Source organism: Paenibacillus selenitireducens, from assembly GCF_002021565.1.
In the GTDB taxonomy this organism is placed as follows: domain Bacteria; phylum Bacillota; class Bacilli; order Paenibacillales; family Paenibacillaceae; genus Paenibacillus_K; species Paenibacillus_K selenitireducens.
The window spans coordinates 1-57,671 of record NZ_MSZX01000018.1 but is presented as its reverse complement, the minus strand read 5'-3'; the positions used below and the strand labels follow the sequence as shown (position 1 = coordinate 57,671).

Sequence of the window (57,671 nt, the reverse complement as noted above, 5' to 3'; positions counted from 1 at the left end):
TGCTTCGTTCCTTCTCTCGAAAGGTTAATTTGAATAACATCCTTAATAAAGGCGGGATGGCGAAAAAAATAAAAAAAGTACGGAATAGCTGATACCCTGCCACCATCGATAGATCTGCATGGATTTCGTGAGCCATAATCCCCATCTGATCCATGCCTCCGGGAGCCAGGCTTAACAAAGCTGTCGACGCCGTAACCGGTTGAAGCTGAGTCAATAATATACTGAGCCCCAAAGCCCCGATGATAAGCAGAATTCCGCTTCCAATGGCTAATGCTATCGTGCGAACTTTGTTCGACAACTGTCCTGGCTTCAACATCAAACCAACATAAGTACCGATCATCATTTGCGCGGCGTTGATAAATATGGATGGAAGTGAAGGTCCTTGCATCCCAATGATTTGAAGGATGGCTGTTCCGATCGCAGGACCGAGCAAGAAAGCGGTCGGAAACTTGATACGATTCCCTGCTAGCGCACAAATGACACTAACTGCCGCGAAAATCATAATGTTCGGAAACATCGCGCCCCAACTCGGCGAGGTCGTGGAAACCAACGTGGAAGCGGCGCCCAAATCTTTTACTTCTCCCAGAATCGGACTGAACACGAGCAAAGGCACGCAAATAATGATCATCATCAAACGGATCACTTGGGTGACCGTCACAATCGTCAGGTTCACGCCTTCGGTCTCCTCTGCTAAAGTGACAACCTGCGTAAGTCCCCCCGGTATGCTTCCCAGCAAGGCAGTTTTGTAATCCGTATTCGATAGCTTGGAAACGATGAAGGCAATGCCTGCGCACAAGAGCAGCAGGAGCACCGTCATGAGGAGCATATAGCCTAATTGATGCGACATTTCGCGCAACGCAGCCCCCGTCATGGATAAGCCAATGGTATAGCCGACGATGATCATCCCTGTATTCCGGATCCTTCCCGACCATGCATACCGCCCTTTGCATAGCGTAGAGCCAATTAAAACAAACAGCATCGGACCCAGCATCCATGGGAGCGGAATATGCACAAGTTGAAATACCAGGCCACCAAGGAGTGCTGTAATCAACGTTATCAAGATGGAGATGGATTTACGGTGTTGAGATTCAGGTGCATCCATAGCACCCCCTCCTTATCTGATGGATTCATAATGTAAGACAACCACATGGGCCGTCGTGGGTAACTGTTCCTTCGTTACATGCAGTTCATGAACCTCTGATACGTTCATACCGGACGCTTGGAGAAACGTATCCACCTTATCAAACAGGAAGCATCCTGCCAGTCCAAGCGCCTTCGTCCTATAATGCATCGGAATGGTAATTGCCGGTTGAAGCTGATGGATGGTCTCTGCAGCTTCCCTTCCATCTAAAGTTCGCGTCCCGCCTACAGGCACCATCAAGATATCCACGTGTCCTATTTCACGCACTTGATCTGAAGATAAGAGGTGACCTAAATCCCCGCAATGACAGATCGTCAAATCATCCATCTGAATCACATATACAGTATTATTGCCTCGTTTCGCGCCGTTCACCTTGTCGTGATACGTTGGAATGCCTCGAATGGTTACTTGGTTGTGGGTGTATACATACGGCTTATTCACGAGGAGATCATAGCCAGTTGCCGCTTGTATCTGATTATGATCCCGATGATCATGAGTGATCGCTAAGATATCCGTCTCGATTAGCGGCATACGGTAACCTAATAATCGATTGTACGGATCAATTAATAATCGTGTCCCTGAAGAAGATGTGAGCAAAAAACAGGATTGGCCAAACCACTTGATCTTCATAAGTATTCCACCTGCTTCCTCATGATTCATTATATGTGCAAATTTGTGCACACTTTAGAGCAAAAAAAGGCAACGCCTTTTACTCCATCATATCCGCGATGGTGTAGGTTCCTAGTACAAGGCCCACCTGCGTACTGATATCCGTCATGATTTTCTGAAAAGCCCCATGCATCTTCTGGCCGAAAAGATGATTGCCGGTCGTATCCAGCATCCGATCCCATATCGGTTCCTCTTCATGCAAAGAGGTATAGACTTCGAACAATGTGATCTCTTCCGGATTCCGAGCCAATTGGTACCCGCCTGCTCTGCCTTGTTTTACTTGAACAATACCCGCTTCCGCGAGTTGAGACAATATCTTACGGAGTGCCGTCGGTTCACAACGGATCTGATTAGCAATCTCAGCGCTCGAACACTGCTCCGAATTGGATGCTAATACAATCAAGGCTTGCACGCCAAAACCAAATCGCTTTAATTGTGCCATATCTGTCGTACGTCCCTCCGCGTTCCGGATATTATATGTGCTAATATTAGCACATTTTAGAACGGAGGGCAATCCGAACTTCCATCTGTAACTTATTTACATTTTATTTAATAGATCGTTATGATCAAAATAATATTAATGGACAAATATGTTAATAAAGGAGTGTTTCAATTTGAGCGTAAACTTACGAAGTGCGAATACAACCATGAATACCTTGCGTTATCCTAATAAACGTATTTGTGGTCTATGGTTAATCTGGGTATCCTTTGTCATTCTGATTGGCCTATTGACGGGAGGCGAACAAAAAATACAAATGGCCGTCTTTTCTATTGGCTACGTCATCGGTTTTATCTCTATTTTAGGCAACAAATCGCTAAATCAAAAGCTCTCATTCGGTCCACTCCGTTCTCGCCAGAAAAAAATCTCCTTCTACGCCATCATCCTTTTCTTTGTATTGATGGTTCTGATCGGCGGACCTTATTTTCAAGATCAAAATTATCGAATGATCTGGCTAGGGGCTTTTCTCGCACTCGGTATCCATTTTGTCCCGTTTGCCTGGGTACATGGGAAATCTATGTTGGCATTAGCAGTACTGATTTCTGCCAATTCTCTGATTGGGATCATGGTTCCGCAATACGATTTCAACGCACTCGTCTATGTCGACATTGCCATCAAGGTCGGCTTCGGCGTTATGCTTCTCTTTACCCGCAAACCCATTACTATGGAATAGCTCATCCTGCAGGAGGAATTAACCACGATTGAATGCAACAATAGTGTCCGGCTAATCATCGTATCATCGAAAACACCATATGCTGCAAGCTGTTTCATGTATTGCCATGAAAAATGCACCCCTTAGAATTCATCGGAATAACCAGAGGCTTTTCCAATGTCTATTCTAAGGGGGCGCTTCAGTTCGGGTAAAACCCCTTTTTATGTTCAATATTCCCTTGTGCTGTAAAGGGGCCTATGCCTTCTTATAGACGAGCGGAGTTATGTCGTTCGCCGCGATATCGCCAGGCTTCAGATCCGGGAAGACAGTCGCGAAATCGCTGCGTCTCGCGTTGCTGTCCGGTTCGAGCGTCCGTGCGCCGTCAGCGTAATAAATGATGGTCATAACTTCCCGCATCGATTCTGTTGGATTGCCCGGCGCGCTGTGCAGCGTCCATCCGGCATGGAACGTGGCGTCGCCTGCTGCCATTGCCCCGTAATTGACGATATCGAAGCCTTTCCCATCGATATATTGCTGTAATGTGCGGTGAGATTCGTCGGAGATGACCAGCTTGCTGATGTAACCGGCCTCCTGTGAGCCTGACGCAAAACTCATCGTACCTACTTCAGGCAAAATGGGAACGAGAGGCATCCACATCGTAATCGTATTATCCGTATCGAGCGGCCAATAGATTTGATCCTGGTGCCATGGCGTATGGCCGCCACCCGGCTCCTTGAAGAGGGCCTGATCGTGGTAGATGCGGACACCGTCCACTCCCATAAGCTCCGCTGCGATTTTGGCAAACCGGCGTGCCAGCGTATAGCGGCGGGCGGCTTCATGTTTGAGCCACAGGTTTCCAATTTGGATAAATGCTTTGCCGTAGGTGTCGCGTTCGTGAATAGGCTTGCTGTGATAATTGAGTTCTTTAACTAAATTAGCGATAACCGGACGGTAAATGCTCATTTCCTCGGGGGTTACGACTTGACGCAGCATTGTGTGGCCGTTCCGTTTGTAACCGGAGATTTGTTCGACCGTCAAGGAATAGTCAGATGAAAGCTCGGGAAGCTTCACCGCTTCGTTACTCATAACACAGCTCCTCCTTCATGTAGACGATTTGTGCAAACGACCTGGGTGCCCGTCAATCGGGCTGTGCCGTCATGCCTCGTCTCTTGCTTCTCATTATAGCTGGTATAACGGCTTTCGGCTTTGTCTCATCCCCTAGAGTCCTTTGTCAAAAACAACTGTAATTGCAGATAATATTTTGCTATCCTTAACGAGAAGCAAAATGTGGAACGAGGGGGATTTGGAATGAGTTCGCTTGAAGAATGGTTGCGCACACATCCAGTCGTGCCGTATGTTCGGCAAAGCGACTATGCGGTACGTAACCCGTGGAAATATGGCTACCGCAAGTTGCTCGATTATTTGCTCGTGTATGTGCAGGAAGGGGAATGCCGGTTTCATGTGGACGGGACGGACTACCCGCTGACATCAGGGGATTTTTGTCTGATTCAACCGGGAAGCTTGAACCGTTTGGAAGGGATGACCGAAACAATCACCCCCTACGCGCATATGGATTTGTTCTATAATCCGGACCGGGAGGAGAGCTTTCCGACGCTCGTAGGCCAAACCGACTTGACGCCCTACGCGTATCTTCTTCAGCCGAGACTGAATGATTTGCCTGGAGTCGACATTCCCGTCAAGCTGAAACCGAGAAAGCCGATCGATTTTCGCGATAAGATGCTGCAGATGATTGCAAGCTGGCTGGGGCAGGATCCGCTGGGTCCGTTGAAAGCGCAGCACTACGCTACGGAGCTCGCGCTTATGATTTTGGAGGATCATATGGAGCAGCGGGCACTGGAGACAAATGTATTGCCTTCCTTGAACTGGATTACGTCATTTTTCTCGTTCCATATTACCGAGCCGCTCACGGTGGAAATGATGGCGGAACGCGCGCACTTGTCGCCTTCGCGTTTCAACGACGTGTTTAAAAGCCGCTTCGGTATGCCGCCGCACAAGTATTTGCGACAGCTGCGCATTCACCATGCCCGGGAACTGCTCGCCACCACAACGTACGATCAAGCCCAGGTGGCGGCTTATTGCGGTTTTGCGGACGTTCATCATTTTTCGAAAGCGTTCAAACGGCAAACCGGCCTGTCGCCGGGTGAATACCGGAAAAAGGCAGCCATGGAGAGCTAATTTACCGTTCAAAATAACGGAGCCTGTCACCGTTATAGGCAGTACCATTATCAGCATTATCATAATAAATAGCCTCTGTTTAAAATGCAGCCGTTTCGTTAGCTGTTTCCACAAGGTCATCACTGTTCTCCGTTCTAAGGGGACTTATTGTTTTCAGGCGATTGTCTAGATTCATCAGACCCGTACACTCTTTAAACTTTTCCACAAAATGCGAGGCTGCACCTTCCTTCCGGCATGTTGCGGATAGTACGAAACAAGCGGTCTACGGTTTGCTCAAGCCGCCTCGAATTGGAATCTTAGACAGCAACCAAGAAATCGGAGAATACGGGCACTGGTTCATCATGCTCCTCATATTCCGTACTCGCGAAAACAAAAAGTTATACGTCTGTGAACATTCTTGCTGTGTCAGCGTAAGCTCGTGCATTATCCTCGACAATCAACACCATATTCACATGGAGCCACCTCATCTTTTGAAGTGTAGACAACCGCCCCGGCTTTAATCGTCTTGCGGATTTGTATATGTCCCCCTTGTTTTCTAAAGAAAACGAAATCTGCTGGCGCCCCTAACTTCAGCCCTTCACATGTAGGAAGGCTAAGATACGTTGAAGGTCGAGTCGACGCCATCTCCCACGCCTCGCTCAGAGTGCATATTCCTTGCGCTGTCATATGTTCGATCCCCCAGGGGAGCATTCGAGCTGAACCAGCGAGCAGCTGTGGATTATGATGCCTGATTCATATCGATTCCTGCATAACCATTAATTTGTAAGTCAACCAAACCCGGAGCAATCCAAACCGGATTGATTACAGCTTCATCAGATACAGGTACTATAGAATGAATAACCCCGTCCAAAACAGTAATACAAATAAGTTGGCCGTTAGCATAATGTTTCCCAATATATGTGTCCACTTAACAACTACACCTCCGGTTAATTTGAAGGCTGCAAAGATTCTTGATCTACGAAAAGTGTGCAAGAAGGATGGGTCCTAAGCAAAGAAGCAGGACATGAGGTATTGATAGGGCCATGTAATGTTTCTGTAACCGCTCTGCGCTTCGTGGGCCCCGGAACGATGCAGAATAAGCGCTGTCCAGCCATTAATGCCAGAATGGTTAGTGTCAATGCATATGTCGGCACATCTTTTATATTCGGAAAGCAACCATCGTTTACTTGCTGTATTCGACACATTTCATCAAGCTCTACGACTTTCATCGTATGAGGGTCGTTGAAATCAGCAACGGGTGGATCATTAAAGGCAATATGTCCGTTTTCTCCAATTCCAAGGCATACGGCGTCAATTGGCGCTTCTTGCAACAGCGACGTATAACGAGCACACTCCTTAGCCCCATCCTCTGTTGCATGGATCGTATGCACTTCGCCGAATGGTACGCGTGTTAAAAGTCTTTCGTTCAAGAAATGTGCAAAGCTTTGCGGCGCTCCCACAGGAAGCCCGATATACTCGTCCATGTGAAAAGCGACTATGCGGCTCCAATCGAGGTCGTAGCGAATCAGTTCTTCCAAAAACTCATTTTGTGAAGGGGCAGCAGCAAAAATAACACGTACTTTGTTTTGGCTGGCTAAACGCTGCTTCAGCCACTGGGCAGCAGCCGCTGCAGCCGCCGCTCCCATGTGACGCCGGTCTGCATATTGCTCAATCCTCAGATTGTCAACTTGCATCGTGCGAATGGGTGAACTTGAGATTGTCATCATTTATGACCTCCTTTATAATTGGACTAATTTAACAATAAGGCAAAACCTTTTACTTTTCCCCGCCTTTCTTGTGTGATTTCCGCAAATATTGTACATATCTTGCTTTTCTATAAGGAGTGAATACCATGGATGAGCAAAGGATTACAACCTTTAATAACCACGAGGAGACCTTTCATCTGGATCATGTGATCCGTCAGCAAGAATACAGCAAGTCCGAGCATTATCACGATTCGTATGAAATCTACTATCTGCTGCAAGGCACCCGACTGTTCTTCATTCACGACCGCCTCTATGAATTAACGGCTGGTGATCTCGTTTTTATCAACAGTAATGAAATTCATCGTACAATGGAAAACGGATGCCCAGGTCATGAACGATTAGTCATTAATTTTAAAATCTCCTTTTTGGAGCCATACGTGGAAGACTGGCCCAGCATTGAAACCTTTTTTATTGAAAAAGGACATGTCATTCGTCTATTAGAGGAAGAGAAACTGTTTATCCGAGTGTTGTTTGGACAAATATCGTCGGAAACCACAAACTGTGATACAGGTTATCTCTCATATCTCCGTGCTCTATTGACTAAACTGCTTCTGTTCGGCGTACGTCGGGCAGATCGAAAACAAAGCTCTTCCGCTGAACTGCTCGCTCACCCGCTTGATCGCAAGATCATCGAAATTGTGCGCTATATCAACACCCACTACCCACAGACACTCAGTTTAGATCAACTGTCAAAATCCTTTTACATCAGCAGCAGTTACTTATGCCGCAGCTTTCGTTGTGTAACCGGCTTTTCTTTCATTCATTATGTAAACATGACACGGGTTAAGGAAACCATGAGACTGCTTCGGTATACGGATATGAAAATTATCGATATCGCTAATGCCGTAGGGTTTAACAATTTGACTCATTTTAACCGGATCTTTAAGACACACACGAATATCAGTCCAAAAAATTATCGTAAAATACAGCACAGCGGTCTGTAATGGAGTAAGTACCCTCTATTTAACTAAAAATCGGACTAGGACATGGAGGATAGGTCTTCCGCTAGTCCCGTTGATGCAATCATAGCTCCGTCCTTCATCCCGCCATCTGGTGTGATGGATTGAACAAATACCGGGATACCCGCGTTGATCGCATACTCTTCGATAAATAAAATATCCGCAAATACATTGGAAAATAGCACGTGACTATCCACCGACGTGATGTTATACCCTTGCTAATGCGACCGAAAATAATAAAAAGCATGCATCAAAGCATGCTTTTTAGGTATCTATCAGCGGGCTCGGCGGACGAACTTCACCTGCCCTAGCACCCCTGACGGAAGCGGATCTTTCCCATATAAATTTTCTAACGTATTCGCGACCTTCAATGTGATGTTTTGCTGACCCTCATGGATAAAAGGTGTAATATCCCAAGCATAAGGCGGCCATAATCGCACCCCAACATCAGAGCCGTTCACATGGAGGGTTGCCGTCTCCCGGATATGTTCAGCCTCCAGCCATACTTGCTCTTGCGGATCTATAGGCCAAGGTAACGGATCTACCTTCAGCTCGTAACATGCCGTACCTGAGTAATTCGGATATCCTGCAGCACACCAATCTCCTGTCACCTGCTCTGGTTCACGCCATAACGTTCGACCGTTGACAGCGAAGGGTCCAATGATAAAGGCGGGGAAGGAAAGTGCCGGCATCGCTTCGAGCAATGAAACCATCAAAATCTCCAGCTCATTTTCACCAACTTGTAAGGATGGCGTAATATCCACGCTCTGATAGAATTTATCCTGCCAGTTCGCTGGCGATAATGCCTCCTGTCGTGTACCGTTAACAAAAATTTCAATATTACGCCGCCGCTGCAGGAAGCCGATATGGGACGGGATATGCTGTTCTACATCATCCAGAACAAGCTCAATCCTGCCTTGATGCGCAGCACCCAACGCTGCAGTTCGTGCCTGCGCTTGCAGGTACTCCAAGAGCTCTTGGGTCATCGTAAATGTCGTTCGATACGTATTCGTCTGCCCTGGCATCGTCGCATTCATCTTGGACTGCCGGTCGTTGAGCGTCACTTGCCATTGATCCAGCAATAACACGTTCGGACTATCCGCTCGGAACTCCCATGCGCCTTCCAAAACATGTTCGGAGACGACTTGCATCTGTCCTGCGGTCTTCTTCTCGAGAGACGAATCAGGTCGTTGATCATGAGAGATGTGCGTCGTTGTGTTCCCAAATGTCTGCTCTTGCGCTAATGCAAATATGCGAAGTTCCCCTGGAGCAAAATGTACCTGATGTTCGCCATGTACGGATAGACCGTGAATCTGACCGCTCTCTAAATCCCATAACTCTATAGATGACTTAGATCCCTCCGGATCGAAGCTCATCGTAACGTCGCGCTCCGACCAATTCATCATCCATATAAATCGTTTGCCCTCTGTTCTCCGCTCTACCATAATAAGATCCTCGCGCTGTTCTATCGGTACCTTCCAATCCATAGGTGCCTGTCGGCGAAGCAAGCCTTGCAGCATAAAACAGAATGTATCCAGCCGGTCCTGCCCCGTATCGCTTGAACCCCCGCCAGACTCCGTATCCCAATCGTAATAAAGCGTATGACCTTGACCGACGGTGTTCAGCACACCATGCTGTTGCCCTGAATGGAATAACGAAGCCATATGTTGACCCACTTCTGGATCTTGGCGATATCTCTCGCTATCGTGCGGGATCGTCCCTACCGCAATCAAGATCCCTCCACTACGGACGAAAGTGACGAGTTGAGCCGCGATATCGATCGATAGCACTTTGAGGTCGGGCATGATTAAGATACGGTATGTACCTTCTCCATGCGCGAAGCAATACCCATCTCCCTCACGAATATCAGCCTCTCTCAACTGACACTCATCCACATAATCATAGTCAATAGAGTTGCGCAGCATCCGATCCGACAAGAGCGAGAAGAGTCGATCTGATCGAGGATGCATGTCAGCTTGCCCTGATACGAACATATCCTGATACACCGTATGAATCGGGGATAACAGAAGAACTTCAGGTGTGCGCTTCCCTATTGTTCCCAGCACGCTCAATCTAGCAATATAATCCGCGAACGCACGATAATGGGGCCAATGCGGAGCATGTTTGAATTCCGTAGGCGGGAAATCCGTCTTCCGATAGCCGGCAAAAGAATAATAGAAGGCATGTGGGATAAACAGATTCACGCCCAAAAATGCCATAAAATTAGCATCTAACCGACGCTGGCGCATCGAATAACCATGTCCGCTTGCGCCAAACGACTCACAGATGACCCTGGCTTTCGATTCCAGCTGTGCGATAGAAGCCGCCGTTTTGACCGATACGATACGATGCGGGTTCTCCTTCGTACCTATTCCGGGCGTTAGATAGTCCACGCCTGCATAGTGGAATTGCTGCAACACACGGGTCTGGTTCCCTTGCGAACGGGCCTGCCCCCACACCGGTTCTTCCAGGGTATGGCCGATATACAGCAGCCCATGGCGTTCGCACCATGTCCGGATTGCGCCATGATAGCCATCGACATACCAACGTGTAATGGTGTCATAATACTGTTGTCTCGCTGTTCGGTCACCATCGACCCTGTTGTATAATAAAGCGCCCAGATATGAAGTAAGATCGTAGCCATTTTCTCGTTCGAACCGTACAAGCATCTGATATGTCCAAGCAAATACCATACCCGGCAATGTGGCAGCCACATTCCTGACATCAGTACGAATAGCCTCGACACCGAAAAATCCATCATGAATCATGAGTCCCGGTTCGTCCGTGAATACCCCTTGAACCGTAGCACTGAAGTGATTCTTAAATTGTAACAGCGGTTCATAGGACATACGAATAAAAGCCTGAACAGCTTCCGGATTCAATGTATCCAGATAGTACCCCTGCGCGAAGGTAATTCCTTCGGCGATTTCGCAGGACCAGAAGGCAAGCACGACATAATCATGTTCATCCGGTGGCGACCAACATTGTCCCAGCTGATCTTTCATATCGATCGGAGAATCATACAGCAGCCACTCTTCATCTTGCTTCACTGCACGATAAGCTTGAATCGCAATAAGCTCATTGTTCTCATATTGAACGAAGTCCAGTTTCAATGGCCCATCTTGTGCGTTAGCCCTATATCTTCGTTCCTCAACCCTCAAATATTGCATGCGATACTGCGGATACTCACGGGTCAGCTTGCCGCCAAGTGTCCCGCTTGGCCAGTTATCCTCATCATATAGCCATACGAGCATGTTCCGTTTACGGCATTCTTGCGTACAGAATTCTAAGGTCTCCAAAAATTCTTGTGACAAATACGGTGTCTGCATGCCATGACGTGCATGCAAGACGACTCCCCCGACACCCGCTTCATGCATGGATTGAATCTGGCTTTCTAACTCATCCTTATCTAGCGAATGATTTAGAAACCAAAAAGGCTGAGGACGAAACGTTGCATCTGGATGTTGAAATTGCTGCTGCAAATCATCATGATTTTCATATGCTTGACTCATAACTATCACCCGATTCTTTGTATTAGACCCTATTCTATATATTGGATATTGCGCTCTGCTATACCTGCTGAGATCAGAATTGATCTGGTCATTGAACCATCATTCTTATCTAACTTTTATTAATTCTACTGTGGTAAAAAAGAATCCACATCACTCTGCAGGCTCCCTTCAGAAAAAGTTTAGGTAAATATTATAGATATACATTTATTTTGTATACGACTATACTGTTACGATACACTTTTAAATAGAGAGCAGATGCAAAAATCAATATATTCAAGTCTTTCTCTATCTGCGATGAGAGATGCACAGCAAGCACAGACATTATCCAGTATCCTTTTATGCAATAATAGATAATATTAATGCATTACATAAAAATATCAGAAAGAATCAAAACTGAGGATGTATACATGGAGAGAGGATGATTTACATGGCATCACATAAAAAATTTTATCAAAAGAAACGATGGATGATTCCTCTTGGCATCATTGTCATTCCGGTATTGCTCGTAACGGTAATCAATCAGTTCACCCCTGCGCTGAATGCCTTCGTGATGAAACAACTTTTCGAATTCAAACCTTTTGCATCGCCTAAGAACATAGAAACGATAAAAAGCCAAGTCACAGTCGTCAAAGATATCGTCTATGATCAAGACGGCATTGACAACAGCTTGCTGGACATCTATTATCCTAAAAATGCTTCAGGATCTCTCCCTGTTATCATGTGGATCCACGGTGGCGGATTCGTGTCAGGGAGCAAAGAACAAACACAAGAGTATGGGATGGCTTTAGCCAACGCAGGGTACGTCGTCGCAAATATCAACTACGCCATTGCACCTGGCCAGAAATATCCGGGTCCGATTATTCAAGCAAACCAAGCTCTCAAATACCTGCAGGAACATGTGTCCCAATTTGGTGGCGATATGAATCGCCTGTTCATTGGAGGCGACTCGGCAGGTGCTCAAATCGCAAGCCAAACCGGTGCGCTTGTATCTAACGAAAAGCTGGCGAAGACAATGGGTCTAACACCTTCTATCGACAATAAACAGATACGAGGGCTCCTATTGTTCTGCGGGCCTTATAGCATGGACAGATTAGACCTCACGAAAGCTTCTACATTATCACAAAAAATGGTTCGAACTATGTTCTGGTCTTATACGGGAGCCAAAGATTTGAAATCTTTCCCTAGAATTGAAGAGCTCTCTACCGTAAAACAAGTAACCCCTAATTATCCGCCAGTCTTTTTAACGGTTGGAGATGCCGATGCTCTTGCACCACATTCTGCAGATCTGATTGATGCGCTTGAAAAGAATGGCGTCGAAGTGGAAAGTGTTTTATTTGACGGTACCAAATCTGAATTGGGTCACGAATATCAATTCGATTTCACCTCTCCGCATGCTGAGAATACATTGGGAAAAACGATTGAATTCTTAAAAAAGCATAGCCAATAACAACATCTATTGGTCCACCAATCTGACCCACAAACAAAAAAACGAGCCGGTTTATTGATGTCTTTGGCCGGTTCGTTTCATTTTGTGGCTTACAATCTGTATCTTATATGACTCCGATTAATACAATGGATATTTCACGCGCAGATCTTCTCGTTGCAGTACTTTCGAGTCCTCACGGATATAATGACATACATACGAACGCCGCCAACGGTCTTTACTCCGATTCTTATTCGAAGAATGAATCAGCAGTTCACTGAAGAACAGAATATCCCCCTTCTCCATCACGACCGGAATCTGATGCGTCGTATCTACGCCTTCCGTTTCGTCAGTCCATGATTCATGTTCATCATGATTCTTGACGGCACCGTGCGGCAATAACCCCAATTTATGCGTTCCAGGCATGACCCACAAACAGCCATTTTCCTCATCCACAAGCTCTTCCATGGCAATCCATGCCGCGATCATCGTCATCGGATCATCTTTAATATAGTAGTAATCCTGGTGAGATGCTTGCCCTGGAGATCCCGGTTCTTTGTAGAAATACATGCTCTGCACACCTACAGCCTCTTGGCCCATGAATTGCGCCAACGCACCGCGGATCAGCGGGAGCTTCATCAATTGGCGGGAGAAGCTGTCCTCCTTATGTGAATTGAACAAACGAAGGGTGTATTTCTTCTCCTCAGTGCACGCTGCCCATTCCGGCATAGGACTCTGATTGCGTATATCATAGATGTGTCCGTTAAAGGCATCTATGAGATCATGACTGCATCCCTTTTTTATTAATAGATACCCTTGCTCTCTAAAAAGTTCAATCTGCTCCTCTGTTAGCGGACTACATATCGGCGGGATTGTTCTAGTCATCCTGCAGCTCCCTTCATCTCATATCTGATTACTATCAGAACTAGCATATTCGATATAAGAAAGCTCAACAATTGCTGTAATCAGCCAAAATGTATCTGTAGTTGATATTTTAAAATTTAAGTTTATACTATGAAGTCATAAGGACCATGATCCGATCGAAGGAGGTTCTCCATTGACACCCCCCTTATTCATTCCCTTGGAAGACTTACAATTCACCTATGCCGGATCTGTCGTCTATCCACCAGGCGGCCGCTTCGGTCCACGCATTCAACAGGATTTACAGCTCGTATTGCTATACACTGGTGAAATGAATGTAAGTATCGACGGCAGGGAGCTGAACGTGAAGCCTGGCCATGTCGTGCTTCTAAAGCCTGGACATGAAGAAACATTTACTTTCTCGAAGACAGAGGAAACTTGGCACCGCTGGATCAGTATCCGAGTATCCCCACTCGCTGACAAGAATCGGGATGATCTCTATCAACTTCCCGAATGCCTAACATTGTCTGAAGAAATGAATCGACTTACCGACCTAATTCTGAATTTACAACCGTATTGCACTGGAAGCGACCCGGTTATTCGGAGCCTTGGACTCGCAGCACTGCATCTATTTCCGATTGAATCCAATCGAATGAATCGACAGCAGGAGAAGCACCCGGCTGTTCATAAGGCTATGATGTGGATTCGAGACCATTATGGACAAGAAACTAACCTGAGCAATTTATCGCTCCACGCTGGCGTATCTCCTGAACACCTGCTTCGATTATTTAAACTGCATGAAGGAACAACGCCGATTCACTATCTATGGTCCTATCGGATCGAACGGGCCATCGAATTGCTCACCCATACCGGACTAACCATTTCCGAAATTGCTACGCGTTGCGGGTTTAAGACATCTCATCATTTTGCCCGCATGATCAAACAAATTACGGGTCAACCAGCGACAGAAATTCGTCAACAAAGTTGGAGTCGACTGCGGCACAAATAGGGGAATTATTCACACTTTTCAATAACTCCAATAGATACCCTCACATAACTACATACAGGTTCACTTACTTACCACATGTTACTGTCCCCTTCAACATGTTAAAGTAGCCATATTCATCACACCATAAGGAGGACTAGTAGCATGAGAAGAAGGATGAGAGGAATTCTATATCACCGAATCATCTTAACAACGATGGCAATACTGCTGATCGTTATGAGTTGCCCTGTAGCCCCAAAAGTGTCGGCAGCTTCAGCATCGGAGAATGACAACGTTATGTTGTTTCAAGATGATTTTGAGGGAAATAACAGCACGGCATGGACAGCCCCTAACGGTAACTGGAGCATCGAATCAGGCCAGTCAGGCGAATTATTCTCAGACGATTTTGAAAATGGAAGCGCTTCCGAATGGGGGCGTAATAGCGGTACGTGGTCAATCGTTACAGATGGCAATTCCAGCGCTTATAGACAAAGCTCTGGCGACGGCGCCTCCGAGCTTCTAGCAGGAGACAATTCATGGGGAGACTATTCCTTCGAGGCAGACGTAAAGCTGCTAACAGGCGAAGGGGCAATGATGGATTTCCGCTATCAAGACAATCAGCATTTCTACTACTTGTATATGAGTGAAAACTACATTCGCCTTATGAAACAAAACGGCAGTCAGCAGGAATGGCTCCAAGCATATGATGGCCCTTCCCTTGTCAAAGATCAATTTGTTCGCATTAAGGTCGAAGCTTCAGGCAGCACATTTAATATTTATCGAAATGGCACATTACTATTCAACGTGACCGATGACAACAATGATTATACTTATGGAAAAATAGGATTGGCTACATGGGCTTCTACCGTAGAATTTGACAACGTATCTGTCATGGATACTTCCGACAACAACATCTATAGTCAGAACGATCCAAATGGTGGAGAAGCTTATGCAGGCGACTCCGCATGGACCAACTACGCGCTGCAGACACAGATCAGACTTTCGTCGATTGATCAGACAGGAACTGTCGGCATAGCATTACGCCAGCAGGACGATGGCAGCAGATACAGTATGCAGTATACCGCTAATGATGCTCATGCAGGTAACGTGAAAATTGTAAAAATAGCAGATGACATGACAACAACCCTTGCTGAAGTCCCTTACAGCATGACAATTGGTAAGCCTTATACATGGAAGGGTGTTGCAGCAGGCAAATTCCTTGAGTTATATATTAACGACGTAAAACTGTTAACCGCCGAGGATAACAGCTTACCCACAGGCAAAATAGCTTTGTTAACTGCTCAAGCGACAGCAAGCTTCGACGATGTCATCGTGGACAGCATTACAGCACCCGTTGTATCAGATGGCAATACAGCTTATTATGTCAGCGCCAGTACAGGTGACGACACGAATGACGGACAAAGTGAGGCTACTGCCTGGAGAACACTGAACAAAGTGAACGCTTCAACCTTCCTTCCTGGGGACAGCATTCTACTGAAAGCGGGAGACCGCTGGAATGAACCACTCCTTCTGAAGCAATCCGGTACGGAAGATCATCCCATCCAAGTTGCTTCCTACGGAACGGGCGATAAACCGGTAATCGCTTGGAATGCACCGAACGGCGGTGGTGTCGTAACAGGGAAAAATCTGAGCAACTGGATCATTAAAGATTTGGCTGTTGAGGTCATCCCTTCTTCGACGCAATCGTGGAATAATATCACGGCTGGTATTCTCATCAACTATGACAATTCAAGGCTGCATCGCAATGTACGAATAGACGGCAATGAAGTATATAGCTCCACTTTTAACAGCAACACCAACGGCATCGTCATTTCCTCACTCGTACCCGGAACAGATTACCGAGAGGTTGCACGCGATATTGTCATTTCCAACAACACCGTGCACGATATTGGCTGGTACGGCATTACGACTACGGGCTGGGACATTGTTAAAAATGAGGAACTACGCTCACAGCTGCTGTACGGTAATGTTCGTGTTACAGGAAACAAGGTCTACAACATGGCAAGCCAAGGTATCGTCGTTCAGAACGCCCACGATTCCTCCATTGATCGTAACGTTGTACATGACGGCGGTCTTGGTACAGATACATGGGGACCCGGCGGACTATGGTTCATTGCTTCTCGTGACTCCATTATCAAATTTAATGAAATATACAATATGAGTGACGCCAACTCCGGCTTCGACGGAGCAGGACTTAATATTGACTGGTATTGCGATAACATTACGGTACAGTACAACTATTCGCATGACAATAAAGGCAACGGAATTACGACCATGAGCAATATCGGAGCCAAAATTATTAACAACAAAGTGAAAGGCAACAAAGCAGAGCAAAGCAATGGCAGTGGACAAATTGCACTCGGCAACTTTACAGGGCGCCCAGATCTGTCTACAGGCCTGCATAATGTAGAAGTTGCCCACAATATGATCATCGTCGATGTTGACAACACTGCCGCCATCAACAGCGCAGCAAATCCATACGGCACTTGGTCTGGTAACACGATTCATAGTAACCATATTGTGCTTACACAAGGAACTCAAGAAGCAGCGGCTATAGATGTGGGCGTAGACACACATATCGACAGTATCAACAACAATCTCATCTATAGCGAGCTGGCAACGTTCCGTTCGACTTTCAAAGGCACAACTTACCGTTCACTGGTCGACTGGCAAGATGGTACTGGTTATGATCGAAGCACTCAAGTTCTGACATTGCCTCAAAATTCATTCCTACCGTCACAAGTACAAAATATCCACGCTGCATTTGATGAAGGTATCGTACAGCTTTCATGGGCAGCGCTTGATGAACAGGTAACACCAATTACCGCTATATCCGGAAAGATAGCACATTATAATATTTACCGCAGCACGACTGCGACATTTACACCGGCTTATGCCAATATGATAGGTGAATCCGACACTGCCGCATTCATGGATCATGAGGAGTTACAGCCTAATACGACCTACTACTATAAAGTAGAAGCAGAAGGCATTGACGGCAACAACGGTGCAACATCAGAAGCTGTTCAAGTGACGACAGGCTCGGTAGTTTCGGAAAATGAAAACCCTAAAGTCGTAGACTTCTTCTCACTACGTGATGGGTATAAGCTCAATCTGGCTAACCTCCCTGTTACTCCGTATATTTCAGGTATTCCAAATATCGCAAAGGTACTGCTATATGTAGATGATCAGCTCGTACAGGAAATGACAACACCGCCTTACAGCTATACCGTAACTGGACTAAGCAATGGCGAGCACCGCCTGCAGTATCGTGTTCATGATACTTCCGGTATGGTTACAGCATCTAAAGAGATCAAAATTGATAAGCAGATTACTGCTTTACGGAGCTTGTTTACAGAGACCAAACCTTCTATTAACGGCAGCCTGGAGGAATGGCATCGGCCCGACTTTATCCTGAATCAGCTCTCTCAAGTTAAAAATATTTTACCTGGCTTCAGGGATTCCTGGACGAAAGATAAGCTGACTGCTTCTGGCTACACACAATGGGACAATAACAACCTATACCTGGCCATAGAGGTTACAGAGGACAGCCATCATTTGTCCATCACGAACCCCGCAGATCTTTGGAAGGGCTCCAGTATTCAAATCGCGATTGATCCGGATCGAGGAAGTGTTCCTGGCAAAAAAGGTTATACGGAGCTCGCATTTGGTCTGACAGAGAATGGCGATATGCTGGGTTATCGTTACAATGCCATTTCAGGACGCACAGCAGGAATCTTTACTGCGGGTGAAGTCGTCATCACCCGCGATGAAGCCTCTAACAGAACGGTCTATGAGATGGCTATACCATGGCATGAGATACTGCCAGCAGATGTTACGATTAAGGATGGTTCTGCTCTTGGTATCTCTATATTGGCTAACTATAGTGATGGAAGCTACTCTCACCCGGATTACGGTGATGCAAGAAATGGATGGATTGAATATAACAGCGGCATTGGGGCAGGCAAAGCACCCGAACAATTCGGTTATTTGATTTTAGACAAACAGGCTTTTGCCACACCTGTTATTAGTGGAACAGCGGACCAACAAAAAATCGAAGTAAGTTGGCCTGCCGTAACAGGAGCTACAGGTTATATCATTCAGTATGGTACCAAAAGTGGTACGTATTCCAATGTAATACATGTTGGTACTGCGACGAAATATACAATAAACGGACCTACACAAGGTGCAACGTATTACATTACAGCAATTGCCTACGATTCATATGGAGAAAGCAAACCCTCCAATGAGATAGCGATTGTCATTCCGAGAAATAGCGGCAATACAGGCAACGAAAATAACGGACAGTCTGGCTCTGGCGCAGCCTCCAGTACGAACCCAGGAGCAAGCTCAAGCAGTCATGATGTTGCTGCTTCTTCTCTCCTGAAGCTACAAGATCATACTGTGTACGCAGAGATAGCTGCCAATCAAACAACAGTATCATTACCGCTTGCAGATATAGAGGCATTTGGCAATTATCCACTACAAATAAAGCAAGGTTCTGTCTCGCTTCTTATTAAAAAGACTGTATTGGAAGCATTAAAGGCACAGGCCGGAAATACGATCGGCTCCTCCGTGCAGATTACGCTTGCTCCAGTAAAAGATACGGCGATACATGGGGATGTAAAGAACAACGGTAATGCTGTCATCAAATCCGTAGGTCGCGCCTATGAGCTTGACATCACCTTGCATACGACAGACAAACAAAAATTTAATGCCGGAAAAGTCAACGGCCAGGTCATCCTTTCACTGCCCTATGACGCGAAAGAAGTTGATCCAGACCTGCTAGGCATTTACTTCTATAATAACAATTCCAAGCAATGGGAGCATGCAGGCGGCATTGTAGATCAAACGGCGGGGAAAATAAATCTTGCGATGGAAGAGCTTGGCATGTACACCGTTCTGGAGTACAAAAAGACCTTTACAGATGTGCCGTCCGAACACTGGGCATCACGCACACTGCAAATTTTGGCTGCCAAACATATCATTCAGGGGACAACAGACGTTACTTTCCAGCCTTCAAATAAGACAACACGTGCAGAATTCATCACCATGTTATCCAAAGTGCTGAAACTACCTACCGAGACTTCTGCTCAGACTACTTTTAACGACGTTACAAGCAATGCTTGGTATGCTGAAGATGTTGCCGCTTCAGTCAAAGCCGGAATTGTAACAGGACGAAATGACCATATCTTCGCTCCAGAGGAGACAATTACACGTGCAGAAATGGCGGTTCTCATTGTGCGCTCTCTTGGAATAGATGTACAAAATTATGCAACAACAAGCAGCTATGCTGATGCCAAAAACATACCTATCTGGGCATTGCCTTACGTAACGGATGCAACAGATGCTAACCTTATCCAAGGAAGAGGACAAGAGATATTTGCACCACAACAGCCCGCACTACGGGCAGAATCTGCACAGCTTATATTCAATTTACTGCAGCAACAAGACATCATCGAAACGAAGTTAATTCGCAACTAGCAAATTAACAACTAGTAACATCATAAGGTCAACCAGCAAACGTTGGTTGACCTTATGACACTGAAGGGCTGTTCAGATCATCTGCTGGTGATCGGAACAGCCCCTTCTACTGACTACGGATAATAGCAGATAACGTAGGAAAAGTATGTAGCATCGATGCGTTACACTGCGTGAGCCCCCAGCCTTTATTTTCCTTCTATCGCAAAAATACATTTAGAAGCTACCCGTCTACTTCACGGAATAACCGCATGCCTCCAGCCAATTAAACGCCATCAGTAGTTGCCCTGTGGAATTCATGTGAACCTGATCATAGGTCAACACCTTTCCTTTTTGTGTCTTCAAATATTGCGTAAAAATTTGATTTTGTCGTACAAGAATAGCATCAAACTCTGCTGCTATTTCCTCAATGATCTCGTTATATGGAAGCAGCCGTTCGTTTTTCCCGTCATTCGGGTCTTCGGAAATAATCGTTGTCTGCATGATGATGAACGATGCGTTTGTTCTACGCTTGGTCTCTGATAATAGCTCTCTATAAGTCTCCTTGTACTGCGCTAGCGATACGTTCTTCCACTCGTCGTTAATACCTATAGACACGGTCATCCAATCTGGCTTCAGAGCAATGACATCTTCCTGCCACCGCTTCTGCAAATCCAGAATTGTCTCCCCACTGACACCACGATTGTTCACCTGCAATGAAATCTCCGGCAACATAAGCGATAAATAATCTTTCACAATTCGAACATACCCATGACCAATACCTTCGGGATCGTCCGTTCTTCCACAATCCGTAATGCTGTCCCCAATAAACACCAGGTTCTGTCCCTCTTGAAAAGATACCATTCTAAATCGCTCCTTCGTCTTCGTAATATTACTCTATTCCTTAGCATTCATGAGACAGCCAAGGGGCTATTCCATACGGAACAGCCCCTTACATCGACTATTACCTTAAAACCTCAAGGGTTTTACAGCCTCTTAACGCCCCTCAGCAACAGCCTGTTTGTTCGTTTCTTCAATCACTTGCTTTCCGCCTTTGGACATCCATGTATCTTTGAACTTAGCGAAGCTTGCTGCCACATCTTTGCTTGATCCAACAATCATTTTCACAATTTCTTCGTTAACAAAGTCATTCAATTGATTTGGAATGCTTGGATCCAGCGCATCTTCACTAATGTTTAAATAGCCCAATGGATTCGGTACCGAATAATCCCCCGTCGATTTAGACAATTCAATAATTTCTTCACGGTTAGGCAAGTTTTCTGGCAAATAATCTGTATTCCAGGATACAAGTGCTTTAAGTTGGAAAGCTTTCTCTTTTTCTTTATCTTCCGCAGAAATCAGCGGTACAATTTTGTCGCCTTCCTTTTTGTAGTGTACGCCTTCTACACCGTTAATCATCAAATTTTGGCCTTCTTCGGACAGCAGATAATCCAGCAACTCAAGCGCTTTTTTCTGCTTTTCTTCCGAAATGCCGGCGTTAATGGATGTTTCAGCCCAGAAGTTGTTGAACCCGTCCATCCGTTGCAAACCTGTTTTCCCCTTCAACGTACCCACCCAAGTGAAGATAGATTTAGGATCGGCATCCGGTTTAGCCTGCTTGAACTTGTTGTATATATCATTGTAGAACGTAGCATTTGCACTATGAATGATCATTCCTACTTTTCCTGTTACGAACTTCTCGATTTTTTTGTCATCCGTATTCAGCATGAACTCAGGATCGAGAATTTTCTCGTTAAACATTTGGTTCAGGAACGTAACCGCTTCCTCTGTTTCGTCGGAAATAACTTCAGGCATCCACTGATCACCCTTCTTCTCCCAACGCTCTGTACTTGTATCAAACGCATTAAAGATCGGGTATTGCCACCATACCCCTCCAGAGCTGGACGTATATCCATACGTATCTTGTTTGCCGTTACCATCAGGATCGTTCTCCGCAAAAGCTTTTGCCACGGCATAGAACTCATCAATAGTCGTTGGCACTTGCAAGCCCAGCTTATCGAGCCAATCTTTACGAATAAGAATATTATGGCCGCTTACAGAATCCTTGCCACTGCCTGACTCATTGTAGATTGGAAGTGCATAATGCTTGCCATCTGTTGCCTTCGCCAGCATCTCGAAATTAGCTAGCGAGTTCTTAATGTTCGGATATTGATCTGTAAAATCAGAGATCGGCAGCAACATGCCTTCCCGGATCCATTGACGATATTGTACTGGACGATCGATTCCGTAAGAGACGAATACATCTGGCATTTCACCTGATGCGATCATGACGTTCAACTTCTCTTCCCAGTCATTCCACGAAGCAGTGATCGGCTTGAGGCGAATGTTCAATTTCTCCTGCAGCTTCTTATACACCTCAGAATCGGGTGAATCAGCACCTTCGAACATCCAACTGAACACGGATAGTTCTACCGGCTTAGCCGAGGCAGCCTTGTCTGCCCCTGCATTTTCAGATGTTGTCCCAGATTTCGCATTATTTCCGCCACAGCCGGCCAGAACGCTAACCGTTACAACTACTGCTGCTAGCAACAAGGTCAGCTTGTTTCTTGTTCTAATCATGTATACCCAACTCCCCTAGTTATTCATATATTGGTTATCATGTCTGTTGCAATAGGTTTAGCTCTTGATGGAGCCGATCATCACCCCTTTCACAAAATGCTTTTGAATGAAAGGGTATACGATAATGATCGGAATGACAGATACCATGACAACAGCATTCTTAATGGTGTCTCCCAGCATGAACTCCTCACTGACAAAGCTTCCGCCTCGTGTTAACTCCATATTGTTATTAATCAGAATATCTCTAAGCACCATAGCCAGTGGCCACAGATCCTTGTCGTTAAGGAACAGCATCGGCGTGTACCAGTTGTTCCACTGCCCTACAGCAATGAACAAGCCAATCGTAGCCAGTGCCGGTATAGATAACGGTAATATAATGCTGAAGAAAATTTTCATATAGCCCGCTCCATCCATTTTCGCCGACTCTTCCAGCTCAATGGGTATATTCTGAAAAAATGTCTTCAGTACAACCATGTTATACGTGCTAAGAGCAGCAGGAATTATCATAACTAACAAGCTGTTAACCATATGTAGGTTCTTAATGAGCAAATAATAAGGAATAAGACCGCCGCCAAAAAACATCGTAAAAATAATAAACAAGAAAATAGCTGTGCGCCCCGGCAAATCCTGCTTAATTAGTGGATAAGCTGTAATGGCTGTAATCAACAGTTGATAAACAGCGCCAACAATGGTTACGAACAGAGATACGAGCAGCGATCGCATAATCGTATTTTTGGAAAATACATATTGATAAGCTTCAAAGTTGATCTTTTTCGGAAATAGATGAAAACCTGATTTAATCGATTCTTCATAGGGCATAATTGACCCGACTAATACATGCCAGAACGGATACAGCGTTATAACTGCCACTAACAGCAGAAATATAATATTGCAGATATCAAAAATTTTGCCTGACAAGCTCACCGACTTCATAGCTGCTACACCACCTTTAGTAGATCCCTTGACCACTCATTTTTTTGGATGCATAGTTGACGATGATCAGCAATGCAAAGTTAATGATGTTCAAGAATAGTCCAATAGCTGTTGCCACACTGTATTTACCTTGCGTCAAACCGATTCGATACACGTATGTATCAATAACGTCTCCGCTCTCGTATACCATCGTGTTGTAAAGGTTAAATACCTGGTCAAAGCCGCCATTCATCATGCTGCCAAAATTCAAAATGAGCAATATGGAGATGATCGGAAGCAATCCCGGTAGCGTAATGTAAATGATCTGCTTGAATCGATTTGCACCATCCACCGTCGCCGCTTCGTACAAATCCGGATTAATACCTGATAACGCAGCCAAGAAAATAATTGTGCCCCAACCTACTTCTTTCCAAATCCCTGATATAATAAGGATGGGCCGGAACATGAAGTTACTGGTCAGAAAATTTACGCTCTCCCCGCCAAAAAGTGCAATAATCTGATTGAACAGTCCATCGTTGGACAGCAAGGAAAACATGATGCCCGCAATGGTTACCCATGAAATAAAATGCGGTAAATAAATGATCGTTTGAATAGATCGTTTAAAATACTTGTTGCGGATTTCATTTAATAAAATAGCTAAAATAACGGGTGCCGGAAAGCCAAACACCAGTCTCAATAAATTAATTTCGATCGTGTTACGAAAAACTTGCCAGAACTTGTCTGTCTGAAACAGCTTCGTAAAATGATCAAACCCTACCCATGGACTGCCTAATATCCCCTTTGTAATCGAAAAATCTTTAAAGGCAATTGACGCTCCATACATCGGGATATAGTTAAAAATCGTTAAGAAGACTATAGCGGGCAGCAGCATTACGTATAACATCTTATAATTGTTCATCCGTTTCAGCAGATCCTGCCGTGCATTTACTTTAGACAATCTCGCCTCCATGACTTCCCTCACCTGCTCTCTTTCTTCACTTCATGTCATTTCACATCAATGTTCATCGCTACTGTTATCTCCATCCGCACATCACTGAAATCCAACATTACCCGTCAATGTGACATTACTGCTCGTTAACGGCTCAATGTAAATGCCACTATCCGTTGCAGGGAGAGTTGATAGCCGTCGATTTCCAGAGATCTCAATGTCTCGCCCGTGGCTGACCATAAGGCTGCCTTGATAGGAAGAACGATTCGCAACACAATTGGCGTCACCATCCTGCTCCGTTTTGATCGGCCCGGCATTGTCATTCAAGATCGCGTTACTACGAATAACAATATGATTGCAGGATGACATATACATGGCCTGCTGTGGACAATTCACGATCGTGTTGCTTTCAATCGTAATATTTTGAAAAATCGGGAACAATGTCCTTCCCTGCTCCAAATATACGCCCATATAGATGACGGCCATGTTCCAGTGGTTCACATCACTGCTATCGATCAAATTGTTGCGGATGATAACATGCTCTACACCAAAGCCCTCTGCCCAGCGGGATTCCGCACCACATTCAATCTGAATAGCCGAACCCTGGTTCATCAGAAAATGATTGTTCTCGACCAGACCGTGACTGGAGTGAAGCAATATTCCCCGTGCACGGTTATGGTGGAAGAAGTTATTGCGTACGATATAATGGCCCGAATCATATCTCCGATTAAATAAAATCGCTTGATTGGATAGATCAGCAGGCAGCGGCTCCTGAAATACAACAGTACAGCGTTGCTGCTCCTCCTCCCAATCGACAGACTCAATTGGAACAGTCAGGCCAGCAGGAGACAGATCCGCGAGACGGAACTCAATGGCATCGTCCTTGCCAAAAGGATTTCTCCACCTTTGTACACGACTAAGCTGAATCGTTCGGTCATCTACTCTGACAAAACCTTGAACCGAATTGTCATGAATGTTCAGACAATCATCGCCGTTGTAGCTGAAATCACAATTCTCAATCCTAAAGTAGCCCTGCGAATTGCTAATATGGCAACCATCCGCCGTAACCGAAATGCAGCGTGTCGTTCCTGGGCGCTTCACAATTCTGCAGCGCTCTAGCGCCCAATGGTGCTGATCACCTGTCGTCACAAACCCATGACCGGGCGCCGAATAAATCGTCACATGCTGCATCTGTAAATGCTGGTTGCCATGCAGCTCGAAAGCATTCGCATCATAGATGTAATGGCGTACAATGTAGGTCTGCTCCCGCTGAAGGAAGTGGAAGAACTCCCTCTTTGCTTCAGGAAGACTGATTCGCAGTGTGTTACGATCCTTTAGCACGGCCGTACCCAGCTGATCATGACCGAATTCCCGCCCGAGCGAGCAGCCCGGTGATAATGTGCGGGGATCCATAGCGTTAAACGTACGAATATCCAGCTTCTCCGGCAAAGTCTCATACTCAGGAAAATGAAGATCAATATAGGATCGATCCGTCGCTACTTCCTGTACTTGACCAATGCTGGCAAGCTGATCACGGGCCCAATTCCAGTCGAGTGTGAAGTTTTTGAATATGGCACGCGTACAATACTTAATTACGAAATAGGCTGACACTGTCGAAAAAATAAACTCCGATTCGCCCCCGTCAAACTGAAAATCCTGCAATCCCTCAAAAACAGGATGCCTTCCCTCGTAAAAATGATAGACTCCTGCAGGAACAGTCAACTCCGCAACATTAGCCTGTTTGCAATAATCAATAGCCCGCTGAAAGGCTTCTCCATTACAATAGCCTTCCTCCGCGCGTGCTCCGAAATTGGCAACGCTGATTGAGCTATAATTGCTCCAATTAGGTTCCTCAATCACGATCTCCATTTCTGTTAAACGGTGTACTCCTGTGTCCACAGATTGCGTTGTGTCTGCATTTTCGAGGGCTTCCGTCATATCTTTACGTCCTGCTTCCGTCACATCGCCACTCCTTCCTCGCCGCTCATACCAACCTATAACTTTCTTTGTTCTCATTGTGACACAGCCTTGTGACGGGTTACATGTGCTTAGGTTGGAAGGTATGTTGTCATTTATTACGATGTTCTACAATTGAATAACACAAGGAATAATTTCCTTATACAATAGAAAAGCCCCGCACTATGGCGAGGCATAAACACATATTAGACGGTGCGTAAATATCGCACCACATCATATGACAAAGTGAACAACGAGCTGACAGACGGCCCAGTCCTTATCATAGTTAAGGCTTATGCTGCTGTCTATAATCTAGCGGCGACATGCCTATGTGCTTTTTGAACAGTTTACTGAAATGGGCGTAATCATCGTAGCCTACTAGCCGACCTACCTCGTAAAGAGAGATGTCTTTTTTCAGCAAATCAATGGCGGCTTCAAGTCTTTTTTGGATCAAATAATTAATGAAGCTTGTTCCCTTCTCCTGCTTAAATAGATGACTTAAATAATTGGGGCTAATAAAATACTTCTGAGCCATCTCTTTGAGGGACACACGGTGGGCATACATCCGATCAAGATCCTTCGTAATCCCCTCTACAATCGGAATTGCGTTAATATCACTCGGCTTCCTCTTGTGCTCCTCGATCCGCATCGTCAGTTCTTCCAGCAAATCATGCGGTGTGCCATAATGAAGCAGGAGATCTTGTACCGTGATCGATTCAGGTACCTCTGTGCCAAACGTCGATAACTGAATCAGGGATTGCGTTAGCAAGTTGTAAAGTTCCACTAGACCACTCAAATGTATACGTCCATTCGCAATCCCCTTGCCTATGCCGAACAAAGCCGCTTCCAGATGCTCAATTCGGGTTGCTTTGTTAATCTGTTCTCGCAAGATAGGTACAGCAGAATTTATATGTTTGTTGTATCGATACATGCCAACAGGCCGATTCAAGCTTGAGGTATCCGCCATCATACTTGCCTGGTGATAAAGCCTCCCCGCCCGATCCTCGGGGCTTCCAATGGAGCTAATGCCTATATCCCAGCCTTGCCGAGCCGCATGTTGTTTGACCTCACGATAAAGCTTTCTGGCCGAAAAGTCGCCCAATACAGGAAAACCAAGTAAGTACGTCCATTTGAATGAACTTACCCGACCTCGGAAGATAGTTACCCCATACTGTTCCAGCAATCTGTCTAGTATAGACAACTCCGCCTCTGACAGCATTTCTTTTCTCTTTACTGTAGCAAAGGCATAATGACTCTCAGCAGGAAATGTCGCTCCAGTTCTGACTAATTGCTCCTGCACACGCCGTACAGATACATCACTCTCTACCCACTCGACCAGCATCATGGAATACTCGTAAGCTTGTCTCAGACTTTGCTCTTGTACTCTTGCAGACAATCGTTCAGCGCATCTGTCCAGCGTTTCAAGCAGTTCATCGACATTTACTGGCTTAAGCATGTAGTTAAAGCAGCCATTTTCAATTGCTTGCTTAGCGTAAGCGAACTCACTATATGCACTCATAAACACAACGAGCGTATGTGGTGTAACTCGGTTAACGAAGGTAAGCAATTCCAGACCACTTTTACCCGGCATTCTGATATCGCTGATCACGACGTCAATTTGACGTCGCCGCAGTATACTTTCCGCAATTTGGACATCATTAACACTAGCAACGATCTGAAATCCCGCTTCCTCCCAATCTATAATTTGTTCCATGTCCTTCAGAATCCAAGGCTCATCATCTACTAGAAGTAGCTTATACATTGCTGTGACCCTCCTTGTCCCTGAGAGGGACTTTGATCGTGACTAATGTCCCTCGATTGTGCCAACTCTTAATTGTCAATCCATACGGCTCGCCATAGTAAATTTGAATTCGCTTGTGAATATTGACTAGTCCTATCCCTTGTCCCAAGGATTCTTCGCTTGAACTTGAGGAGCCATTCCCTCTTAACTCATCATGTAGGCTGGCTACCTTCTCACTGCTCATCCCCATCCCATTATCCAGCACTTTAATGATCAAATGTTGATCATCCTGTACAACAGCCTTGATACGAATAAGCCAGCGACCATTTTTTCCTTCCAAGCCGTGAAATAGTGCATTTTCAACCAACGGTTGCAGAATCAGCTTGACAATAGACTGGCCTCTAAGCGCCGGATCCGTGAAGACCTTAAATTGCAGCCGGTCTCCAAAACGAATTTTCTGTATCGCAATATAGCGTTCAAGATGCTCCAGTTCCTTATATAGCAATACGTACTCATCTGTCCGGGTAATATAACGAAAGTAAGAGACCAGGTTGTCAATGGCTATCGCTACTTCCTTCTTGGCATTCGATAGAGACATTCCGCGAATGGAGTGCAGCACATTATATAGGAAATGAGCATTGATCTGACTCTGCAATGCGTTTAATTGAAACATTTGCTTATCCATCTCTGTCTCATGCAACTGCTGCTGCGATTGCAGCAAATTGCCTGTCAGCTTCTTAATTTCATCCAACATATTGTTATAATGATCTTGAATGACCGTAATTTCATTTTTATAGCCGAATTTCAGCTTGGCATCGAAATCTCCCTTCGCTGCACTATCGAAAGCATCCGCCATTTTCGTAATAGGATGGGTTAGACGGAAATTAAACGATACAACGACAAGCAGTACGATAAGCACCATGACGATCATGACAGCAATAACGCTCCATTGAATAACAGAAGCTTTATCTAGTAGCTGAGCTTCATTAATAAATGCTATAAACCTCCAATTCATACTCTTAATCGGTGATGATTGATATAAGTAATTGACGCCGTCTATATGAACATTGACTACTTGATCATCCGACTGATCGCTCATATGCTTCTGAACGTATGTAAAATCAAACTTTGCATTGGAGGAGGCGATTAAGTCACCCTTATCGTTCACGATGAAAAGACTCGCTTTGTTATCCATATTACCTGTATCTAAAATTTGTTGAATCCATTTTGTATCTAGCAGCATTACACCGATGTATAATCCTTGTAAATAGCTGCTTTGCTGAATGGATCGAATACTCCGGAATGCAAGCAGTCCCTTCCCCATACCTCGATCCTGACTCTCCAGCGGAGGAGAGATTTGCATCTTATAACTCACCTGGTTGTTCACCTGCTCGTTACGAATGTACTCAAGCTCCTGTGTCATCAACTGCCCGGTTGAGACAATTCGGAAGTCCTCACTATTGATCATTCCTACTGATTTAATGGTAGGGTCTAGTAACATGTAAGAATTCAGATTGTGCATCAGCGCATCAGATTCCTTCCATGTCTTGTTAACGACCATAATTTGCTGCACACTTCGATTATAGAAAATGGACTTCGATAACTGATCTACCCGATTAAAGTATTCATCCAATCGATTATTGGTCTGAATCACGAACTGACTCATATTGTCTAAGGCATTTTCCTTCATAATATGAATATACGAAAAATAACCCACCGATCCGAGCAGGAGAATGGGTAACACAGCAATACACATATTCGTAACAATCATACGGTAACTCAATTTGTACTTCTGGGTGTACGCAAACAGTTGTTTATACATATGAGCCCCCCACAAATAATGACAACGGTTACATCGTTCGCAGTCCCCATATTAGCACAAAGAAGTAAGAAGCGCACATGTATTTTTCCGCTGACTTACATGTTGTTTATTGTGTTTTTGTGAGTTACCCATATTAAAAAAGTCCTGTGGAAGGGCAAAGATGAATATATACCAAAAAAACCAAATCGAATTTCATCACATATCAATGTAAGATCAAAATAAGGAGCCTCATTGGCTCCTCATTTTGATCTTTAACTATAGTAGCGATCTATGCGCCGACTTCATGGTTTCAATACCAGTTTGTACATCTTCAATCCCTATACACATGTACCTCAAGCCCAGCTTATATCGCTATTCTTATTTTCCCCGTCTGGATTTTGAACCGCTTCCCCTTCACCTCAAGAACAATGGGCTTAACCGCGTCCACCATTAATACTGTTTCATTCGTGTTCACTTCCACGGTAATTTGAGCTTGCCGGTATTGCATGCTGAACTTGTAACCTTCCCACGCCTTTGGCAGAACAGGATTCAGTACCAACTGATCTTCCTTAATGCGCACACCCGTAAAACCATAAACAACGGCCATCCAAGTCCCCCCCATATTGGCCATATGCAATCCATCCTTGGTGTTGCCATGGGTATTGTCTAAATCCATGCGTGCCGTTTCAATGAAATAGGAGTAGGCTTTATCGGCGTAACCAATTTTGGATGCCATGATACTATAAATGGCGCTGGATAAGGAAGAATCATGTGTCGTAATTTTTTCATAGTAATCATAGGAACTTTTCAGCACATCGGAAGAAACTCCATCTTCTATTAAAAAGTGTGCAAGCACCGTATCTGCCTGCTTCAACACTTGATGACGATAGATAAATAACGGATGATAGTTCAATAATAACGGGTAATTCGCTCTTGGCGTGTTCTCGAAATCCCACACTTTTTTGGACAAAAAGCTATCGTCCTGCTCGTGAATGCCAAGTTTGTCGTTAAACGGCAAATACATTTGTGCCGCAGCTTGTTCAAATATTATAATTTCTTCATCTGTTAACTCAATTCTATTGCATAAAGAAGCCCATGCTTCTGGATGAGTAGATTTCAGCTGTCGATACCACTTCACAGCCCATTCCATATTATACTTCGCTAGCACATTGGTATAGTAATTGTTATTCACGATCGCGGTATATTCATCAGGCCCCGTTACCGCGTCAATTTTGAATACACCGTCATCAAAATGCCCTAACTCAATCCAAGTCCGTGCGGTTTCAAACACCACTTCAGCGCCAAACTCAGCGATAAATGCTTCATCTCCCGTAGCCAGATAGTATTGGATATAGGTATAAGCAATATCACCGTTGATATGAAATTGCGCCGTTCCCGCCGGGAAATAGGCAGAGCATTCTTGCCCTGTTATGGTACGCCATGCATAGGCCGCGCCTTTGCGGTGACCTAATTCCTTCGCACGAATTTTCGCTTCACCAAGGATCGTATAACGATATCGAAGTAATTGCTTCGCCAATTCCGGTTGACAGAGAATGAAGAACGGTAAAATATAAATTTCGGTATCCCAGAAATAATGACCCTCGTATCCTTCACCACTCAGCCCTTTTGCCGCAATATTACTATATTTATCTTTTCCGACGGATTGAAGCAGCTGATAGACATTGTAACGAAGCCCTTCTTGCAACGGTGCATCGCCTTGAATCTCGATATTGGCCATCGCCCAAAATGCTTCAAGATACAGCTCTTGTTCCTTCCAAATCTGCTTGATGCCCTTACTCACAACGCTCTTTACAATCTCCAGTCCACACAATTCAGGCTGCTCGTGTCTGCGCGTATCGGTAAATACGTTATACTTGGTTAGACGCAGAACCTCTTTCCCTTTCGGAAAAACATATTCCTTCGTGAGATTCGTATCTGTCTGAATCAGACGACCTTCTATGCATGGCGTCAGCTCATGGAATGTCGTTGCAGCGACTCGAAGCCGCGACCTGCTTGTCTCGGCAACTATTTGCAGACACGTATCCTGCACCCCAGTATGAACAACATGAAGCAGCTTGGCATGGTCAGACGCTACACGCGGGTCATTACTATTCGTATAGTTGCTAATGTCTCCATTCATACCAGACGTGATGGTCACTTCATCATCACAGTTGATTCTTGTGATTTTCACATCCATGACGAATAGTTCTAAGGTGGTGAATGAAGCCATTCTTGTGAATTCGATTTCCAACTCTTTCCCCTGCGGTGAAATCCAATGCACAAGCCGGACGTATTTGCCTTCTTTCATATTCAGCCAGCGTCGATATGAGACGACCTGACCTGCAAAAAGACTGAACGATTCCTCCCCTATGCGAATATGAAGGTCCTGCACATCGATCACATTGACAAGCTTTTGCTGTGTATCTGGGAAAGCATAAGCACTTTCTCCGTATTGAATCGGCGTGATGTCATAAAACGCGTTAATATACGTTCCGCGAATCGTCGGCTCTTTTCCGTCATAACCTTCTTCATAATTTCCTCTGACACCCAGATACCCATTGGCTACATTAAAAATACTTTCGTTAACCCAGAGGCCCTTCCTATTTCCTTGATCTTCAATAATCCAGCCTGTCTTCATCTATAGGCCCTCCTAAGCTGTTACTCTACTCTGTTCCTACTTGACTGCCCCTGCCATAACGCCTTTAATAATATATTTCTGCGCGAAAAGGTAGAAAATGATAACCGGTATAATGGACACGACGAGTCCTGCCATGGCTAAATTCCACTGAATCGTAAATTCACCAAAGAAGAAGAACGTCGATAGCGGAATCGTCCGCAGCGTCGGACTGCTTAGTGTAAGCGATGGCAGGAGATAATCGTTCCATATCCATAGCAAATTTAGAATCCCAACCGTCATCGTAATGGGGATCAACATCGGGAATACGATTTTCCAGAATGTCTGCCATTTGTTGCATCCCTCAATCATCGCGGCTTCTTCAAGGGCTACGGGCACACCTTTAATAAACCCATGATATAAGAACACCGACATGCTAAGCCCAAACCCAATGTACATAAAAATTAGACCATAATGCGTATTCACCATCGAAAAGCCAATAGCGGGTATATCCCAACTACTCATATATTGCATGAGCGGGATCATCACGGATTGAAAGGGAATTAACATCGTCGCTACAAACACAAGTAATATCAAATTGGCTAGCTTATTATTCATCCGAACCAGCATCCATGATGTCATCGCAGCAAAGATAATGATTAGACAAATACTTATAGCCGTTACGATCAGCGAATTTTTAAACGCCGTTAAGAAGTTCATCTTCTCCATCGCTTTGGCATAGAACGCAAACGACCACGAATCCGGCAAACCGAAGGTGTTCGTGAAGATTTCTTTGCGCCCCTTAAACGAATTCACAATCATGATATAAATAGGCAGCATCATGATTATGCCGAGAAGCCATGCACAAACTTCTAGCGCGATATTTCGATATCGGGTAGCAGTTCTTTTCATTATTGTTCAACCTCCCTTTTCTTCGAAATAACAACCTGGGTGACGGTCACAATCAAGATCACAAGGAAGAAAACAATCGCTTTGGCTTGCGCTAACGGATATTGATTTAAATTAAACGCCGTGTTGAAAATATTCATCGTAATCAATTCGGTCGACCCGTATGGACCGCCGCCGGTGAGTGAAATATTCGTATCGTATTGCTTAAATGAGCCAGACAACGTGAGGAACAAGCTGATCGTGAAAGCCGGCATAATCAGTGGAAATACGATTTTACGGAAACGATACCATTTCCCTGCCCCATCAATATCCGCTGCTTCCAGCACCTCATCTGAAATGCTCTGAATCGCCGCGATATAAATGATCATGACATATCCCGCCATCTGCCAAGTACCGACGATGACCAGGGCCCAGAACGCCGCAGTAGGATGATCCAACCAATCGAAGAATATCGAGTCACTGCCCACCATATCTCCGACCTGAACAAAAAATTTGGTAAATACGAACTTCCAAATGAACCCCAGAATTAAGCCGCCAATCAAATTGGGCAGAAAATAAACAGAGCGCAAGAAGTTTTTCGTCTTAATTTTAGATGTAACGAGGAGTGCTAAGCTTAGACCAATGACATTTACGAACACGATCATGAAAAACGCATATTTAAACGTCAAACCAAATGCCGTCATAAATTTTGTATCACTGAAAATTTGTGCGTAGTTCGTAAACCCGACAAAATGGGATCCAGCAAACTTAAAGCCGTTCCAATCCGTAAAGGAGTAGATCAGCCCCATGACAAATGGGACCAGGACCACATTGATAAAGATAAATAGTGATGGAACGATAAAGACGGCTGCCATCAGTTTGTTATTTAGACTTCTCTTCAACGATTTCACCCCTTATCCAATCTATAAAAGAAAGTACAAAGGCTGCTCGCCCAGTTATTACTAGAAAGCAGCCTTTGAATTTGTGGAATTATTTAGCGGCGTTCATCCAAACTTTCTCAAGACCTTCCAATAAACCGCTGCTTGTTTCTTTACCCGCGTAGTACTTTTCCATCTCACTGGCGAAGTCTTGGTGTGCCCCAGCTGGGAATTGGTCAAATACCCATGGAACGGCTTTGCCTTCACTTGCAAAACGGTTAACTTCTTGGGACAATGGATCCATTTTGCTTGTATCGAAGCCGCTATATACGGGAATCCACTTGAACTCTTCTGTGACATAACGTTGTCCTGCTGGATTCGTAAGCAACCAATCCAAAAATGCTTTGGCACCCTGTTGCTGCTCGCTGCTCGCATGCTTATTCACACGGAAGTAATTACTGTTGCCAATCGAGATTCCGTCATTACCATTCAGCGGAAAAGGCAAGAAACCATAGTTAAAGCTCACATCATAATCGTTCAATAACGTTTGTGCCCAGTTGCCTTGGTGAATCATGGCGAACTGACCTTCTGCAAAGCCCGCAACTTGCTCATCGTACGTATTTTTACTTAAATTCGTATGCGGTTTAATCTTATCCAAATCGGCCGCGAACGACTTCATTTCAGGAATATCCTGAATTTTAACCTCACCGGAATTAATCTTTCCAATGACCTCTGATGTATTGTTCATTAATGCAAAAGGCCAATTAAATAAATGCATAAATCGGAAATAAGACTCTTCCGCAAAAGCGATTGCATGCTTCACACCATCTTGCTGCTCTAGCTTTACACTTGCAGCAACTAAGTCATCAATGGATTTTATATCTTCCGGTTTCACGCCGGCTTTACTGAACAAATCTTTGTTATAAATTAAGCCAAATCCTTCTAGTGCAACAGGCAAACCGTATAATTTACCATCTTTCATGGCTGGTTTGTCTTGCCCATCAAGAATTAATGATGCAGATTTCATATCGCCTAGCTCCGCCATATAAGGAAGGAACTTCTCGAATTCAGATCCCGAAGCTGTGGTGAAAATGGTGGGCGCCTTCTCAGGTGCCGAACCAAACTGCGTCTGCAGTACGGTCGTTAAATTGTCTCCGGCAACCCCAAGCGTCTGAACTTCCACTTGATCCTGAGAGCTGTTAAATTCTTTCACAGCTGCCTCAAGCTGTTCCTGAATTTCTACTTTGTTCTGAATGATCGTAATAACTGCTTTTTTACCCGTACTTTTCGTTGCGGTATCAGCATTGTTGGATGGGATCGAACCCTCGTTGGCTTTCCCTCCACATGCGACTAAAGAAGATAATAAAACGGCGGATAACACGATGGCACTTAATTTCTTTTTCATCTGCTTACCCCTCTTCATTTATTTATGTAAGCCTTTACATATCAAATTATAGACGATAAAATAATTGTAAATTATGATATTCAAACAAAAATTACGAATTATACATTTAAATTTTATTGAATAACAATTAAATAAAATTTGCCTATTACGTAATCACATCTTACAAGAATAGGAGATTTCGCTTTGGATGATATAAAATTAATCTTGGAACGAAACATGGTGAAGAACCGATATCAGAATTACAGCCATCCCCCCTATGCCTTAGAGAAAAAGCTCGTTCAAGCGATTCAGAAGCCCGATCTCGAAGAGAGCATCAGCCTACTCAATGAAATCAACCTGCTCGAACGCGCCAATCTCTCGCACAAACCGCTCAATTCCCTCAAAAATTCGTTAATCGCAAGCTGCACGATCTTTACGAGAGCGATCATCGGAGCTGGCGTGGATTCGGAATCCGCCTTTATCCTAAGTGACCATTATATTAATGTAATCGATGAGAGTGATACCGTTGCTAAGACGGTCAAAATCGAGTACATGATGTTGGAAAGCTTCATTCGTATCGTAACGACCCATAAGTCATACACGTATTCCCCCACCATCAACAAAGTCATTTCCTATATCAAAAAGAATATCGAAAAAAAACTATCCATAGAGGATGTGGCAAATACGATCTGCTTACATCCGAATTATCTATCTCGGCTTTTCAAGACCGAAGTAGGAATTACCGTACTCGAGTACATTCATAGCGAGCGGATCGCAGCTATCAAAAATTTTCTCGTTCATACGAACATGCCCCTTCGTGACATCAGCGATATCTTCGAATTCGCCAACCCCTCGTATTTCACCGCGTATTGTCATAAGCACCTTGGCATGACGGCGCGCGAATACCGTAAACGCCATATGAAGTAAGACTTCGCGACATTTAACCCACTTTACAATATGACCTAATGAAAAAGGCTTCGTCCCTTGATAACAAAGGACGAAGCCATTAGAAGAATGGGTGATATTTAATTTTCCCATTCCATTATTTCACGGCGAGGATCATAGGATGCTCATCAATTGGGGCAGGGAGAAAAGAGACAAACGGGGCCGTCTGGGCAATGGCTGCCTGAGCTTGAGCCAGCGATACGGCACCCATTTCGTCCGACGGCAAACTCTGCATGAGTTGAACCGCCAGCTTGCCTGCATTGTGCGTACCCTGGGCGGTGGAGAATCCCGCTTCTTTAAGCAGGGCGATCCAAGACTCTCCGCCGGGATGGGTTAACGTATAGGTACAGATTCCGGCCAGATAAGGCTGAAGGGCCTCCTTGCTGGCAAGAATCCGCTCCAACGTTATCGCTTCGGCATCGCCGCCGAGAAGCTTCACCGCTGCGGCATACGGCAGAGTAAGCCGCAAGTTGACATGCTCCACCTTCTCATTCGGGATGTCCCGCAGGTAGATGAGAAGGCCGGTGAAGCTGTCTAAACCTTCCCGAAGCCAAATTTCGATCTCCTTCTTGCCTTCATAAGCCGAGAGCGATTCATAAGCCATCCTGAGCCGTCCCCCCGGCTTCAAAACCCGGTGAAGCTCGCTTAGAATCCCCGGAATATCGGGACATTGCTCAAGCGAAGATGCCGCAACTACCGCATCGAACTCCTCGTCCCGAAAGGGCAGTCTCTCTCCTGCCAAGTAATGAACGAAGCGGGCGTTGCCGATACCGAGCCGGTTGGCGTTCTCTTGGCAAACAGCCACGCGCAGCGATGAGGCGTCAACTCCAATGACTTCTTGAACAAACGGAGCGAGTGCCAAGGAAGGCCATCCGTCCCCCGGACCGAAATCGAGTACCTTCCCTCCCCGGCAACCGGTGGTGACCAGAAAATCCTCGATCAACCCAGCGTCATGCCAATGTCCCCTCTTTCGGGCGTCAAAAGGTTGGTAGATGACAGACAAGCTTTCTCCCGACTGCGAATGCATGTCGTCGTACAGTAAGGTCGAACTAGTCTTCTGGACCGGCTGGGTTCGCAGCCATTCTCGGAAATCAGTTACGATCGGACTCTTATTTATGGACAATGGATTGCCGCCTCCTTGGGCTAGAATTGAAATGCGTCTTATTGCAAGCGCCCCTACTTCAACAAGGCGACTGCTTTCTCGGTGCGCCGCTGCCGAGTCTCCGCCGCGTCATTCAGATATAGGACGATGCGCCTTTAATTTTTATTCTATTCCTTTATTTTCCTGAAACAATCACTAATGTCACAAATCATATTCCTATTTCCCACATTTTCACCGTAACTTTCTCGACCCTGCCATCCATATCCGTCCCGTCAAACTTCGGAAGCTTCAGTTCGCTTACGATTTTCCCGTCGCGCATGAACATAATGCGCTCCGTCCGCGCCGCAACCTTGGCGTCGTGAGTTACAAGCATAACCGCAGTACCGTCCGCGTTGATTTCGAAGAATATGTCCATAATCTCCTGCGCAGATTTGGAGTTGAGCGCACCCGTAGGCTCGTCGCCGAAGATGATTTGCGGGCTGTTCATAAGTGCACGGCAAATTCCCGCACGCTGAAGCTGACCTCCCGACACCTGTGTAATGTTACGCTTTTCAAGCTCCGCAATGCCTGTCCTTTTCATAAGTGCTCTTGCCTTCTCCGTAATTTTAACGGCGTTTTTTCGGTTGCCGCGCATGGACGGAAGAATGATGTTGTCGAGGATATTCAGATTTTTTAGCATCGTCGGCTGCTGAAAAACAAATCCCATTTTTGTTCTGCGTATATCTGCAAGCTCATTCTCCCCGACCGCCGATATTTCCCTGCTGTCAAAAACGACCTTTCCGCTATTAACGTCATCCGTTCCGCTCAGCGCAAACATCAGCGTCGATTTGCCCGAGCCTGAAGGTCCCATAACCGCAACGAACTCGCCCTCGTTTATTTCAACGGACACTTCATCGAGAACATTGCGCTTCTCATCGCCCTCGCCGAAAGATTTTACGATATGGTCACCGATAATAATCTTCTTCATATGCCTACTCCTTTATATTTTCGGAAATTTTAATTTGTCCTGCGCCCGATGTGCCGATCATTGTTGCGATAAGTACCGAGCCTATCATCATCAGCGGACTAAGCAGATACGCCGAAAGCGGATTGACCGCAAAATGAAACGTCGACGCTCCAAACGTGGAGATGACCGCGCCCGCAAGCATCTCTCCGAGCGTGTTCGCCAGAAGCGTGCCGAGAACAACTCCGACAATCAGAACGAATACCGAACGCGAAACATACTGCGCCGTAATATCCGAGTTAGTAAAACCGAACGCTTTCATGACAGCAATGGAATATCTGTCTTTTGCAACAAGCATTTTCATAAACAACAGTGTAACCAGTACCGTTATCATCAGCGCAACGGCAATTGCGGCATAGGATGCTTTTTTAACGGAGCTTATTGTCGAGCCGAATGTCTGTGTAACAAATTTATCAATGTCTGAAACCTTAGCAAAAGCAAACCTGTCCGCATATTCCGAAGTTTTTTCGTCGACAAGAGATGGATCCGAAAGCTCCGCACAGATAACGAACCACATGATGTCGGCCGAATTGTCGGTGAAAACAGCCTTTGCGGTTTTGCCACCGTTGGTGATGTCGGAATAAATTCCGCTTACCGTGAGATTTTTCTCCTTCCCCTCAATGACCAGAGGAATGACTTCGCCGACCTTTTTGCTCAACTCATCGGCGTTCAAAGCCGAAAGCGCAATTTCGTCTTCTGCCGCGGGTGCTCTGCCCTGGGAATATTCTATAGGGAATATCGAATGGTCGCCGAGCTCAATTTTTATATTTTCTTCCGAGCCGTCCGCCGTCTTTGCTTTGAAAGTTTTTGTTGTAAGCACGGCATACTGTGAAATGGCACTGTCGCTTTTCATCGTCTTTAATATTTCAGCGGCTTTTTCAGATATATTGTCGGTCTGTTGAATGTCCATGCGCATATCGTAGTTCCCTATCCCCATATATTTGATGAAGCTATTTGAGGAAATCGTGTTGTACAGGTTCTGCGGAACAATAATGATAAATGCCGAAATCACAAGCACCGCAAGCATTGTGGCGTAAAGTCTTTTCCTTGCGAGAACATCCTTGATACCGAGAAAAATATTCGTGCCAAAAAGCCTGTTTCCGCTTAGGGAAAAACGATTTGCACCTGCGGTTTTTTCCTGTGAAGTGCCAAAGCGTATGGCTTCCGCGGCAAATATTTTCCGGAAACGTCTCAGCACTCCGCTTACATAGGCAAGAATTGCAAGGAATACAAGCAGTATGCCGATGATTCCGAAAGCTACGGCAAAAGAAGAATTATCGCTTTCACCCATATAAAGTCGTATATTCTCAAGAAGCATGCCTTTGAATACGAACGAGAGTGCAAAACCGAGAATACAGCCTGCCGCCGCAATAGCCGCGTATTTGGCAAGATAAATCTTCTTTATGTCGGAAACACGCAGCCCTATTGCCTTCATAACGCCTATTTCGCGGTAGTCGTCTTCGATTTTCGCAAGCAGCGTAAAGCGTATGCACATAAAAGCGATAGCAACGACAAGCACGCTAACAAGAAGGATTACCCCAATCATCATCCCGTCGGAAATTGCGTTGATCGTTTTGAAAAGCGGATATGTAATCGTTGGTCCGTTCGCTTCAAGTCCTGCGGAGGCATAAGCAGTTTCGAATGCGCCGAGCGCCGACAAATCCTTTAATCTGAACTCAATCAGATACTCCGTACTTCCAAGGTTTTTAATTTCCGCGTAATCATTTCTACTTACAAGAAATCTCTTTGAGGAAGAGAGCATAGAATTCATCTGTGAATCGCGGAGAAATCCCGCAACGGTAAATTCCTTCCCGCTTATTACTGCCTTATCACCAACCTTTGTGGTGCTGTCCCTCATATAGCTTATTGGAACATAAAGCTCGCCGTCGGATACGTTTATGATGTTTCCGTCAAGATCAAGAAGATAATCGAATTTTTCGCTCTGGATGCTGAATCCGTTATCCTGAACATTATCTGCAAGCGAATTTTCGCCTAATATAATCCTAGCGCCGTCCATGTTGAGAAATTCTAGCACCTGAAATTCATCGACATTGCTGTTCTGCTCCGCAAATTCCGTTAGCCGATCAGTATCAATTTCACCCGAATGCATCTGCATAAAATGCGGAGTTTCTGCCCGCGTCATAAGCGTATCTATCGCGCCCGAAAGATTGACGACGAGTATCACCGCGAGCGAAACAAGCATCGCCGCGGCAGCAACAAATATCATCGTTGTCAACGTGATCAGTTTGCTTTTTGATATGTCATTGCGAATTATTCTGTAATACATAAGTCACCTCTGTATTCAAGCTTTTTAATCGATTTTAAGTTATACAGAATGACCGAAGTCACACATAACAGCATCCCAGCGATGATAATGAGAAATCCCGTTCCTCTGCCGCTGCCCGTGCCGATGACCTTTCCCACACTGTCAGCAAGCACGCCACCTTCAACGAATAAAGGAGTGAACACATAATCCGCCAGCACACCCGAAAGCGCATAAGCGGCAACAAATCCAAGCTGAGAAATGATTCCGATAAGTGCCCACGCTCTGCCCTGAACGGAATTATCAATGTTGGTGCGAACCAGAAAATCCAGGCTTACGTTTGCAAACGGCATCATTGCAAAAAAGAGAAATCCCGAAATACAGATCAAGACAATATTTTCGCGCAATCCGAACCCCGCCATAAATATTCCTACACAAAACAGCGAAATCGAAAGGATTTTCACATAGCCTTTTTTTATTGGAAGAAATCCTATGATCACACTGGATACGAGCATTCCCGAAGCGACAATGGTTTCAAGCATCCCTACGACGGAGCTGTCCGTAAAAGCAAGCAACATCGGTATGGAAAGTGTTTCAATAACTCCGAGGAAAAATGTCAGCACCGATGTCATGATCACAAGAACAAGCACACCTCTGTTCTTAGAAACTGCGCTCCAACCGTCTTTGAATTCGTGGATAAACGATTTTGCCTGTGCGCATGTCTTGGAAGCAAGACCGCTGCGTACAGCAAGAGTCGTAGTAACGGTGACAAAAAAAGTGCAAATGTCGATGACAAGCAACAGCTTGATATCCGAAACAGTGAGCAAAAATCCCGCAATTACAGGAGAAATCAGAAATTTTGCCGAGCCCGCCACCTGGACAAGACCGCTTGCCTTTGTGTACTGCTCCTCAGTAAGTAAATCCGTAACCGTAGCTTTGTATGCGGGTTCAAGCAGCGATGAAAACACCGAGCTTATTGTAACTCCCACGCAAATTTGCCATAGCTGCACTTCTCCGCGAAGCATACAAATTAGGATGAATACAAGTCCTATCGCGGAAAGACCGTCGCCTAACACCATTAAAAGTCTGCGGTCATAGCGGTCCGCAAGCACTCCTGCAAAGGCGCTTAAGAGAAGCGACGGCATAAACGCAAGCAAGGTTACAAGTGCCATTGCCGATGCCATTCCCGTCTGCTGGTAAACATAAATCCCCAGCCCGAACGACGTAAGCCCGCTTCCTATTGATGAAATAAGCTGTCCCGACCACAATAGAAGGAATTTTCTGAAGGATTTTCCCGATTTATTCATCGCCGCTTCCATCACCTCTACCAAACATCTGCATCGTCTCCATAAGACTTCCACTTTCTGCACCGAGCAGCCTTTCTACGTTGCAAACAAACGCCAGCATTCGTGCACCGCGCTCCTCGTTCGTCATTGTAACCATATCATCATCAAAAACGGTATTCGCATAGATCACAACCATCTCCATGCATTCATACGGAAACGGTGTGCTGAATAGCCCCTGCTCAATGCCCTCGCAGATGATTCCCGTCAGTATCGGCGGAACGCCATTGATGATGACCTTTTGTATTTTCTGATGCATAAGCGCGTTCTGCGGCTTGTGAATGTGTTCCATAATTTCCTTGCTGCTGCTTCCGCCACTTATGTTCAGTGCCATTACAGCGCGGATCACACGCTCGATTACGGGTATGCTTTTATCTGCAGCGATTTCCCCCGCCGCACCTAAAATACGGACATTATACCGCTCAATCAGCGCATCCATAATATCCTCCTTCGACTTGAAGTGATAATACAGCGTTCCCCGCGCAATTCCGACCTTTTCGAGAATATCGTTTGTACTTGTGCCGTCAAAGCCCTTCTGACCGAAAAGCTCATCCGCCGCATCAAGTATTTCGTTCCTGCGTTCCTCCGCTTCTTTTACAACTCTCATTTATTTTACATCTCCTTGTTATAGACCGACTGTCTGTCAGTAATAGATTAGCATACTATTTGGGGTTGTCAAGAGAGTGTGCAAAACCTCGTCATTGTGTTTTATGCGATTATTAACAATTAAAAACCAAGCAAATTTGAAAATCCCCATAAAAAACTACCCGTTAGTAGAACTAGCGGGTAGTTGTGGAAATTTTTTCAGAGGTCATCTTCTAGATAGTTAAAGGCTGTTTTTTACTGTCCACAATAAGGGTCACAGCTCTGTATGAAGAAAATATAGTTCTAGACTGGAATTGTTGATTCTACAAGGTTTTGGAGCTGAGGAATCGTCAGCCTTTGAGAAATAAGGTTTAGACTGAATATCCAGGAGAAGGTGTACGTACCGCAAACCGACACTGTTCGGAGAAAATAACGTAGTAGACTGAGCATGGACTGGTGATCGCCCTGCAGTTGATGGCCGCCGGGCCTATCACTTGGGCCAGTCCGCATCCGGAAAGGCATTCAGTCAGTCTATAACTTTATTTTCTTAGTCTGTGTCTGTCCTACTCTCATTCAAACAATTGCTTATACTTATTGAAAAATTGATAAAAAAATTGTACATTGTCTAGTTCAAACCATTCTGCTGTTTGAAGAGGCTTGGCATCCAGATTATAAATTTTTGCATGTAACGTGCCTAAAACAAAGGGAGAATGAGTAGCAATAATAAATTGACTATCAAAATATCGTGCCAGCTCATTTATTTGTTCTGCCATTCTTATTTGATTGGCAGGAGAAAGTGACGTTTCCGGCTCGTCCAATAAATACAATTGCCCAGGTAGCAGATATTCCTCAAAAACCTGCATGGACGTTTCTCCATTAGAGTATTTTTCTTGTGAAAATTGAATGTTCTCCAGCTTCTTCTTAAACGCATACGTAGCTTCATATTGTGCCGCCTGAGCCTTGCTCATCCCTTTGTTAATCTGCTCATACATTATTCCCTGACGCAGCACGGAAGATTGCTGTATCTTCTTGATCTCATATAAAATATCCTCTGATTTCATATATCGGCTTCCTTCTGGAAGTTGCCTGATTTCATGCTCTTGCTCATCATGCCCAAGCTGATAGCTACTCAAATCAAGGAATCGCTGAGCGTAAATACTATGCCCATAGCTTGTCATTCTTTCAGCCCCCGAGATTCCTAGCTTGTTGGAAATTACATTGAGTAAAGTGGATTTTCCGCTACCGTTATTGCCATATAACACAGTAATTCGATCAAATAAAAGCACCTCTCCAGCCACGTGCTTAAATACATAATCAGGGTATATGTTGGGATTTCGATCCGTATAATCAGAAAGCTTAAAGCTTCTCAAATAAATCATTGACGCACTCCTTCTACCTGCCTTATAGTTTGAATTCTATTTTACCAGAAAAAAGACAATGTATTCTTAGGGTTGCAGCCGTATTTCTCCCACCTTCCCAACTACTAATAATCTATTCCGTTCCCCCTTCATGTTTACATTCATCGGGACGAGAGGGTCTTCTCGCCGCGCAGCCTGGATAGCCGAAGCAGTTGCCCTCCCTGGTTCATCATTATCCAAATGCAACACTAGCCGAGTGATTTCGGGAAATTTGAACATCAACCTCCGAAACTCATTATTATTTAAAAAAGAACATATAATTGACTTGTAATCACCTGATCGCCTTATTGCGGTCATAGTTTAATTCAAGAGTCAAGTCAACATTAATTCAACAAAAAAGAGGGGTTCATCGCCCCTCTTAGCTATTTCCGCCAATACATCTCCGATTTAATTATCCTTCCGTACTAACAGTGAACAGCACTCCACATGTGTAGCCTGCGGTGCCCAGTTAGTCTGGCGGAAGACGCGCCACCGATGACAGTGTTGACCATGCCCTTCGGACTGTCCCCTTGCGGCCATAGCCCCCGTCCTGTTCCCAGCTTTCCTCAACATTCACCCTCCCCTGTGCTGGGCACTTCACTACTATTAAAGGACTGTCCTGCTCAGCACTCCTACCTGTTGCTATTGGGTTTAGTCCCAACGCTGATGCTGCAGCTGGCTGGGAACTTGGCGAGTGAGGGTCGGCCGTAGGTACGCCCGGCGGTCCGACGTTTGAATTAGAACATAACATTGACGGTATATTTAGATGATTATCAAATCGGCAATGGGACTATGTTCTTGTCTTCTGACACCTATTTACTTATTTAAGGGTTGTCTTCATTCACACCAGCTGCTGACTGCCGCCGGTCGTCTCGTCGGGCCGTATCCGGAAGGGCACTCAGCCAGTCTACAATTTTATTTTCTGGTCTAATACTTTATTTTCTTTTGACAATAACAAAAGGCGAAGCCATTAGATATAAATTATTTTGCTGTAGACACCAACTCTATTGTCAAGACACTAACTTTAATGTCATTGAACTCGAACACTAACTATGTAACGGAAATAAAGTCGTATCGCCCCACCACCACGCTTTCCATCTCATAAAAAGCCCGTCGCTACGCCTTTTCTACCTATTCACCCTAATTTATCTGACAACTCGAGCAAATTAAACTCGTATAGTGAAATGCAGGGCAAAGACAGAGATCAGGGGTCAGGTGAGCCTTGGGAAATGCAATTTAAAGTCGTATCAAAAGGCAGGGATAAGTCAGGGGTATAGGGCACAGGAATAGCCTGAGTAAAAGCCTGAGCAATGCCAGGACAAATCCCGATCCAAAGCTTAGAAGCCTTGAGAAGCCTGAGAAAAGCCTTTGAGATAATGCCCTGTTTTTCCCCTTCCCTTCCCCCTAATTCCCGCCCCTGCCCCAAAAGAAAAGCCGAGCAAATGTCAGGAAATAATCCTTCATCTGCTCGACTCTGATATGACTTTTAATTGCCGGTAAAGGAATTTATTTGCATTGCACTAACTCACTATTTCCCCATCCCTCTTACTCCACCGTCACGCTCTTCGCCAAATTCCGCGGTTTATCCACGTCGTTGCCACGCGCAAGCGATGCGTAGTAAGAGATGATCTGTAACGGTACGACAGACAATGCCGGCGTCAGCAACGCATTTGTCGCTGGGATGCCGAAGACTTCGTCCACGGCTTTGCCAAGGGCTTTCACTTCGTTAACATCCGAGATCCCGAAGATTTCGCCGCCGCGTGCTTTCACTTCTTTAATGTTGCTAACGGTCTTCTCCAACAATGCATTTTGGGTTGCCAGTGCAATGACCGGAATGCCATCTTCGATCAGTGCTAGCGTACCATGCTTCAATTCACCTGCCGCATAGGCTTCGGAGTGAATATAGGAGATTTCCTTGAGCTTCAAGGATCCCTCTTGAGCGACAGCGTAGTCCACGCCGCGTCCGATGAAGAACAGATGCTCGTGTTCTGCGATGCTCTCCGCATACGTGCGAAGCGCATCGGTATTCTCGAGAATTGACTCTACTTGCTCAGGCAATGATAGCATTGCCGCCACAATCGACTTCGTCCATGCCTGCTCTTGTGTCGACAGCGTCTCTGCCAAGTACACACCAAGCAAGAAGAATGCGATCAATTGCGATGAGTAAGCTTTTGTCGAAGCAACAGCAATCTCTGGCCCCGCTAGCGTCAACATGACGCTGTCCGCTTCACGCGCTACTGAGCTTCCCACAACGTTCGTAATCGCGAGTACATGTGCACCATGTTTCTTCGCTTCACGAAGCGCTGCCAACGTATCTGCCGTCTCTCCGGATTGGCTGACTACAATCACCAGCGTTTCCGGTGTGATTAATGGCGAACGATAGCGATATTCCGATGCAACTTCTACTTCGACCGGAATGCGAGCACTCGTCTCAATGACTGTTTTGCCAACGAGACCTGCATGATACGCCGTCCCACAAGCCACAATATGCACCTTGCGAATCGCCGCAATTTTTTCTTTCGTTAACTTCAATTCAGGTAAGGATACAGTTAAAGACTCTGTATTTATACGACCCAGCATCGTATCGCGATAGGCTTTCGGCTGCTCGTAAATCTCTTTGAGCATGAAATGATCATATCCCGCTTTTTCCGCTGTAACCGCGTCCCAATCGACATGAATCATTTCCCGAGAAATAAAGTTCCCCTCGATTGTCATCAATTCGACAGTGTCTTTTGTCAAGACAGCCATTTCGCCGTCGTTCAAAATGAACACATTACGCGTATGCTCGAGAATCGCCGGAATATCCGATCCGATAAAGTGTTCACCTTCCCCGATGCCAATAATCAACGGGCTTGCATTTCTTACGGCTACTAAGCGATCTGGTTCATATTCCGTTAACACCCCAAGCGCATAAGCGCCGCGCAGATGCTGAATCGCTTTTTGTACAGCCTTGACGATATCACCGTCATATTCACGCGCAACCAAGTGTGAGATGACTTCGGTGTCGGTCTCCGACACGAACTTCACACCACTTGCGATTAAATCTTCTTTTAATTCCGTGTAGTTCTCAATAATGCCGTTATGCACGACAGAGAACTTGTGTGTCATATCCGTATGCGGGTGGGAGTTCGCATCCGATGGCTTACCGTGCGTCGCCCAACGCGTATGTCCGATCCCAACGTTTCCGACCAAAGGAGCTCCGTCCAACTGCGATTCCAACACCGCCAGCCGTCCTTTGGCTTTCTTCACGCGCAGACCGTCCTCTGTATACATCGCAATCCCTGCTGAATCATACCCACGATACTCCAGCTTCTTCAAGCCTTCCACCAAGATCGATTGCGCATCCCGCTTCCCAATATAACCTACGATTCCACACATATTCCGTAACCTCCGTTTAATGGGACGTACATCGTCACATACTCGGAAGCTACCAAGAATTATCCGCAGCCTATTCAATTATCAAATATCCTCTTCCATGCCAAAACAAGCATCGTCATGAATGCAGCTGCGGTCTCATCCGACCGGCACTTCCCCTTCTGTGCAATACACATCCATGATTTTATATATATCAAATAATACCCTGACCGCCTCGCGGCTCAGGAAATGAGTGCATATGAAGCATCTCGCCCTAACGTTGTCCGAGCCGTTGCCAACTCGTTTTCCGTTACAGCCATACGGTATGATGCAATACCGGAAGGTCCCCGCCGAATGTTTCGAACACCTTCACCTCGTCGACTTACCCTGCACAATATTCTCCGTTCTGTGCGGTTAAGCCCTGGCGCTTAATGGATCCAACCTCTACCCTGCCTTTCCTTCTGAAATCATACTAGCTATTATATACACCTGTATCTCATTTGGCAACTCGTCAATCCTGCCTGCTATGAAAAAGGCCCTTTGAACAACATATGCTGTCAAAAGGGCCCACGTTCTCATCTAACTTAACGCTTCTCGCACGGTATCGACAATTTGCGCAACATATGATTCCAATTGAACTTTGTCTGGACCTTCCGCCATCACGCGAATCAGGGACTCTGTGCCTGAAGGACGTACTAAGACGCGTCCATTATCGCTTAGTTCACGTTCTACCTTCGCAATGGCATCATCGATCGCAGGGTGAGGATATTTGCTCTTATCTGCTACTCGCACATTGACAAGCACTTGCGGGTATTTGTCCATCATCGATTTCAAATCGCTTAGCTTCTTACCCGATTCGATCAATGTTTCCACCAATTGAATGCCCGTAAGAATACCGTCGCCTGTCGTAATATAATCCAGGAAAATAACATGGCCGGATTGCTCCCCGCCTAGGTTATAGCCCCCGCGACGCATTTCCTCCATCACGTAACGGTCACCGACCGCCGTACGCGCTGTATTCAAGTTCAAACGATCCGTAGCTTTGAAGAAGCCAATGTTACTCATTACAGTCGTTACGATTGTTCCATCGTTCAACTTGCCTTCACGATTCATCCGATCTCCGCAAATACACAAGATATAATCGCCGTCGACTTCTTCACCCTTCTCATCCACGGCAATCAACCGGTCTGCATCCCCGTCGAACGCCAAGCCTAAATCAGCACCATGCTTCACGACTTCAACCTTCAATTGTTCAGGATGCGTGGATCCGCAGTGGTCATTAATGTTAAGACCATTCGGCTCTGCCCCGATCGTAATGACCTCTGCCCCAAGATCACGGAACAGTTTCGGCGCTAATTCATAGGCAGATCCGTGCGCACAGTCTAGTACGATTTTTAATCCTTCAAAACGCTTCGATACGGTAGATGCTAAGAACTCCGTATATTTGTATTTCGCTTGATCATCCCACGTCACGGTTCCAAGATCTACGCCAATCGGACGTGGCAACTCATCGACTTCCGCATCCATCAGACGTTCGATCTCCAGTTCCGTCTCATCGAATAATTTATATCCATCGCCGCCAAAAAACTTAATTCCGTTATCTTCAACCGGATTGTGTGATGCGGAAATCATAACGCCTGCATCCGCACCCAGCACACGTGTTAGATAGGCTACAGCTGGTGTCGATACAACACCAATCCGGATGACATGCGCACCAATCGATAGCAAGCCAGCCACAAGCGCTGATTCCAACATATAACCCGAAATACGTGTATCCATACCAATAATGACTTTAGGCTTATCCGCTTGCCGCGTTAGCACATACCCGCCGCATCTTCCGATTTTATAAGCGAGTTCTGCTGTCAACTCACGGTTGGCAACGCCTCTAACCCCATCTGTTCCAAAATATTTCCCCATTTATTGCGACCTCTCTCTATACGAAATTATTATGTTTATTGTACTCTTATTCCTTTATGTCGGTTCCGCTATTTGCAGCATGATCTGTCTCAGGCGGATTCGGGTCAGTCGTTGGCGGCGGCGTTTCTCCCGTATCCACCGGCAAGGTATCTGTTGGAGGCTTCGGTGCCTCCGGCTGCCCCTTTGAATCTGTTGGTTTGGAGATCTTATCCTCAATCAACACTTTCACATACAGCTGTTCTGTATTCACCTGTCGAACAAAGTTCGGTGAATTCACCTTCAGCGCGACTTGATGCACCCCTGGAGGCAAGTCACTCAGATTCGCTATCAGTTGTACATCTTCAGGCTTCAAGCTGTTCACAAGATCCGGTGCACCCTCTAATGTCACAGACATCACTTTACTCGCAGGTTCTTGAATGGTTGCTTTGAGTTGCTCATTTAGACCATTCAATGTAATCGGCACCTTATCCAACTGACGCTGAACGGCAGGCACGATCGTTATTTCAAAGTTTACACTGCTCGGCTCAATCTTTTCAACTTTTCCAAGAACAGGAAGAGGTAGCGAGAGTGTTGTCGTCTCGGTCAGCTTACTTAAATCAATCTGTATTGAATCGTAGAAATCAATCCCGTCGAGCACATTCTGCGGTCCATAGATTGCCACTTGATTTGCGCTCTGTTTAATGGATGAAATCGCCAATCCATCCGGTAGTTTCCCGACAAAATTAATCTGCAGCGGCACCGATTTGAACGGTTTGGCAATAGGTATCTCCACCTCTACCACTGGCGGCGTAATAATCGCATCCTTCATTTCATGCCCTGTCTTATCATACGCGGTCAGCTTTAACCGCTTCTGCTTCACGGAATTAACAACACCATCAATATTTATCGTTGCGCTGACGGATTGAACATCTTTCATCTGACTCGCAGGTAGTGTCACATGTACCCGATTGGTTGGCGAGATGATCGGCTGTCCAGCTGTATAACCTTTGGCAGGCGAACCCGTTGTGGTGATACTTACATCCATCTCTTTGGTTTGCCTCTCTTCCAGCTCGACCTGGACGCTTGAAGGTGACATCGAGATGAGTTGGATCCCTTTGGGCATCTCCGTGGTCAAACTTAACGTATGCGTTCCTTCGTCTAATCCGGTAACATCCAGCTTCACCCGATAATCTTCCGGCATGGCGGAAGTAAGCGCAGAAGTTTTCCCTTTCACTTGAATGCGAACGACTTCTGGCGTGATTTTATGCAGTATAAAACGACTGCTATCTAGTCCGACAGTCTGAATCTTCACATCATCAATCACTTTAACATCGATTAAGGAGGCCACTTGCGGCGGCGCCGCCGTATCATCTAAATGTACAATGGCCCACAGTATAATAGCTAGTACTAAAGCAATGACTTTGGAAAAATTTGAATTATTTAACCATTTATCCATTTTGGTCTCCTTTCCGCTTCCAGAAAGGTGTCTTATCCGAGATCTTCGGTTTTGGTGTCAGCTCCGTATATAACTTAGAAATTAATGATTCTTCCTTGATATCCCGTACAACCAATCCATTGATAGCGAGAGATACTTGTCCTGTTTCCTCCGATACAACCACTGAAATGGCATCTGTTACTTCACTGATCCCAATCGCAGCCCGATGGCGTGTTCCAAGCTCCTTACTAATAAATGGATTCTCAGACAGCGGTAAATAGCAGGCTGCAGCCGCAATTTGCCCCCCACGCAAAATAACTGCTCCGTCATGCAACGGGGTGTTCGGAATGAAGATATTGATTAACAGTTCGGAACTCATCCGCGATTCCATCTTAATGCCTGATTCCGTATATTCATTAAGGCCTGTGTCTCGTTCAAAGACAATTAATGCCCCTATTTTTCGCTTCGCTAAGTAATTTACAGCTTTAATCAATTCATTAATCGATCGACTTACATCCGCATCTGGGATCGATGATCGACTGAATAATTTACCTCGACCCAATTGCTCTAAGGCGCGGCGTAATTCCGGCTGGAAAATAATCAACACGGATACGACCCCAAAGGTGAACATCTGGTTCATCAACCATTTGAGGGTATACAAATTAAACCACGTACTGAGACCCCATGTGATCACAAGCACAAAGATCCCTTTCAGCAGCTGTACGGCCCGTGTTCCGCGCACTAATTCGATGAGTTTATAAATGACATATCCTACGATAAGGATATCGATAATATCTTTAATGGATTCTTTCCATGTTAAGTTTGTAAAATAATCCATGCTGTACCCCCGCACTGAACCTATTTCTGTATCTATATCTCTAGGTTATAACTATATCCTTTTCGTTGCAAGTTCGATTAATTCCTCTTTATTGATAAAATCGTAAAAAAACCTCTCTTCATCAACAAAGAGAGGTTTGTCAGTCTAATTATATGCTACTCCGGAGAACATGTGGGTGATCCTATACCACAACCAACTCATCGCTTCATCAATCTTGGTGACCTGGCCTGAAATATGTGCAGTAGACGCAAGATTCATCGATCCTTCAATGACCGTGAGGTTCCCGTTCACTTCTCCATATACTTCAGCCTGACCGTTCTGAACCGTCAAATCGCCAGCGACGACATGGCCTTTCGGAACAATCACCTTATCCCCTTCTATAATGAGCTTATCGAGGTCTGGACCTTTCACCATTAATTCGCGATCTTGATTCCAGAAGCTTAGTGCACTAATAAACATGACCATAACAAACATGGCAGCTACCGTAATGGCAGGGTGATTCTTCACCCATCGCAACCAAACTCGTTGTTTTGTCTTTTTTGGTAAAGAAGCCATAATATTTGCAGTTACAAAATCTGCCATCGGTTCAATACGTTGCGTTTTGATGCCAAAAAGCATCATTTCAGTACGTTCCAACTGATCATAGCGCTCCGTACACGCAGGGCAAACCGCAAAATGCTCTTTTAACAGCAATACTTGATTGGGTGCCAACTCATTATCCATATAGTCATGCATTAAAGAGAGGGCCTGTTTGCAATCCATAAGGAGCCATTCCTTTCACATCATTATGCTCAGTATACCGATACTTTAAAATACGTACTGGCTTCAATATTGTTTCAAAAATTTAAATTGTTTGTTTTTCCCATATATATGAACGATGCAAACGCTTCAGCTATTTTCGAATCCAAGAAGTTATAATTTGCGTTCTAATTTTTTGCGTAAAAACTCCCGCCCACGGTGTACACGTGTCTTAATCGTCGTCACCGGCATGTCCAATACATCACTAATCTCTTGTAATGATAGTTCCTGCATGTAGCGTAGTACCATAACCGTCTTATATTTGGCAGGCAGACTGTCAATCGCTTGGCGGATCATCTGCTGCGTCTCAGACAACATATATTCCGTCTCTGGTGTACGGTCTTCACTCGGAATCATCGCATAACCGTCGATCCCTTCCTGATCATTCATTTCGGCATCTAAGGAATACGTCGGCTTCCGCTTGCGTAATCGGTCAATACACAGATTTGTACCTATTCGATAAATCCATGTTGAGAATTTTTGATTTTCATCGTATCGCTCTAGATTTTTGTACACCCTTAAGAACGTATCCTGAACGACGTCTTCGGCTTCATGTCGGTTGTTCAGCATACGATAAGCGAGGTGAAATATCTTGTCTTTATAGAGTTCAACGAGTTCTGCAAATGCCCGCTGGTCACCTTTGCGTGCCAGCAAAGCGAGTCGTGTTTCCAGTGTAAACCCCTCACTTCCACATCATAAAAAAAGGCAATAATATTAAATGGTAATCCACGCCATTGGAAATTGCAAGGTGCATCCTCACACGAAAAAGCAGATTCATATCATATGAAGAAAACCGAGTCCCGTCCCCTCAGGAACGAACACTCGGCCATGGATTGTTCATGAAGCGAAGAATGATAGATCAGCCTGTATTCCGCAAGCCTGCGGCAATTCCGTTAATCGTCAATAGGACTTCACGGAGCAGATCTGGATCATCTTCTCCTTGATCACGCAATGAGCGTAATTCCGTTAGCAATTGCACCTGCAAATAGCTAAGTGGATCAACATAAGGATTACGGAGTCGAATCGACTCTTGAATCACACGAGAGTTATCAAGGATTTCTTGTTGTCCCGTAATTTTCAGAATCAACGATGAAGTCAAATTAAATTCTTCTTCAATGGATGTGAAAATACGTTCGCGAACAACATCATCCTTAAGCATCCCTGCATATTCTTTAGCAATAATCAAATCGGCTTTGGCAAGAGCCATTTGCAAGCCGTCGATCAAGGAACGGAAGAAGGAGAAGTTCTCATACATGTCCCGAAGAACTTGAAGGTTCTCTTCTTTGTTCTGATAGAAGCTTTGCAAGCCCGTACCTGCCGCATACCATGCCGGCATTAAATAGCGGCTCTGTGTCCATGCAAATACCCATGGAATGGCGCGTAAATCTTCAAATCGGTCACTGTTCTTCCGTTTGGAAGGACGAGACCCAATATTTAATTCACCCACTTCAGGCAGTGGTGTGGACTCTTTGAAATAGGTTAAGAAATCAGGATCACGGAAAATCAGATCTTGGTATTTATCCTGCGCAACGACAGACATGTTCCGTACGATCTCTTCCCACGCGGCTTCATTCTCGTCCGTCTCCGGTTGACGAGCACATAATGCAGCAGTAATCAGAGCTGATGTTGCTTGCTCAAGACTACGGTACGCGATTCCTTGCATGGAGTAACGAGAGGATAGTACCTCACCTTGCTCCGTAATCTTAATACCCGCTCCAACCGTATGCGGTGGTTGAGCCATGATACTACGATTTAACGGCATGCCTCCACGTCCCAAAGAACCTCCGCGTCCATGGAAGAATTTCAACTTCACGCCGTATTCCTCAGCAGCAGCTGTAATATCCTTCAATGCAACTCGCAGTTCCCAGTTCGCTGTAACCACGCCGCCATCTTTATTACTATCGGAATAACCCAACATAATTTCTTGCTGATCGTTCATCGCAGTAACGCCTTCACGATAGATCGGCAATCCGAATAATGTCTTCATAATAGATGGTGCTTCATGCAAATCATCGATCGTCTCGAATAAAGGTACGGCTTGAATTGTACAACGAATTCTTCCGTCTTTATGCTTCTTAAATAAGCCCACTTCTTTAGCAAATACCATAACTTCAAGCATATCGCTTGCACCTTGCGTCATACTGATCAAGTAGCTCGAGATACAATTGACCCCGAACTCTTGTTGCGCTTTGTATACCGTACGGTATACATCTAGGCATTCATTGGTCGAATCGCTGTATTTGATATGAATCGACGTCAATGGACGAGGATCGTTCAATACGCGATTCAGAAGCTCGATCTTCTCTTCTTCCGACAAGGAACTATAATCATCAACGATATGCATATGTGACAAAATTTCAGTCATCGCATTCTCATGTTCTTGACTATGTTGACGGATATCCAGCTTAGACATATGGAATCCGAACAATTCGATTTGGCGAATCAGCTTCTGAATATGTGTATCCGCGACGAAATCTGCATAGTGATAACGTAAGCTGCGGTCAATGATCATCAATTCTTGAATAAATTCCTGCGGTGAGTTATAACGAAGAGCCGTTCCTTTCGTTGTCTCATCCAGCACATTCGAAAGCTTATCAATCATATAGGAGAGCTTCACACGATACGGTTCTTTCTCGTTATGCCAGAAATCCAATCGTTTTGTTTCTATGTTTTCCCGATCTGTTTCAATCGAGGCTTTTAGCTCTTCTGATACTTCAATAACACCAAGACTGAAGGACATGGTGCGAATGAGTTCTTTTAAAACCTGCTCGTATTTGAAGATAACCAATTGACGATGCATCTTAAGTGCTTCCCACGTTACATCCGAGGTAACAGATGGGTTGCCGTCACGGTCACCACCAATCCATGATCCAAAACGTAAGTAAGTAGGTACATGCCATTGGTGAGCTGGATAGTATTTCGATAAGCAGCGTTCAAGCTCTTGATATACATCCGGCAGGACTTCAAATAAAGTTTCGTGGAAGAAATAGAGTCCGTTACGAACTTCATCCAGTACCGTAGGTTTACGATCACGAAGTTCATCCGTTTGCCATAGGGTCAATACTTCGTTAAGCAGCTTCTCTCGTAAGAGTTCGCGCTCACGGAAGGTTAAATTCGGGTTATCTAACTGCATCACGTCTTCCGAGATCCGTTTATGGATGTCTAGAATCGCACGACGCATAGCTTCCGTCGGATGGGCTGTCATGACAAGTTCAAGCGAAATACCTGCGATGATGTCTTGTACTTCCTCGTAAGGAATTTTGCTTTCTTTCAAGGAAAGTATGACACTCTCAATGGATCCTGGTTGAATCGCTTCCCCTGCTGAACGTTCATAGTCACGTTTGCGACGAATCCGGTGATTCTGTTCTGCAATGTTAACAAGCTGAAAATAAATCGCGAAAGCTCGAATCACTTGATGTCGAATTTCCGGATTTAGCGACATAATAACTCGTTTAAATTCATCGTATAGTTCTGGTATGAAGCCCGCGCGAAGTGATTTACTCAATTCACGGACCTTTTCCACTATATTAAGAAGTTCATTGCCACCTTGATGGACAAGCACTTCACCCAATATGTTCCCAAGAAACCGCACGTCACGACGAAGTAAATTGTTTGAGTTTGTTTTGTTGGCGGTCAAATCTGTCTCAGTCATTGTTATCCCCCTATCCATCGTATTTTCCATACAAAAATTTGGCTTTCTAAACATAATACTATAAATCGACACGAAAATCTTTACTTTTATTATAAAATAAAGGATTAATATTCATGTATATTCATGACATTTCTAACACCTTCCAGCTAAAGGAATACAAAAGCTGCCCTGATGCCATTCGCGTGACATCTAGAGCAGCAAGAGGTTAATCGCTTCCATTATATACAGCGTTTATACGTCCATCGACACGAATTTCAAAGTGAAAATTTTTGTTCCGATCATAACGTAATTGACCATCAATTATCTCTGATTGGGCCACTTGCAGCGATGTTCGCATATAACGGAAGGAAATGAACATCCCGCTCTAAAATAGAAAATAAATGCTTCGTCCACTTGGGGCATGCATATCTGCATAGTTTACTCTGGCTCCATCATCTGTACGCGAGCCTGGTTGATCAAGAATACGAACGCAACCATACATGCAGCATTCCAACCCATTTAATGTCCCCCGATACGTCCAGCTTATCCCGCCATCGGTTGAAGATGTCACGCCGAGATCTGTTCCGTGTACCTACGAAAAACCCGGGCATTCAACATTTGCACGCACATCAACTTCCGCTCAATTAAAAAAATCCACCCGTTGGTGGTTATCATTTATATACTGGAGCGGGTGATGGGAATACTCTCTCAATCTCGTTGCCCCCATACAGGGGCCACTCGAGCAATCTTCGGGACGCTCGTCGGGTTCCATCGTGCACTTCATCGCACGATTTTACTTAACGACGGTCGAACCCTTGGTGGGTTCTCTTCCCACACAACTTCCGCTCAAATAAAAAAAGCCACCCGTAGGTGGCTATCATTTATATACTGGAGCGGGTGATGGGAATACTCCCTCGATCTCGTTGCCCCCATACAGGGGCCACTCGAGCAATCCTCGGGATGCTCGTCGGGTTCCATCGTGCACTTCATCGCACGATTCACTTAACGACGGTCGAACCCTAGTGGGTTCTCTTCCCACACAACTTCCGCTCAAATAAAAAAAGCCACCCGTAGGTGGCTATTATTTACATACTGGAGCGGGTGATGGGAATACTCCCTCGATCTCGCTCCCCCCATACAGGGGCCACTCGAGCAATCCTCGGGACGCTCGTCGGGTTCCATCGTGCACTTCATCGCACGATTCACTTAACGACGGTCGAACCCTAGTGHGCTNDGRYANAGTATHNATSSGYAS

40 protein-coding genes (1 of these 40 running past the window's edge) are annotated in these 57,671 nt (G+C 45.2%); 7 read left to right on the top strand and 33 right to left on the bottom strand.

The window, feature by feature from the left end:
• The 3 genes from BVG16_RS29085 to BVG16_RS29075 all read right to left on the bottom strand — a co-directional run.
• Positions 1–1,102, bottom strand: partial view of an AbrB family transcriptional regulator gene (locus BVG16_RS29085; protein ID WP_078502707.1) — the 5' portion only. It extends 8 nt beyond the left edge of the window; the window shows 1,102 of its 1,110 coding nt (coding positions 1–1,102); the start codon lies at positions 1,100–1,102; the stop codon falls past the left edge of the window.
• 12 nt (positions 1,103–1,114) lie between these two features.
• Positions 1,115–1,771 carry an MBL fold metallo-hydrolase gene (locus BVG16_RS29080; RefSeq protein WP_078502706.1) on the bottom strand — a complete coding sequence of 219 codons (657 nt, stop codon included), beginning with the start codon at positions 1,769–1,771 and terminating at the stop codon, positions 1,115–1,117.
• 79 nt (positions 1,772–1,850) lie between these two features.
• Positions 1,851–2,252, bottom strand: coding sequence for an Rrf2 family transcriptional regulator (locus tag BVG16_RS29075; RefSeq protein WP_078502705.1), 402 nt, complete (start codon positions 2,250–2,252; stop codon positions 1,851–1,853).
• Between the two features lie 172 nt (positions 2,253–2,424).
• Between BVG16_RS29075 and BVG16_RS29070 the strand changes: the two genes are divergently transcribed.
• Positions 2,425–2,982 (top strand): DUF6609 family protein, encoded by a 558-nt coding sequence (locus BVG16_RS29070; protein ID WP_233147203.1) that lies wholly within the window; start codon positions 2,425–2,427, stop codon positions 2,980–2,982.
• A 234-nt stretch (positions 2,983–3,216) separates the two neighbouring features.
• Here BVG16_RS29070 and BVG16_RS29065 read toward each other — a convergent pair whose 3' ends face one another.
• On the bottom strand, positions 3,217–4,047 hold the full coding sequence (locus BVG16_RS29065; RefSeq protein ID WP_078502704.1) for a phytanoyl-CoA dioxygenase family protein: 831 nt from the start codon (positions 4,045–4,047) through the stop codon (positions 3,217–3,219).
• 222 nt (positions 4,048–4,269) lie between these two features.
• On the opposite strand from BVG16_RS29065, the gene BVG16_RS29060 reads away from it, so the two are divergent.
• Positions 4,270–5,157, top strand: a complete 888-nt coding sequence (locus tag BVG16_RS29060) for a helix-turn-helix domain-containing protein (protein ID WP_078502703.1) — start codon at positions 4,270–4,272, stop codon at positions 5,155–5,157.
• Between the two features lie 718 nt (positions 5,158–5,875).
• On the opposite strand, the gene BVG16_RS29050 is transcribed toward BVG16_RS29060, so the two are convergent.
• Together BVG16_RS29050 and BVG16_RS29045 are read right to left on the bottom strand one after the other, a co-directional pair.
• On the bottom strand, positions 5,876–6,064 hold the full coding sequence (locus tag BVG16_RS29050) for a hypothetical protein (protein WP_078502701.1): 189 nt from the start codon (positions 6,062–6,064) through the stop codon (positions 5,876–5,878).
• Between the two features lie 19 nt (positions 6,065–6,083).
• The gene (locus tag BVG16_RS29045; RefSeq protein ID WP_332888821.1) at positions 6,084–6,863 is read right to left on the bottom strand and encodes a glucosamine-6-phosphate deaminase; all 780 of its coding nucleotides are present in this window, start codon (positions 6,861–6,863) and stop codon (positions 6,084–6,086) included.
• Between the two features lie 125 nt (positions 6,864–6,988).
• Between BVG16_RS29045 and BVG16_RS29040 the strand changes: the two genes are divergently transcribed.
• On the top strand, positions 6,989–7,846 hold the full coding sequence (locus BVG16_RS29040; protein WP_078502700.1) for a helix-turn-helix transcriptional regulator: 858 nt from the start codon (positions 6,989–6,991) through the stop codon (positions 7,844–7,846).
• Between the two features lie 35 nt (positions 7,847–7,881).
• Here the strand turns inward: BVG16_RS29040 and BVG16_RS32985 are convergent, their stop codons facing one another.
• Positions 7,882–8,046, bottom strand: a complete 165-nt coding sequence (locus BVG16_RS32985; protein ID WP_158081831.1) for a hypothetical protein — start codon at positions 8,044–8,046, stop codon at positions 7,882–7,884.
• Positions 8,047–8,136: 90 nt separating this feature from the next.
• Positions 8,137–11,373, bottom strand: coding sequence for a glycosyl hydrolase (locus tag BVG16_RS29035; protein ID WP_078502699.1), 3,237 nt, complete (start codon positions 11,371–11,373; stop codon positions 8,137–8,139).
• Positions 11,374–11,800: 427 nt separating this feature from the next.
• Here BVG16_RS29035 and BVG16_RS29030 point away from each other — a divergent pair, with 427 nt between their 5' ends.
• Positions 11,801–12,820, top strand: coding sequence for an alpha/beta hydrolase (locus tag BVG16_RS29030; RefSeq protein ID WP_078502698.1), 1,020 nt, complete (start codon positions 11,801–11,803; stop codon positions 12,818–12,820).
• Positions 12,821–12,937: 117 nt separating this feature from the next.
• On the opposite strand, the gene BVG16_RS29025 is transcribed toward BVG16_RS29030, so the two are convergent.
• Entirely contained in the window at positions 12,938–13,681 is a 744-nt protein-coding gene (locus BVG16_RS29025) for a phytanoyl-CoA dioxygenase family protein (protein ID WP_078502697.1), read from the bottom strand.
• Positions 13,682–13,853: 172 nt separating this feature from the next.
• On the opposite strand from BVG16_RS29025, the gene BVG16_RS29020 reads away from it, so the two are divergent.
• Entirely contained in the window at positions 13,854–14,666 is an 813-nt protein-coding gene (locus BVG16_RS29020) for a helix-turn-helix domain-containing protein (RefSeq protein ID WP_078502696.1), read from the top strand.
• 141 nt (positions 14,667–14,807) lie between these two features.
• Positions 14,808–20,147: an S-layer homology domain-containing protein gene (locus BVG16_RS29015; protein WP_078502695.1), complete on the top strand. Its 5,340-nt coding sequence runs from the start codon at positions 14,808–14,810 to the stop codon at positions 20,145–20,147.
• Positions 20,148–20,375: 228 nt separating this feature from the next.
• Here BVG16_RS29015 and BVG16_RS29010 read toward each other — a convergent pair whose 3' ends face one another.
• The 11 genes from BVG16_RS29010 to BVG16_RS28960 all read right to left on the bottom strand — a co-directional run bounded on the left by BVG16_RS29010 (position 20,376) and on the right by BVG16_RS28960 (position 35,847).
• Positions 20,376–20,987, bottom strand: a complete 612-nt coding sequence (locus tag BVG16_RS29010) for an SGNH/GDSL hydrolase family protein (RefSeq protein ID WP_078502694.1) — start codon at positions 20,985–20,987, stop codon at positions 20,376–20,378.
• Between the two features lie 132 nt (positions 20,988–21,119).
• Complete coding sequence (locus BVG16_RS29005; RefSeq protein WP_078502693.1) at positions 21,120–22,703, bottom strand: extracellular solute-binding protein; 1,584 nt, start codon at positions 22,701–22,703, stop codon at positions 21,120–21,122.
• Positions 22,704–22,760: 57 nt separating this feature from the next.
• Entirely contained in the window at positions 22,761–23,636 is an 876-nt protein-coding gene (locus BVG16_RS29000) for a carbohydrate ABC transporter permease (RefSeq protein ID WP_078502692.1), read from the bottom strand.
• Positions 23,637–23,652: 16 nt separating this feature from the next.
• Entirely contained in the window at positions 23,653–24,573 is a 921-nt protein-coding gene (locus BVG16_RS28995) for an ABC transporter permease (protein WP_233147202.1), read from the bottom strand.
• A 93-nt stretch (positions 24,574–24,666) separates the two neighbouring features.
• The gene (locus BVG16_RS28990) at positions 24,667–26,580 is read right to left on the bottom strand and encodes a right-handed parallel beta-helix repeat-containing protein (protein ID WP_144027532.1); all 1,914 of its coding nucleotides are present in this window, start codon (positions 26,578–26,580) and stop codon (positions 24,667–24,669) included.
• A gap of 226 nt (positions 26,581–26,806) precedes the next feature.
• Positions 26,807–28,282: a response regulator transcription factor gene (locus tag BVG16_RS28985; RefSeq protein ID WP_078502689.1), complete on the bottom strand. Its 1,476-nt coding sequence runs from the start codon at positions 28,280–28,282 to the stop codon at positions 26,807–26,809.
• Complete coding sequence (locus BVG16_RS28980) at positions 28,275–30,083, bottom strand: sensor histidine kinase (RefSeq protein ID WP_078502688.1); 1,809 nt, start codon at positions 30,081–30,083, stop codon at positions 28,275–28,277. Before BVG16_RS28980 ends, BVG16_RS28985 begins: the two co-directional genes overlap by 8 nt.
• A 343-nt stretch (positions 30,084–30,426) precedes the next feature.
• A complete protein-coding gene (locus BVG16_RS28975; protein ID WP_078502687.1) occupies positions 30,427–32,700 on the bottom strand; it encodes a glycoside hydrolase family 65 protein in 2,274 nt (757 codons plus the stop codon).
• A 36-nt stretch (positions 32,701–32,736) separates the two neighbouring features.
• Complete coding sequence (locus BVG16_RS28970; RefSeq protein ID WP_078502686.1) at positions 32,737–33,588, bottom strand: carbohydrate ABC transporter permease; 852 nt, start codon at positions 33,586–33,588, stop codon at positions 32,737–32,739.
• Positions 33,588–34,466: a carbohydrate ABC transporter permease gene (locus tag BVG16_RS28965; RefSeq protein WP_078502685.1), complete on the bottom strand. Its 879-nt coding sequence runs from the start codon at positions 34,464–34,466 to the stop codon at positions 33,588–33,590. The genes BVG16_RS28970 and BVG16_RS28965 overlap by 1 nt, the downstream gene beginning before the upstream one ends.
• A gap of 88 nt (positions 34,467–34,554) precedes the next feature.
• The gene (locus tag BVG16_RS28960) at positions 34,555–35,847 is read right to left on the bottom strand and encodes an ABC transporter substrate-binding protein (RefSeq protein WP_158081830.1); all 1,293 of its coding nucleotides are present in this window, start codon (positions 35,845–35,847) and stop codon (positions 34,555–34,557) included.
• A gap of 183 nt (positions 35,848–36,030) precedes the next feature.
• Between BVG16_RS28960 and BVG16_RS28955 the strand changes: the two genes are divergently transcribed.
• Positions 36,031–36,753, top strand: a complete 723-nt coding sequence (locus tag BVG16_RS28955; protein WP_078502683.1) for a helix-turn-helix transcriptional regulator — start codon at positions 36,031–36,033, stop codon at positions 36,751–36,753.
• Positions 36,754–36,868: 115 nt separating this feature from the next.
• Here the strand turns inward: BVG16_RS28955 and BVG16_RS28950 are convergent, their stop codons facing one another.
• The 13 genes from BVG16_RS28950 to ppc all read right to left on the bottom strand — a co-directional run bounded on the left by BVG16_RS28950 (position 36,869) and on the right by ppc (position 56,437).
• Entirely contained in the window at positions 36,869–37,894 is a 1,026-nt protein-coding gene (locus BVG16_RS28950) for a class I SAM-dependent methyltransferase (RefSeq protein WP_078502682.1), read from the bottom strand.
• 187 nt (positions 37,895–38,081) lie between these two features.
• Complete coding sequence (locus tag BVG16_RS28945; RefSeq protein ID WP_078502681.1) at positions 38,082–38,840, bottom strand: ABC transporter ATP-binding protein; 759 nt, start codon at positions 38,838–38,840, stop codon at positions 38,082–38,084.
• Positions 38,841–38,844: 4 nt separating this feature from the next.
• Positions 38,845–41,163, bottom strand: coding sequence for an ABC transporter permease (locus BVG16_RS28940; protein WP_078502680.1), 2,319 nt, complete (start codon positions 41,161–41,163; stop codon positions 38,845–38,847).
• Positions 41,148–42,446: an MFS transporter gene (locus BVG16_RS28935; RefSeq protein ID WP_078502727.1), complete on the bottom strand. Its 1,299-nt coding sequence runs from the start codon at positions 42,444–42,446 to the stop codon at positions 41,148–41,150. Before BVG16_RS28935 ends, BVG16_RS28940 begins: the two co-directional genes overlap by 16 nt.
• Positions 42,439–43,089, bottom strand: coding sequence for a TetR/AcrR family transcriptional regulator (locus BVG16_RS28930; protein WP_078502679.1), 651 nt, complete (start codon positions 43,087–43,089; stop codon positions 42,439–42,441). The genes BVG16_RS28935 and BVG16_RS28930 overlap by 8 nt, the downstream gene beginning before the upstream one ends.
• Positions 43,090–43,636: 547 nt before the next feature.
• Complete coding sequence (locus tag BVG16_RS28925) at positions 43,637–44,446, bottom strand: AAA family ATPase (RefSeq protein ID WP_078502678.1); 810 nt, start codon at positions 44,444–44,446, stop codon at positions 43,637–43,639.
• A 1,563-nt stretch (positions 44,447–46,009) separates the two neighbouring features.
• The gene (gene glmS / locus BVG16_RS28915) at positions 46,010–47,842 is read right to left on the bottom strand and encodes a glutamine--fructose-6-phosphate transaminase (isomerizing) (RefSeq protein ID WP_078502676.1); all 1,833 of its coding nucleotides are present in this window, start codon (positions 47,840–47,842) and stop codon (positions 46,010–46,012) included.
• 555 nt (positions 47,843–48,397) lie between these two features.
• Positions 48,398–49,735 (bottom strand): phosphoglucosamine mutase, encoded by a 1,338-nt coding sequence (gene glmM, locus BVG16_RS28910; protein ID WP_078502675.1) that lies wholly within the window; start codon positions 49,733–49,735, stop codon positions 48,398–48,400.
• A gap of 46 nt (positions 49,736–49,781) precedes the next feature.
• A complete protein-coding gene (locus BVG16_RS28905; protein WP_078502674.1) occupies positions 49,782–51,170 on the bottom strand; it encodes a CdaR family protein in 1,389 nt (462 codons plus the stop codon).
• On the bottom strand, positions 51,163–51,987 hold the full coding sequence (gene cdaA, locus BVG16_RS28900; RefSeq protein WP_078502673.1) for a diadenylate cyclase CdaA: 825 nt from the start codon (positions 51,985–51,987) through the stop codon (positions 51,163–51,165). The genes BVG16_RS28905 and cdaA overlap by 8 nt, the downstream gene beginning before the upstream one ends.
• Before the next feature lie 144 nt (positions 51,988–52,131).
• A complete protein-coding gene (locus BVG16_RS28895) occupies positions 52,132–52,749 on the bottom strand; it encodes a zf-HC2 domain-containing protein (protein ID WP_078502672.1) in 618 nt (205 codons plus the stop codon).
• A gap of 150 nt (positions 52,750–52,899) precedes the next feature.
• A complete protein-coding gene (sigW, locus tag BVG16_RS28890) occupies positions 52,900–53,457 on the bottom strand; it encodes an RNA polymerase sigma factor SigW (protein WP_078502671.1) in 558 nt (185 codons plus the stop codon).
• A 187-nt stretch (positions 53,458–53,644) separates the two neighbouring features.
• Entirely contained in the window at positions 53,645–56,437 is a 2,793-nt protein-coding gene (ppc, locus tag BVG16_RS28885) for a phosphoenolpyruvate carboxylase (RefSeq protein ID WP_078502670.1), read from the bottom strand.
• Positions 56,438–57,671 lie beyond the last annotated feature (1,234 nt).

Bases quoted from the DNA above. Each gene is read 5' to 3' on its own strand.
- BVG16_RS29080 (WP_078502706.1), bottom strand. From the start codon at position 1,771: ATGAAGATCAAGTGGTTTGGCCAATCCTGTTTTTTGCTCACATCTTCT.
- BVG16_RS29075 (WP_078502705.1), bottom strand. From the start codon at position 2,252: ATGGCACAATTAAAGCGATTTGGTTTTGGCGTGCAAGCCTTGATTGTA.
- BVG16_RS29065 (WP_078502704.1), bottom strand. From the start codon at position 4,047: ATGAGTAACGAAGCGGTGAAGCTTCCCGAGCTTTCATCTGACTATTCC.
- BVG16_RS29060 (WP_078502703.1), top strand. From the start codon at position 4,270: ATGAGTTCGCTTGAAGAATGGTTGCGCACACATCCAGTCGTGCCGTAT.
- BVG16_RS29045 (WP_332888821.1), bottom strand. From the start codon at position 6,863: ATGATGACAATCTCAAGTTCACCCATTCGCACGATGCAAGTTGACAAT.
- BVG16_RS29040 (WP_078502700.1), top strand. From the start codon at position 6,989: ATGGATGAGCAAAGGATTACAACCTTTAATAACCACGAGGAGACCTTT.
- BVG16_RS29035 (WP_078502699.1), bottom strand. From the start codon at position 11,373: ATGAGTCAAGCATATGAAAATCATGATGATTTGCAGCAGCAATTTCAA.
- BVG16_RS29030 (WP_078502698.1), top strand. From the start codon at position 11,801: ATGGCATCACATAAAAAATTTTATCAAAAGAAACGATGGATGATTCCT.
- BVG16_RS29025 (WP_078502697.1), bottom strand. From the start codon at position 13,681: ATGACTAGAACAATCCCGCCGATATGTAGTCCGCTAACAGAGGAGCAG.
- BVG16_RS29015 (WP_078502695.1), top strand. From the start codon at position 14,808: ATGAGAAGAAGGATGAGAGGAATTCTATATCACCGAATCATCTTAACA.
- BVG16_RS29010 (WP_078502694.1), bottom strand. From the start codon at position 20,987: ATGGTATCTTTTCAAGAGGGACAGAACCTGGTGTTTATTGGGGACAGC.
- BVG16_RS29005 (WP_078502693.1), bottom strand. From the start codon at position 22,703: ATGATTAGAACAAGAAACAAGCTGACCTTGTTGCTAGCAGCAGTAGTT.
- BVG16_RS29000 (WP_078502692.1), bottom strand. From the start codon at position 23,636: ATGAAGTCGGTGAGCTTGTCAGGCAAAATTTTTGATATCTGCAATATT.
- BVG16_RS28990 (WP_144027532.1), bottom strand. From the start codon at position 26,580: ATGAGAACAAAGAAAGTTATAGGTTGGTATGAGCGGCGAGGAAGGAGT.
- BVG16_RS28985 (WP_078502689.1), bottom strand. From the start codon at position 28,282: ATGTATAAGCTACTTCTAGTAGATGATGAGCCTTGGATTCTGAAGGAC.
- BVG16_RS28980 (WP_078502688.1), bottom strand. From the start codon at position 30,083: ATGTATAAACAACTGTTTGCGTACACCCAGAAGTACAAATTGAGTTAC.
- BVG16_RS28975 (WP_078502687.1), bottom strand. From the start codon at position 32,700: ATGAAGACAGGCTGGATTATTGAAGATCAAGGAAATAGGAAGGGCCTC.
- BVG16_RS28970 (WP_078502686.1), bottom strand. From the start codon at position 33,588: ATGAAAAGAACTGCTACCCGATATCGAAATATCGCGCTAGAAGTTTGT.
- BVG16_RS28960 (WP_158081830.1), bottom strand. From the start codon at position 35,847: ATGAAAAAGAAATTAAGTGCCATCGTGTTATCCGCCGTTTTATTATCT.
- BVG16_RS28945 (WP_078502681.1), bottom strand. From the start codon at position 38,840: ATGAAGAAGATTATTATCGGTGACCATATCGTAAAATCTTTCGGCGAG.
- BVG16_RS28940 (WP_078502680.1), bottom strand. From the start codon at position 41,163: ATGTATTACAGAATAATTCGCAATGACATATCAAAAAGCAAACTGATC.
- BVG16_RS28935 (WP_078502727.1), bottom strand. From the start codon at position 42,446: ATGAATAAATCGGGAAAATCCTTCAGAAAATTCCTTCTATTGTGGTCG.
- BVG16_RS28930 (WP_078502679.1), bottom strand. From the start codon at position 43,089: ATGAGAGTTGTAAAAGAAGCGGAGGAACGCAGGAACGAAATACTTGAT.
- BVG16_RS28925 (WP_078502678.1), bottom strand. From the start codon at position 44,446: ATGATTTATTTGAGAAGCTTTAAGCTTTCTGATTATACGGATCGAAAT.
- glmS (WP_078502676.1), bottom strand. From the start codon at position 47,842: ATGTGTGGAATCGTAGGTTATATTGGGAAGCGGGATGCGCAATCGATC.
- glmM (WP_078502675.1), bottom strand. From the start codon at position 49,735: ATGGGGAAATATTTTGGAACAGATGGGGTTAGAGGCGTTGCCAACCGT.
- BVG16_RS28905 (WP_078502674.1), bottom strand. From the start codon at position 51,170: ATGGATAAATGGTTAAATAATTCAAATTTTTCCAAAGTCATTGCTTTA.
- cdaA (WP_078502673.1), bottom strand. From the start codon at position 51,987: ATGGATTATTTTACAAACTTAACATGGAAAGAATCCATTAAAGATATT.
- BVG16_RS28895 (WP_078502672.1), bottom strand. From the start codon at position 52,749: ATGGATTGCAAACAGGCCCTCTCTTTAATGCATGACTATATGGATAAT.
- ppc (WP_078502670.1), bottom strand. From the start codon at position 56,437: ATGACTGAGACAGATTTGACCGCCAACAAAACAAACTCAAACAATTTA.